Annotated in this window: 43 protein-coding genes, 1 tRNA gene and 1 pseudogene; 27 read left to right on the top strand and 18 right to left on the bottom strand. The window is 40.4% G+C overall.

Annotation, left to right across the window (positions count from 1 at the left end):
* Positions 1-567: 567 nt before the first annotated feature.
* Positions 568-1,125: a tyrosine-type DNA invertase gene (locus tag PSE60_RS19765; protein ID WP_210836456.1), complete on the bottom strand. Its 558-nt coding sequence runs from the start codon at positions 1,123-1,125 to the stop codon at positions 568-570.
* A gap of 339 nt (positions 1,126-1,464) precedes the next feature.
* Here PSE60_RS19765 and PSE60_RS19760 point away from each other — a divergent pair, with 339 nt between their 5' ends.
* On the top strand, positions 1,465-1,827 hold the full coding sequence (locus PSE60_RS19760) for a YibL family ribosome-associated protein (protein ID WP_272666523.1): 363 nt from the start codon (positions 1,465-1,467) through the stop codon (positions 1,825-1,827).
* Between the two features lie 397 nt (positions 1,828-2,224).
* On the opposite strand, the gene PSE60_RS19755 is transcribed toward PSE60_RS19760, so the two are convergent.
* The 4 genes and pseudogenes from PSE60_RS19755 to PSE60_RS19745 form a co-directional block, all read right to left on the bottom strand.
* Positions 2,225-2,698, bottom strand: a complete 474-nt coding sequence (locus PSE60_RS19755; RefSeq protein ID WP_272666522.1) for a hypothetical protein — start codon at positions 2,696-2,698, stop codon at positions 2,225-2,227.
* A 52-nt stretch (positions 2,699-2,750) separates the two neighbouring features.
* Positions 2,751-3,794 (bottom strand): virulence RhuM family protein, encoded by a 1,044-nt coding sequence (locus tag PSE60_RS19750; protein ID WP_272666521.1) that lies wholly within the window; start codon positions 3,792-3,794, stop codon positions 2,751-2,753.
* A 138-nt stretch (positions 3,795-3,932) separates the two neighbouring features.
* A pseudogene (locus PSE60_RS20665) lies at positions 3,933-4,106 on the bottom strand (DUF932 domain-containing protein); the annotation flags it as partial.
* A 252-nt stretch (positions 4,107-4,358) separates the two neighbouring features.
* Positions 4,359-4,453: transfer RNA gene (locus tag PSE60_RS19745), tRNA-Sec, on the bottom strand.
* Positions 4,454-4,762: 309 nt separating this feature from the next.
* On the opposite strand from PSE60_RS19745, the gene prlC reads away from it, so the two are divergent.
* Positions 4,763-6,805, top strand: coding sequence for an oligopeptidase A (gene prlC / locus PSE60_RS19740; protein WP_272666520.1), 2,043 nt, complete (start codon positions 4,763-4,765; stop codon positions 6,803-6,805).
* Positions 6,798-7,568, top strand: coding sequence for a 16S rRNA (guanine(1516)-N(2))-methyltransferase RsmJ (gene rsmJ / locus PSE60_RS19735; protein ID WP_210836449.1), 771 nt, complete (start codon positions 6,798-6,800; stop codon positions 7,566-7,568). The genes prlC and rsmJ overlap by 8 nt, the downstream gene beginning before the upstream one ends.
* A gap of 83 nt (positions 7,569-7,651) precedes the next feature.
* On the opposite strand, the gene gdhA is transcribed toward rsmJ, so the two are convergent.
* A complete protein-coding gene (gdhA, locus tag PSE60_RS19730; RefSeq protein ID WP_004263145.1) occupies positions 7,652-8,986 on the bottom strand; it encodes an NADP-specific glutamate dehydrogenase in 1,335 nt (444 codons plus the stop codon).
* Positions 8,987-9,252: 266 nt separating this feature from the next.
* Positions 9,253-9,687 carry a universal stress protein UspA gene (gene uspA / locus PSE60_RS19725; RefSeq protein WP_004263149.1) on the bottom strand — a complete coding sequence of 145 codons (435 nt, stop codon included), beginning with the start codon at positions 9,685-9,687 and terminating at the stop codon, positions 9,253-9,255.
* 451 nt (positions 9,688-10,138) lie between these two features.
* Between uspA and uspB the strand changes: the two genes are divergently transcribed.
* Positions 10,139-10,474: a universal stress protein UspB gene (uspB, locus tag PSE60_RS19720; RefSeq protein WP_004906561.1), complete on the top strand. Its 336-nt coding sequence runs from the start codon at positions 10,139-10,141 to the stop codon at positions 10,472-10,474.
* Between the two features lie 131 nt (positions 10,475-10,605).
* On the opposite strand, the gene pitA is transcribed toward uspB, so the two are convergent.
* A complete protein-coding gene (gene pitA / locus PSE60_RS19715; protein ID WP_004906562.1) occupies positions 10,606-12,096 on the bottom strand; it encodes an inorganic phosphate transporter PitA in 1,491 nt (496 codons plus the stop codon).
* A 375-nt stretch (positions 12,097-12,471) separates the two neighbouring features.
* On the opposite strand from pitA, the gene PSE60_RS19710 reads away from it, so the two are divergent.
* On the top strand, positions 12,472-13,674 hold the full coding sequence (locus PSE60_RS19710; RefSeq protein WP_272666519.1) for an NAD(P)/FAD-dependent oxidoreductase: 1,203 nt from the start codon (positions 12,472-12,474) through the stop codon (positions 13,672-13,674).
* 496 nt (positions 13,675-14,170) lie between these two features.
* Positions 14,171-14,869, top strand: a complete 699-nt coding sequence (locus PSE60_RS19705) for a pirin family protein (protein WP_272666518.1) — start codon at positions 14,171-14,173, stop codon at positions 14,867-14,869.
* 66 nt (positions 14,870-14,935) lie between these two features.
* Here PSE60_RS19705 and pckA read toward each other — a convergent pair whose 3' ends face one another.
* From pckA to PSE60_RS19685, 4 genes are all read right to left on the bottom strand, one after another.
* The gene (pckA, locus tag PSE60_RS19700; protein ID WP_272666517.1) at positions 14,936-16,555 is read right to left on the bottom strand and encodes a phosphoenolpyruvate carboxykinase (ATP); all 1,620 of its coding nucleotides are present in this window, start codon (positions 16,553-16,555) and stop codon (positions 14,936-14,938) included.
* Positions 16,556-16,758: 203 nt separating this feature from the next.
* The gene (gene hslO, locus PSE60_RS19695; protein WP_004263166.1) at positions 16,759-17,631 is read right to left on the bottom strand and encodes an Hsp33 family molecular chaperone HslO; all 873 of its coding nucleotides are present in this window, start codon (positions 17,629-17,631) and stop codon (positions 16,759-16,761) included.
* Between the two features lie 39 nt (positions 17,632-17,670).
* On the bottom strand, positions 17,671-18,081 hold the full coding sequence (gene hslR, locus PSE60_RS19690; RefSeq protein ID WP_272666516.1) for a ribosome-associated heat shock protein Hsp15: 411 nt from the start codon (positions 18,079-18,081) through the stop codon (positions 17,671-17,673).
* Positions 18,082-18,145: 64 nt separating this feature from the next.
* The gene (locus PSE60_RS19685; RefSeq protein WP_272666515.1) at positions 18,146-20,239 is read right to left on the bottom strand and encodes an IgaA/UmoB family intracellular growth attenuator; all 2,094 of its coding nucleotides are present in this window, start codon (positions 20,237-20,239) and stop codon (positions 18,146-18,148) included.
* Positions 20,240-20,565: 326 nt separating this feature from the next.
* Between PSE60_RS19685 and nudE the strand changes: the two genes are divergently transcribed.
* Entirely contained in the window at positions 20,566-21,117 is a 552-nt protein-coding gene (gene nudE / locus PSE60_RS19680; protein WP_210836441.1) for an ADP compounds hydrolase NudE, read from the top strand.
* A gap of 156 nt (positions 21,118-21,273) precedes the next feature.
* Here the strand turns inward: nudE and mrcA are convergent, their stop codons facing one another.
* A complete protein-coding gene (gene mrcA / locus PSE60_RS19675) occupies positions 21,274-23,790 on the bottom strand; it encodes a peptidoglycan glycosyltransferase/peptidoglycan DD-transpeptidase MrcA (protein WP_272666514.1) in 2,517 nt (838 codons plus the stop codon).
* A 116-nt stretch (positions 23,791-23,906) separates the two neighbouring features.
* Between mrcA and PSE60_RS19670 the strand changes: the two genes are divergently transcribed.
* From PSE60_RS19670 to PSE60_RS19610, 13 genes are all read left to right on the top strand, one after another.
* Positions 23,907-24,746, top strand: a complete 840-nt coding sequence (locus tag PSE60_RS19670; RefSeq protein WP_272666513.1) for a pilus assembly protein PilM — start codon at positions 23,907-23,909, stop codon at positions 24,744-24,746.
* A gap of 3 nt (positions 24,747-24,749) precedes the next feature.
* The gene (locus PSE60_RS19665; RefSeq protein WP_210836438.1) at positions 24,750-25,295 is read left to right on the top strand and encodes a PilN domain-containing protein; all 546 of its coding nucleotides are present in this window, start codon (positions 24,750-24,752) and stop codon (positions 25,293-25,295) included.
* On the top strand, positions 25,288-25,836 hold the full coding sequence (locus tag PSE60_RS19660) for a hypothetical protein (protein WP_272666512.1): 549 nt from the start codon (positions 25,288-25,290) through the stop codon (positions 25,834-25,836). Before PSE60_RS19665 ends, PSE60_RS19660 begins: the two co-directional genes overlap by 8 nt.
* Entirely contained in the window at positions 25,829-26,893 is a 1,065-nt protein-coding gene (locus PSE60_RS19655) for a transporter (protein ID WP_210836435.1), read from the top strand. Before PSE60_RS19660 ends, PSE60_RS19655 begins: the two co-directional genes overlap by 8 nt.
* Before the next feature lie 507 nt (positions 26,894-27,400).
* Complete coding sequence (aroK, locus tag PSE60_RS19650) at positions 27,401-27,922, top strand: shikimate kinase AroK (RefSeq protein ID WP_004906592.1); 522 nt, start codon at positions 27,401-27,403, stop codon at positions 27,920-27,922.
* A 45-nt stretch (positions 27,923-27,967) separates the two neighbouring features.
* Entirely contained in the window at positions 27,968-29,056 is a 1,089-nt protein-coding gene (gene aroB, locus PSE60_RS19645; RefSeq protein ID WP_272666511.1) for a 3-dehydroquinate synthase, read from the top strand.
* Positions 29,057-29,319: 263 nt separating this feature from the next.
* On the top strand, positions 29,320-30,231 hold the full coding sequence (locus tag PSE60_RS19640) for an SPOR domain-containing protein (RefSeq protein WP_272666510.1): 912 nt from the start codon (positions 29,320-29,322) through the stop codon (positions 30,229-30,231).
* Between the two features lie 82 nt (positions 30,232-30,313).
* Positions 30,314-31,216 carry an adenine-specific DNA-methyltransferase gene (dam, locus tag PSE60_RS19635; protein ID WP_210836432.1) on the top strand — a complete coding sequence of 301 codons (903 nt, stop codon included), beginning with the start codon at positions 30,314-30,316 and terminating at the stop codon, positions 31,214-31,216.
* A 15-nt stretch (positions 31,217-31,231) separates the two neighbouring features.
* Positions 31,232-31,906, top strand: coding sequence for a ribulose-phosphate 3-epimerase (rpe, locus tag PSE60_RS19630; protein WP_004263207.1), 675 nt, complete (start codon positions 31,232-31,234; stop codon positions 31,904-31,906).
* Positions 31,903-32,595: a phosphoglycolate phosphatase gene (locus PSE60_RS19625; protein WP_210836431.1), complete on the top strand. Its 693-nt coding sequence runs from the start codon at positions 31,903-31,905 to the stop codon at positions 32,593-32,595. The genes rpe and PSE60_RS19625 overlap by 4 nt, the downstream gene beginning before the upstream one ends.
* A 16-nt stretch (positions 32,596-32,611) precedes the next feature.
* Positions 32,612-33,655 carry a tryptophan--tRNA ligase gene (gene trpS / locus PSE60_RS19620; RefSeq protein WP_272666509.1) on the top strand — a complete coding sequence of 348 codons (1,044 nt, stop codon included), beginning with the start codon at positions 32,612-32,614 and terminating at the stop codon, positions 33,653-33,655.
* 182 nt (positions 33,656-33,837) lie between these two features.
* Entirely contained in the window at positions 33,838-34,131 is a 294-nt protein-coding gene (locus PSE60_RS19615; RefSeq protein WP_272666508.1) for a hypothetical protein, read from the top strand.
* A gap of 40 nt (positions 34,132-34,171) precedes the next feature.
* Entirely contained in the window at positions 34,172-34,729 is a 558-nt protein-coding gene (locus PSE60_RS19610) for a class I SAM-dependent methyltransferase (protein WP_210836430.1), read from the top strand.
* Positions 34,730-34,875: 146 nt separating this feature from the next.
* Here PSE60_RS19610 and PSE60_RS19605 read toward each other — a convergent pair whose 3' ends face one another.
* Positions 34,876-35,553: a hydrolase gene (locus tag PSE60_RS19605; RefSeq protein ID WP_272666507.1), complete on the bottom strand. Its 678-nt coding sequence runs from the start codon at positions 35,551-35,553 to the stop codon at positions 34,876-34,878.
* 266 nt (positions 35,554-35,819) lie between these two features.
* On the opposite strand from PSE60_RS19605, the gene PSE60_RS19600 reads away from it, so the two are divergent.
* On the top strand, positions 35,820-36,695 hold the full coding sequence (locus PSE60_RS19600; RefSeq protein WP_272666506.1) for a pirin family protein: 876 nt from the start codon (positions 35,820-35,822) through the stop codon (positions 36,693-36,695).
* A gap of 44 nt (positions 36,696-36,739) precedes the next feature.
* Here PSE60_RS19600 and PSE60_RS19595 read toward each other — a convergent pair whose 3' ends face one another.
* The gene (locus PSE60_RS19595; protein ID WP_210836427.1) at positions 36,740-37,645 is read right to left on the bottom strand and encodes a LysR substrate-binding domain-containing protein; all 906 of its coding nucleotides are present in this window, start codon (positions 37,643-37,645) and stop codon (positions 36,740-36,742) included.
* Between the two features lie 185 nt (positions 37,646-37,830).
* On the opposite strand from PSE60_RS19595, the gene PSE60_RS19590 reads away from it, so the two are divergent.
* Together PSE60_RS19590 and PSE60_RS19585 are read left to right on the top strand one after the other, a co-directional pair.
* Positions 37,831-39,516 (top strand): ABC transporter ATP-binding protein, encoded by a 1,686-nt coding sequence (locus PSE60_RS19590; protein WP_272666505.1) that lies wholly within the window; start codon positions 37,831-37,833, stop codon positions 39,514-39,516.
* Positions 39,509-41,143, top strand: coding sequence for an ATP-binding cassette domain-containing protein (locus tag PSE60_RS19585; protein ID WP_272666504.1), 1,635 nt, complete (start codon positions 39,509-39,511; stop codon positions 41,141-41,143). Before PSE60_RS19590 ends, PSE60_RS19585 begins: the two co-directional genes overlap by 8 nt.
* 91 nt (positions 41,144-41,234) lie before the next feature.
* On the opposite strand, the gene yiiM is transcribed toward PSE60_RS19585, so the two are convergent.
* Together yiiM and sodA are read right to left on the bottom strand one after the other, a co-directional pair.
* Entirely contained in the window at positions 41,235-41,912 is a 678-nt protein-coding gene (gene yiiM, locus PSE60_RS19580) for a 6-hydroxyaminopurine reductase (RefSeq protein ID WP_272666503.1), read from the bottom strand.
* Positions 41,913-42,050: 138 nt separating this feature from the next.
* Entirely contained in the window at positions 42,051-42,677 is a 627-nt protein-coding gene (gene sodA, locus PSE60_RS19575; RefSeq protein WP_004906628.1) for a superoxide dismutase [Mn], read from the bottom strand.
* A gap of 417 nt (positions 42,678-43,094) precedes the next feature.
* Between sodA and acs the strand changes: the two genes are divergently transcribed.
* From acs to PSE60_RS19555, 4 genes are all read left to right on the top strand, one after another.
* The gene (acs, locus tag PSE60_RS19570; RefSeq protein ID WP_210836417.1) at positions 43,095-45,050 is read left to right on the top strand and encodes an acetate--CoA ligase; all 1,956 of its coding nucleotides are present in this window, start codon (positions 43,095-43,097) and stop codon (positions 45,048-45,050) included.
* Between the two features lie 195 nt (positions 45,051-45,245).
* The gene (locus PSE60_RS19565; protein WP_004906633.1) at positions 45,246-45,557 is read left to right on the top strand and encodes a DUF485 domain-containing protein; all 312 of its coding nucleotides are present in this window, start codon (positions 45,246-45,248) and stop codon (positions 45,555-45,557) included.
* Entirely contained in the window at positions 45,554-47,203 is a 1,650-nt protein-coding gene (actP, locus tag PSE60_RS19560) for a cation/acetate symporter ActP (protein WP_272666502.1), read from the top strand. The genes PSE60_RS19565 and actP overlap by 4 nt, the downstream gene beginning before the upstream one ends.
* A gap of 120 nt (positions 47,204-47,323) precedes the next feature.
* Positions 47,324-47,815, top strand: coding sequence for a 3-deoxy-7-phosphoheptulonate synthase (locus tag PSE60_RS19555; RefSeq protein WP_272666524.1), 492 nt, complete (start codon positions 47,324-47,326; stop codon positions 47,813-47,815).
* 119 nt (positions 47,816-47,934) lie between these two features.
* Here the strand turns inward: PSE60_RS19555 and PSE60_RS19550 are convergent, their stop codons facing one another.
* Positions 47,935-48,363 (bottom strand): hypothetical protein, encoded by a 429-nt coding sequence (locus PSE60_RS19550; protein ID WP_210836413.1) that lies wholly within the window; start codon positions 48,361-48,363, stop codon positions 47,935-47,937.
* Positions 48,364-49,181 lie beyond the last annotated feature (818 nt).

Here is a 49,181-nt window from a genome sequence, read left to right as displayed (position 1 = left end):
AACATTTTGATTTATTATGTTGCATTACAGATTGATTTTTATAGACATTTTATTTAACCAATTGATTACCATTGATAATTGATTAATTTTTTTGTTATATATTATATTTCTGTATTTTAAAGCATCAATTAAAGGTTTTTAACTCACAAAAACCAAAAATATGAATTTATCATCTAAATGATTTCACTTACATCGTGTCATTTCACAGAGTGGCTTTATTTAGCAATCAAAAATGGACTATTATTGTGAAAAAAATGATTAAAATATGATAACAATTAGTTAACCACGAAAGTGGTTTACTGACACTCTTAATTGGAGTAATTAAATCATGATAATTCAAAAAAAATGAATAAATAAAATTATTAACTAATTTTATTTTTAAAGGCTGGAAAATAAATTAGTTGAGTATGTTGTTTGTGGCTTTAAAAATAATTATTGCCCTTAATATGCATAAGAATACCTCAGTTTTATCAAATCAATTGCCTAAATAACTGAGGTATTCTTGGTGTTTAGTTCATATTATTATGTTTAGTGCTAGCCTTATGTTGATACAAGTGATTAAATTGCTTATTGATTCAACCAAATACCACTAAACCTTTTTTCATTACTCGCAGTATAAATTACAGTATGGGCGATATTTCGATGCCCTAAATAGTCTTGGATTAATCGTGTATCCCGACCTAAATCAGCTAATGCATAGCCGCATGCATGCCTTAGCATATGAGGATGAAGCTTTACAGGAAGCCCAGCTATTTTTCCATACTGCTCAAATAAACGATAAATTTGATAACGAGAAATTTGGCTTCCCTTTTGTGAAATAAATAGACAATCTGATCCCGCTGTTTTCCAAGAATCTCTTTCAACTAGCCATTTTTCAATCGCATTAAACTCTTCGGGAATTATAGGCTGTACGGTAGACAGCCCTCCTTTTAGTCTCCTAATAAATATCACTTTCTGCACTAAATCAATATCAGCCATTGTGATATGAGTGAGCTCACTAACTCTTAACCCATGCAAAAAGCTCATTAATAACAAGCAATAATCGCGATTAGGATAGCGACCTTGCTTTGTAGCATCCAATAAAGAATTCACCTCTGTACGTGTAATAAATTTACGTTTAGTCATTATGATCTCATCTATACCTCGTTATATTTTGCTATATACCAACGATAAATTAACTAAAAATAATAATTTTTCAGAAAATTAAATATAATATGTCAGAAAGGTCAGTGATGATACCGAAATGCAAGCACTTAATCATAATATCACTAAGGCATAAAAGAACAGAATTGTGAGTGGTTGAGTGATAAGTTGATTTATAAGGTAATTATGTTGTTTTCATTGCATGAATGATGAGCGATAAAGGCGTCCTCACATGGGGTGTCAGTCTATATCCCTTTTCACCCTCTAATACGAAATAGTGTATACTTGCCGACAAGAAATTTATTCACGGTTAATTAAATAATGAAAGAAATTGAAAAAACACAAATTAAGCTTCTTAGCGACCGCTTAGACCTTATTCGTCACCAGATGGCAAGTATGCAACTGACGAGCGATGCAGAAAAATACGCAGAACTCGAAAAAGAAAAAGTGACGTTGGAAACTGAAATTACTCGCCTGAAAGCGGTGCGTAACATAAAGCTCAGCAAAGAAGCACAGAAGTTAGTCGATATGCCATTCAAACGACCCATCACTAAGAAAGAACAAGCCGATCTTGGCAAATTGAAGAAGTCCGTGCGAGGTTTGATAATTGTCCATCCAATGACGGCATTAGGCCGCGAAATGGAACTGGATGTTATGACTGGTTTTTCTAAAACGGATTTCTAGTTAGGGAATCAACCTAACTAAAACCTGTAATGACTCACTAATACTAAAAGGTTCTTAGTACACTTTTCGTGGTTATGAACCGTTAGTGAGTATGAGTTCCCCCTTGTTTACTACGACCACCTCAGGTACTAAGCTAATTTTAGCAATTTAACTAAAAATAGTGATTCTACTATTTTTCTACTTTCCTATTTTCAACAAACCTTTCAGTGCCACAATATTCACCCTGAGCCCTTCAGTTTCTATTTAACTTTAACTATTGACGTTTTTGAGCGCTCACAGGAGTCGTACTTGATGGGTAATGGTATTGATATTAAATGAGTTTACTGAGTTGGATAAATAGCAGTGCCCCCATTAATGCCCCCAGATTGGTTTTTGAGTGGTAGGCTTTAAGAAAAAATCATTTCCTTCCTCTATTCTTTTGCGCATCACTATTCTTTTTTTTAGTTAAGAAATCGATCCTTTTAGGGAGTCCTGAGTTGAGGCAATCAATAACAAATTTGGCATATTCTACAAAATACTCAACCTCATGCTTTTTGATAAACTTACCTGTATGCGCTATTTCATTCCTTATTTTCCTGAGTGATTTTGGGCCGACAAATATTGCATTATATGCATCAACATTTATTCCTTTAATATGCTTCAAAGGCCTCCAATTAGCGTGGATAAATGATAAATTATCAGGCCAAGGATCTTGAATTTTATCATAATATTTATTTAATCGGAGAAGTACCTCAATGTTGCACCATAACAAAAACACTGCCAAACTTGGTTCACAATTGAAAATATGAGTTGCCCTTGTTTCATATTTTTGTTCTTCCAACAGCTTGAAAGATTCATAAGCTTGTGTGTGTAATCTATTAATTTTAGCCATTTAGTTATCCGGATAGAAGATTAGGAAGCAAAGCATCACGCAAACTAGAAAACTACTTCTTTTGCTTACTTGTTTCCAGTAAATCTTTCAGCGCCGCAATATTCGCCCTCGCCCCTTCGGCCTCTTTCAGTTGACGACGTTTTTGAGCAAAAATATCAAACATTTCTTTAGCTTTTTCGTCAGCAGATTTCTTACTAATCCCACCAGCACCTTGCAAAACATCACGGTCATTGAAACTTAAAAACTGATCCAGCTTTATATCCCAATCCTGTAAAAAAACCTGCTTACGGCGCAGTGCTTGGTCTTCGGCAAAGTCGAGCCACATATTGACAATACGGTTTAATTCTTTCAGTTCATTTTCACGTAGATAATTCTTCGCAACCGTTACATCCGTTTTACGAACTTCATCAAATTTATAGCTGGTTAACCCCATATCCGGCTGACTGGCATCTGCACGGCTAGCAATAAGCTCAGCGGCAGTCATGCCCGTACAAGCAAAATGCAATTTGTTTTGGATAGTTTGAAAAAAACGAGTGGTTTCTTTATTTGAAGGCTCATAATCCGCTGCCATGGTGAATATCTCCTTCACCCGTAAATACACCCGTCGCTCACTGGCGCGTATATCACGGATGCGTTCGAGCATCTCATCAAAGTAATCTGGCACGACTGACTGACCGATAGGCGGGTTTTTCAGCCGCTCATCGTCCATCACAAACCCTTTGACCAGATACTGTTCCAGCGTTTGTGTTGCCCACTGACGAAACTGTGTACCGCGAACTGAACGGACACGGTAACCGACCGCTAGGATCATAGAAAGGTTGTAATGCAGCGTATTGCGATTAACCTGTCGATTACCTTCTTGTCGAACTTGTAAGAAAGACTTACAAGTTGAATTTTGTACAAGCTCACCCTCTTCGTAAACCGCTTTAACATGTTGAGTTATTGCCTGAGGTGTTACCTGATAAAGATTGGCAATTTCAGCCTGAGATAACCACAGCGTATCAGATTCAAAGCGGCATTCGACGCGAGTCTGACCATCTTCACTGCGGAATAAAACAAATTCGCCCTGTGGTGCCTCAAGAAGATTATCACTCATCAAATTGCCCTCGGTCTATGTACCATGAGTAAACTATGAACAACAATATAGCATATTTAACAAAAAAATAAGGCCACCAGCAAATAGATAGCAAGCACATTATTTTATGTAAAAACAATGTACTACTATTACCTATATTCATTCTCTGCAAGAAAAATGTTTGTGCATCTTTTCAGTCATCACCCACAATGCTTTATTTAATTTAATATCCCCATCAATACCATTTACTGAACAAGTACAAGCTCACTTACCTTTTGCATTTCGTCCCGATAATCCACCTTTAATTAAGCTCTCCTGCAAACGTTGATATAACCTCGAGATATAACCCCCCTCCATCGGTCATTTTATAGGGGGTTACCATTGGCCTTGAGGCCGCTACCTGGCAGGCGTAAAGCTTCATTGTGGGGGCATCCAAAAAATAGGGAAAAATTATGCCCCCAATTTTGCCCCCAAACAGGGGTAGAAACCAGTAAACAAGGGGAGAACCAGACAGACTTTGAGATGATTAATCTTATTGATTTAAAAGGAAAATATAGCTTTTAGAAGAAATTCAGAAACTGCGTTTGGCGGAAGATCACAGGAGTCGAACCTGCCCGGGACTGCTGGCAGCCCCAACTGGATTTGAAATCCAGCCGCCTCACCGGAGACGACGATCTTCCTCTATAGATTGGAAAATGATTATAGACTGAATTCATTATTTTCCAAAGCATTGAAACTACAACTATTGCCTTTATTGATAAAAGCCAACAAAAAACCCATTTATTGATAAGTGTTAATAAGAAAAAACGCTAGATTGATGTTGAGGTTTGTACATCTGCCCCCATATACTTTCTTATATTCGCTATGGCGTACTGGTTATATGATCCATAACATTAGCCCTATTTGGGTATAAGTTCGCCATTTAACTTTTATTGTCAACACAGTAAGCCTTGGCCTACGAGCACAAGCCTGCAATCACAGGATGTTTTATGACAAATTCATTATTAGCCGATTCCGCACTACCCCGCTTTTCTACTATAGAGCCTGCGGATGTTTTCCCCGCAGTCCAACATGTACTCAATGAATATCGCCAAACAGTAGAAAACCTGCTGAGTGCAACGGATCAATACACTTGGGACAACCTGTGCCAACCTTTAGAAGAAGCCAGTGATAAGCTTTCTCGTGTTTGGTCACCAGTTAGTCATTTACACTCGGTGAAAAACAGCCCAGAACTGCGCGAAGAGTATGAAAAATGCTTGCCGTTACTGTCTGAATTCAGTACTTGGATGGGGCAACATGAGCCTTTATATCAAGCTTATAAGTCATTAAAAGAAGGGGCTGAATTTAATTCCCTTAGCCAAGCTCAACGTAAATCAATCGAAAATACCTTACGTGACTTTGAATTATCAGGCATTGGTTTACCCGTTGAAAAACAGCAACGTTACGGTGAAATCGTCGCACGTTTGTCGGAGATAGCGTCTAAATTTAGCAATAACGTCCTTGATGCTACCATGGGTTGGAGTAAGCTCATTAAAGACGAAAATGAATTAGCGGGTATGCCAGAAAGTGCAATTGCAGCAGCAAAAGCCATGGCTGAATCAAAAGGTGAAGAAGGCTACTTACTCACCCTGGATATGCCAAGCTATTTACCTGTTATGACCTATGCTGACAATGCAGAATTACGTCGTGAGATGAGTCATGCATATAGCACCCGTGCGTCTGACCAAGGTCCAAATGCAGGTAAATGGGATAACAGCGAATTAATTGATGAACTGATGGCCTTACGCCACGAACTAGCGCAATTATTAGGTTTTAAAAACTACGCAGAAAAATCCCTAGCGACCAAAATGGCCGAATCGCCAGAGCAAGTGCTGAATTTCCTCAATGATTTAGCCGACCGAGCTCATCAGCAAGGGGAAAATGAACTGGCTGAACTGACCGCTTTTGCTAAAGAGCATTATGGTGTCGATACGCTTGAATCATGGGATCTAGCCTATTACAGCGAAAAACAAAAACAACATAAATTCTCATTAAATGATGAGCAGTTACGCCCTTATTTCCCTGAACAGCGCGTCCTGAATGGGTTGTTCGAGGTTGTACATCGTATCTATGGTTTAACTGCCAAAGAACGCAATGACGTCGAAACATGGCATAAAGATGTGCGTTTCTTCGAACTCTATGACGAAACCAATGCCCTGCGTGGTAGTTTCTACCTTGACCTCTATGCCCGTGAAAACAAACGTGGTGGGGCTTGGATGGACGATTGTGTAGGTCGTATGGTGCATAAAGATGGCTCACTACAAAACCCTGTCGCTTACTTAACTTGTAACTTCAACAAGCCACTCGGTGATAAACCTGCACTGTTTACCCATAATGAGGTCACTACCTTATTCCACGAATTTGGTCACGGCTTACATCATATGTTAACGCAAATTGATGTTGCAGATGTTGCAGGGATTAACGGTGTGCCATGGGATGCTGTCGAACTACCAAGTCAATTTATGGAAAATTGGTGCTGGGAGCCCGAAGCCCTCGAATTTATTTCTGGCCATTATGAAACTGGCGAACCATTACCAACAGAAATGCTCAATAGCATGTTAGCGGCGAAGAATTACCAGTCAGCCATGTTTGTTCTGCGTCAGTTGGAATTTGGTCTATTTGACTTCACCTTACACGCTGAATATGACCCAGCAAAAGGTGCGCAAGTCATGCCAACGTTATATGCAATTAAAGATAAAGTCGCAGTGGTTCCTTCACCTACATGGTCGCGCTTCCCACATGCTTTTAGCCATATTTTCGCAGGTGGCTATGCAGCAGGCTATTACAGCTACTTGTGGGCAGATGTGCTCGCGGCAGATGCATACTCACGCTTCAGTGAAGAAGGTATCTTTAATCGTCAAACGGGTCAGTCCTTCCTCGACAATATCTTAAGTCGTGGGGGTTCTGAAGAGCCAATGGCACTGTTTGAACGCTTCCGTGGCCGCAAGCCAGAACTTGATGCGATGTTAAAGAGCTATGGTATCCATGGCTAATGACATTGCGATCCAGTTGATCTGTGAAGAGGGTGCCGATCCCGGCACTCTCTCTCAACTTTCTGAAAAATGGCAGCTTTCTCATACCCCTGATGCCGTTATGGCTGTCGTACTTACGCCTGAAAATTTACAACTGCGTAAGCTAGATGAACCTAAATTAGGAGGAATTTTTGTCGACTTCGTCTCTGGGGCTATGGCCCATCGCCGTAAATTTGGAGGGGGTCGTGGTGAAGCTGTTGCCAAAGCTGTGGGAATCAAAAAAGATTATATTCCCGATGTGATTGATGCCACTGCTGGCCTAGGGCGTGATGCCTTTGTTCTCGCCGCTCTCGGTTGCCATGTCCGCATGTTGGAGCGCCATCCTGTGGTTGCTGCACTATTGGACGATGGCTTACAACGAGGCTATCAAGATGCAGAAATTGGCCCATGGTTACAAGAACGAATGTCATTGATTCATGCATCCAGTATTACAGCACTAAGCGAAATAACCCACGCGCCTGATGTTATCTATCTTGACCCGATGTACCCTCATCGACAAAAAAGTGCTTTAGTGAAGAAAGAAATGCGAGTATTTCAGTCATTGGTGGGAGCAGATGATGATGCAGATTCATTATTAGCCCCTGCGATTGCTTTGGCTAAACGTAGAGTAGTTGTTAAGCGCCCTGACTATGCAGAGCCCCTTGCGGGACAAAAAGCGCCATCAGCGATTACCACTAAAAACCATCGGTTTGATATCTATCCATGCATTAAAGATAACGAATAAACGTAACGGCGAAGGGCGTATGTACAGGTGAATTTATCAGTATGATACAGCCGCCCTTTCGCGTACGTTTTGAGGTCAGAGAATTACAACACACCCTGCCCAAGCATTGCATCAGCGACTTTTACGAAGCCCGCGATATTAGCACCTTGAACATAGTTTGTTTGTTTCTCTTCACCACCGAATTCCACACAATGCTGGTGAATATCCAACATGATATGGTGTAGACGAGCGTCAACTTTTTCAGCTTTCCAACCTAGACGAGCCGCATTTTGAGCCATCTCAAGACCTGACGTTGCCACACCACCTGCATTAGCCGCTTTACCTGGAGCAAACAGCACTCCCGCTTCAAGGAACAGTTCGGTTGCAGGGATCGTCGTTGGCATATTAGCCCCTTCAGCGACCGCTTTAACACCATTTTTGATTAACACTTTTGCTGCATCAACATCCAGCTCATTTTGTGTTGCACATGGCAGAGCAATATCGACAGGCACATTCCATGGTTGCTGGCCCGCTAAGTAAGTTAAGCCAAACTCTTTTGCATATTCTTCAATACGACCATAGTTGTTTTTGATTTCTTCCAAACGTGCAAGTTTTTCTGTTGTAAAACCGTCTTCATCAACCACAGTACCGCTTGAATCAGAAGCTGTAACCACTTTAGCGCCAAGCTCCATACATTTTTCAATGGTGTACTGTGCAACGTTACCTGAACCGGAAACTGCTACACGCATCCCTTCAAAGCCTAGGCCATGGCGTTTTAGCATTGCATTTGTGAAATAAACCAAACCGTAACCGGTTGCTTCAGGGCGAATTAAACTACCACCAAAAGACAATCCTTTACCGGTGAATACACAAGAAGTGTCATTAGACAGTTTTTTCATCATACCTGTCATAAAGCCCACTTCACGACCACCCACACCAATATCCCCCGCAGGGACGTCAGTATTAGAACCAATATGGCGATAAAGTTCTGTCATCAATGCTTGGCAGAAACGCATCACTTCACCATGGCTTTTACCTTTAGGATCAAAGTCAGAGCCACCTTTACCACCACCCATTGGCAATGTGGTCAGGGCATTTTTCAGTGTTTGTTCAAAGCCTAAAAATTTCAGAATGGATAAATTCACAGATGGATGAAAACGCATACCACCTTTGAATGGGCCGATTGCAGAGCTAAATTGTACACGCCATGCACGGTTGACTTGAACTTTACCTTGGTCGTCTACCCAACACACTCGAAATTGAATTACACGTTCAGGTTCAACAAAACGCTCAAGTAATGCTTGGTCACGATACTTCGCATTTTGCTCTAAGAACGGCCAAAGGGAAGTGAATACTTCACGTACCGCTTGTAGAAATTCAGGTTGAGAAGGGTCTCTTTTTTGGACAGACTCCAAGAACGAAGATAGTGATTGTGTCATCTATGTCTTCCTTTTTAACATGTAGTTGTTGTGATGTGCCTCACTCTTTCTTATCATTATTTTTAGGAAATGTGAGGTTGATTTGCGTTTGCCTATTGAATATATCATTAGTTTGTATTCTAAATTCAAGGTTTTTTTTCACTCTATAGCAAAATAAATTGCTTGACCTGCCAATAACTCCCTCAAAATACATATTTTGAAACAAAAAAAACGCCTGCATAAGCAAGCGTTTTTAGTGAATAATATTTCAAATAGCGTGATATGGATTATTCTTCATCATCATTTAGTGGCACAATCAACATATCCACATGGACTGTATTGATTAGCTGGCGAGCAGACGACATCAGCTTGCTCCAGAAATCTTGGTGGTGCCCACAGACCACTAAATCCATATTGTATTTTTTAATGGCATCGACCAGTACTTGGCCTAGATCACCGCTACCGCTGAGCGTTTCTTGAATTTCATAACCCGCGCCTGCAGATAAATCCTTCAGAGCATTACGCGTTTCATCAGTAATACGTTGCTGCATGTCACCAAGATTGACATCAATAAGACCGGTATAGAGGTCTGAATAGTTAACATCAACATGGATCATAGATACTTTGGCCCCGTAAGGTTTTGCCATAGAGACAGCCTTATCCAGTAATACTTTACTTTCAGGTGATAAATCTACCGCAACGAGAATATGTTTGTAAGCCATAAGTAAACTCCTTCCGAATGCTGATTATCTGGTGGTTATGCCTTCACCACATCTTTATGAATACTATACCTGCTAATTGTGATTATTAAGTGTTGCTTTGATCACATCTAAGCAGATTAACCTTAAAATCATCACTTCATATAACATTTTATAAAACAATAACATCATTCATTCAATATTAATATATTGCCCTAAAAAATTCGAGTTATGGAGACTCTTTTAGCTTAGGAAAACAACAAAGTTGCACTACAAACTGTGATATTAAAATTCAACTATTCAGGTTTATTTTCTTCAATATAAACAAAAGGTCATCACAAATTTGCACTAACTGCACTTTTTTTAAACAATAATTTATCCTACAATAAAACAACTGAGTATAAGTATAATTTTTCTGCTGTATTTCCTTTGCGACAATTGCTGTGAGCTTGAGCTAAGTTCTAAGGAGAGGATTATGTTCAGTATGATTGCATTGTTTTGGGCATTATGCATTTTGTGCATCTTAAATATGATGCGGTACTTTTCTTCCGTTCGTGTTCTATTGTCTATTTTAAGGGATTCAGACCCTCTGCTTTATCAATCCGTTGATGGTAATGGTTTTTTTACTACACACGGCCAGCTAAACAAACAACTCCGGTTAGTTCGATACATAAATAACAAGCAATACCTTGAACATTATGACCCTGAAGTTATTTTGCGTTGTGAGCGAATCCGTAAGCAATTCATGATGATAAGCAGGCTCAGCATTCTTGTTATCGTGAGTTTAGCGTATTTATTGATAACAGGTTGACGGTGATCTTAACTTTCTAATGAAAAAATAGTGATGGCCTTTCGATCATCACTATTTTGTATATGTAGATTACTGTGTTCATGTAACTGTTAAAGGCTCCATACTCATGTATGAAGCCAAAATTAGCGCGACTAGATAAACAGCAGCGATAGCCAGTATAAACCGCCGGATAATACAATAGACACCGGTAAAGTTAATAACCATGCTAGCGCAATACTTTTAATGGTTTTTGTTTGTACACCACCACCATCGACAACCATCGTACCCGCCACTGCAGAAGATAAAACCTGCGTTGTTGAAACTGGCATACCAGTATAACTTGCCACACCGATAGAGACTGCTGCAGTTACCTGAGCAGATACACCTTGCGCATAAGTCATACCTTTCTTACCAATTTTCTCACCAATGGTCACAGCAACACGCTGCCAACCGAACATGGTGCCTAATGATAATGCTAAAGCAACCGCAATAATGATCCACAGTGGTGCATATTCAACGGTATACAGCAAATCATTACTGAGTTTTTTCAGTAAGCTAGCATCTTTGGAACTTGTTTCTGGTAATTTCGCAACCGCATTCGCAGTATCAGAGATACACATCAGCAAACGGCGTGCGTGGTTACGTTGGTCTGGCGTCAGCTCTTCATAACTTTGAATGCCATCAAGCATCGTTTGAGCTTGATTTAAAATAGCGCCAGTACGTGTGCTATCACAATGGAATTCACCACCGGGTTCATCACTACTTTCTGCAACGGTCGGGGCATTTTCTATTGCATGGTTTAACGCTGGTTTATGTGTTTCATAGTATTGTTGCAGGTGGACAACCGCATCATGTGTTTTTGCGATGTCATAACCGTTAGAATTCATATTCATAACGAAACCTGCTGGAGCAACACCAATTAGCACCAGCATGATAAGACCGATGCCTTTCTGGCCATCGTTCGCACCATGGGAGAAACTCACCCCAACTGCTGACAAAATCAATGCAGTACGAGTCCAGAATGGTGGCTTACGCTTACCATCTTTTTTCTCACGTTCCGCAGGTGTTAAGTGAATACGACGACGTTTCTTTGTGCCACTCCAATAACGGCGCAAAAAGAAAATCATCAAGCCGGCAATCACAAAACCGATAGCGGGAGACAAAATTAATGACATGAAAATACTGATCATTTTCGGTATATTCAAGGCATCAACGACAGACGAATCAGTCACAATCGCGTTGGTTAAACCCACCCCGATTATTGCCCCGATAAGCGTGTGTGAACTGGAAGCAGGAATACCTAAGTACCAAGTTCCAAGGTTCCAAATAATTGCGGCCAAGAGCAATGAAAAAACCATTGCAAGGCCGTGAGCTGAGCTCACATTAAGCAAGAGGTCTGTTGGTAAGAGGTGGACAATGGCATATGCAACGCTCAACCCTCCCAGCAAGACACCAAAAAAGTTAAAAACCCCTGCCATGACAACTGCGAACTGAGCCCGCATTGCTCTGGTATAAATAACCGTTGCTACCGCGTTAGCGGTGTCATGGAAGCCATTTATAGCCTCATAGATCAGCACAAACAACAGTGCCAGAACTAATAATAGACCTGTATGAAATTCTAAACCTGTAAAAAGATGTAGCATAGACGTTAAGCCATTATATGTTGGACATGAACGCGGCGCATTATCAGTGACAAACGCTGGCGGTGGAAGCAAAATCTAACCTTTTTTTGATTTAACTACCCATCAAAAAAGTAGCTCATAGCAATTACTCCATATATTTCAACGAATTATAGCAATCAAACTTATTCTGAATTTTTGAAACTTTTTAACGATATTTCCAGAAAATAATCGTTGTTTGCTTTTTTTAGACGAATTTCTCTAATTATAATACGTCCTGTATAGTTTTCATCAGTTCTTCCTCAAAGCTTTACATTACAATCTCGATGAGATGACGTAAAATATCCCAGTTATCAATGTAATTATGCTTAAAATCAAACATATATAGAGACACTTATTGTGAAAAATTTCGACGTTATTATTTTAGGTGCTGGCGCAGCAGGTTTGTTTTGTGCCTCACACTCTGGCAAACGCGGTTTGAAGACGCTAGTGGTTGATAACGGGAAAAAATTAGGCAGGAAAATATTGATGTCCGGTGGCGGGCGCTGCAATTTCACTAATATGTATACAGAGCACAGCAATTACATTTCTACGAACCCGCACTTTTGTAAGTCAGCACTTGCTCGCTATACACAGTGGGATTTTATTGCCTTAGTCGCTAAATATAATATCCCTTATCATGAAAAAACCTTAGGGCAGCTTTTTTGTGATAATAGCGCACAAGACATCGTCGATATGCTGCAAAGTGAGTGTAACCTACCTAATATCACTATTAAGTTACGCAGTGAGGTCACTGCCGTTGACAAAATAGATGAAGGGTTTTTAGTCACAATTAACGGCTCTCAAGTAAGCACCCACTCACTTGTCGTTGCAACTGGTGGATTATCGATGCCTGGTTTAGGTGCAACCCCCTTTGGCTATCGTCTTGCGGAACAGTTTGGGCATACTATTATTCCAACACGAGCAGCACTGGTGCCCTTCACTTTACATAAACCCCTTTTAGAAACATTACAGGTACTTTCAGGCATCTCTGTCCCGGCAACGGTAACAGCGGCAAGCGGCACCGTATTTAAAGAAAATATTTTATTCACCCATCGGGGGCTTTCTGGTCCAGCCATTTTGCAAATATCCAGCTACTGGAACTCTGGTGAGTACGTAAGTATTAACTTACTTCCCGATATTGCCATAAATGATTTTATCGCTTCAGAGAAACACCAGCACCCAAATCAATCGTTGAAAAATACCTTAGCTAAAATACTACCTAAACGGCTAATTGAGATATTACAAGCTCAAGGGCAAATCCCTGAATGTGCGCTAAAACAGCTTAACCATCCTCAAATTGAAGCGTTACACACCACATTACACCAATGGCAGGTACAGCCTAATGGAACGGAAGGTTACCGCACCGCTGAAGTAACATTGGGTGGTGTTGATACTCACGAAATATCGTCTAAAACTATGCAATCGCTTAAAGTGTCTGGTCTGTACTTTATTGGTGAAGTGATGGATGTGACTGGCTGGCTGGGGGGTTACAATTTTCAATGGGCATGGAGTTCCGCGGCTGCATGTGCGGAAAGCTTGCCTCTCCCTTTTGCAGAATAATAGAAAAAAGACTGGAAACATACTCAGTCTTAATCTGACGCTTAACGGAATTATTCCGTTAGGAGTATCCTCCTGTATTGATGTCCAAAAAAACTTAATCCATTGAAAAATAATGGTTAATATTTAATTTCATATAAATCATATAATTGCAGTTTTAATTATAAGATATATTATTTTGGTTAAAAATAATGCTTTACAAACGATAGTGATAACTATTATCATTATCATCACTTCCTCGATAGGGTTACTTAGTCACCCTTTTGCAGGGGGTACGACATTGCTCACATTGCTTCCAGTGTTTACTTTAGCCAGCCTTGCGCTGGCTATTTTTTTATCCACACCACAATTCTCTGCAATCACCGCGTATCTTATTCAAATTTTTTGGATCCTATGGTTAATGGGAGCTACTTTTCTCTGCATATAAATTGGTTAAACTGTCATCAACACATTTAGAGCGAGTTCAACCAAGGTTGAAATCCGTACAGGAGAGAACACGATGATTTATTTACGCAAAGCAAACGAACGTGGTCATGCAAACCATGGATGGCTCGACAGTTGGCATACTTTTTCATTCTCTAGCTACTATGATGAGCAATTTATGGGCTTTTCTGCACTGAGAGTGATTAACGAAGACTTTATTGCTGCGGGCCAAGGGTTTGGAACTCACCCCCATAAAGATATGGAAATATTGACCTATGTGCTCAATGGGACTGTCGAACATAAAGACAGCATGGGCAATATGGAGCAAATCCCTGCGGGTGAATTCCAAATTATGAGTGCGGGTACAGGTATTCGTCATTCTGAATATAACCCAAGCAATGAAGAAGAGCTACACTTGTACCAAATTTGGATCATTCCTGAGAGAACAGGTATTGAGCCACGTTATGAGCAAAAACGGTTCGATTCCAAAGATGGCAAGCAATTGGTGCTATCACCGAATGCACGTGATGGCTCATTAAAAGTTTATCAAGATATGGAACTGTGGCGCTGGGCATTACCTGCAAATGAAACCCACACTCATGCGGTCGCTGATAAGCGAGTTGTATGGATTCAAGTCGTTAAAGGGAATGTGGAAATCAATGGCCAAAAAGCAACCACCAGCGATGGTTTAGCTATTTGGCAAGAAACAGCACTCACCATCAAAGCAAGTGAAGATAGTGAAATCCTGTTGTTTGACTTACCATCCGCAGAATAATCATTTTCACAACAAAAAGGCTCTACTGATGTAGAGCCTTTAATATTTGCTGATTCACAAAACTAGTTACAGTTTTGGCCCGGCTTTCACCAGTGCAGCACCTGCTGGCGTGTCCGTGTACTTATCAAAGTTATTCACGAAGCGTTCCGCTAAGTCTTTCGCTTTTTCATCCCACTGTGCTTTGTCTGCGTATGTATTACGTGGGTCAAGGATATTGGTATCCACACCCGGTAATGCTGTTGGGACTTCTAAATCGAACACTGGCAGTTTAATCATGTCCGCTTTTTCGATATCACCACTTAAAATAGCGTCGATGATGGCACGTGTATCTTTGATGGAGATACGTTTGCCTGTACCGTTCCAACCTGTATTCACTAAGTAAGCTTTCGCGCCAGCCGCTTCCATACGTTTAACTAATACTTCAGCGTATTGTGTTGGGTGCAATGATAAGAATGCAGCGCCAAAACATGCAGAGAATGTCGGAGTCGGTTCCGTCACACCACGCTCTGTCCCTGCTAATTTCGCGGTAAAGCCTGACAGGAAGTGGTACTGCGTTTGCTCAGGCGTTAAACGAGAAACAGGTGGCAACACACCAAATGCATCTGCGGTTAAGAAGATAACTTTTGTTGCATGACCCGCTTTAGAAACAGGTTTTACAATGTTGTCAATGTGGTAGATTGGATAAGAAACACGGGTGTTTTCCGTTTTTGAACCATCATTGAAATCAACAGTACCATCTGCCAACACCATCACGTTTTCCAATAACGCATCACGTTTGATAGCGCCATAGATGTCTGGCTCAGCTTCTTTAGATAAGTTGATCGTTTTTGCGTAGCAACCGCCTTCAAAGTTGAATACGCCGTCATCATCCCAACCGTGTTCATCGTCACCAATTAACTTACGTTTTGGATCGGTAGAAAGTGTGGTTTTACCTGTTCCAGATAAACCAAAGAAAATGGCGACATCGCCTTTTTCGCCGACGTTAGCAGAACAGTGCATAGATGCAATGCCTTTTAATGGCAGTAGGTAGTTCATCATAGAGAACATACCTTTCTTCATTTCGCCGCCGTACCAAGAGCCACCGATCAGTTGCATGCGCTCTGTTAAGTTGAACGCAACAAAGTTTTCTGAATTCAAACCTTGTGCTTCCCAGTTCGGGTTAGTACATTTCGCGCCGTTCATGACGATGAAATCAGGTTCGAAGCCCACTAGCTCTTCATCTGATGGGCGAATGAACATGTTTTTAACGAAATGTGCCTGCCATGCAACTTCAGTAATGAAACGTACTTTTAGACGAGTGTCGGCGTTCGCACCACAGAATGCATCAATGATAAACAAACGTTTACCAGACAGTTGTTCAGTCACTAAATGTTTGAGATCCGCCCAAACTTCTTGTGACATCGGTTTGTTGTCGTTTTTACCTTTACCTTGGTCTGCCCACCAAACTGTATCGCGAGTCACGTCATCACGTACAATATATTTATCTTTTGGTGAACGACCTGTAAAGATACCTGTATCAACCGCAACAGCACCTAAAGTAGTTACTGTTCCACGCTCATAACCTTCAAGTCCTGGCTTAGTTTCTTCCGTGAATAATAGCTCGTAACTTGGGTTATAAACCACTTCAGCTACATCATGAATACCGTACTTTTCAAGTTCCTTCAGGGTAATGCTTTTAACGCTCATTATATTGCTCCTGGTAAACATAATTAATCTGCGGATGATCATAATTCTTTACGACTAATTAACAGCGATTGCTATCAAAGAATTGAAAATGTATAATTTTTTTTAATTCATAATGAGACTTAGAGCACGTAATAATGCTTTAAAATTATAAAAAAAGGGTGCAGAATTGCACCCTTGTCACATAATTAGGTTGCTAAATCGTATCAGTGAAGTTGCTGATTTAGCTCATTATTTAACCCTTGAAGATCGGATTCAATAAATACGTAATGTGAGCCACAAAATTCACACTCCATATCAATTTTTCCATCTTTGTGTAAAATATCGATAACATCTTCCTTCGGTAACGTTGCTAATGTACTTTCGCAGCGCTCCCTTGAACAAGTACAACGAAACTCAACAGATTGTGGGTCATATAACGTGACATCTTCTTCATGATAAAGACGGTGTAAAACCTCTTTCACATCCAATGTACTCAGCTCTTGGCCTTTAATCGTGGCAGTCAGTTGCACTAAGTGGTCAAAGAAATCATGGCTTGTTTCATTTGCTGCAGGTAAAACTTGCAACAACATGCCGCCTGCACTGGGTTTCCCATCCACTTCACCCACACGGATGAATAAACGGGTTGGCAATTGCTCTGACTGGCGGAAATAGGCATCAATGCTTTCTTCAATTGAATCCCCTTCGATCGCCACAATTCCTTGATAACGTTCACCTTGGTTCGGTGTGATGGTAATCACCATAAAACCATTACCAATCATCTGCTTCAGAGTGCTACCAGCCACAACAGGGCCATCTACACGTGCAACACCGCGCATCTGTTGTAAATTATTACCATTGATAACCGCCAGATTAACCGGCCCATCACCTTGAATTTGAACAGTAATATCACCATCGAACTTCAACGTTGCCGTCAATAAACTGGTAGCAACAAGTAACTCACCTAACAAACCTTTCACCGCTGTTGGGTAGTCATGGTTTTCTAAAATATGTTCAAAGGTTTCATCAACACTGATCATTTCTCCACGAACGGAATGTTGCTCAAATAAAAAACGGTGGAGTAAGTCTTGGTTTGCCATAATATCTCTCTATTGCTCGGGCTGTTGCTCAGGCCGTCATCAAGACGACTCATGAGAATTTGTTTGTTTAAACTTTAATAGAGTACGCCGTTCTTTCTTATCTGGACGTCGCTCTGGATGTGGCATCGTAAGTGCATTCATCTTACGCGCTTGTGCCATTTTCTCTCGTTGCTCAATGCTTTCTACGGTTTCACAGTACAGCAACTGTGCTTCCGGTGCGCCTTTACGCTGGCTGCTAATTTGCATGATTTCAACCGTCCGTTCATCATTACCTTGCCGAAGCTTAACGATTCCGTGCAGCTCAACAATTTTCCCGGGCTTAGTTCTTTGCCCATTATAATGAACTTTACCGCCTTCAATCATTTCACGGGCAATTGCACGCGTTTTATAAAATCGCGCAGCCCACAGCCATTTATCAAGGCGAACAGGTTCCATAGTGGATTGATTCATGGTGCCTCCTCAACATAAGTCTGAATCAAACTAAGAAGAGGCTCCCTCTATTTTCGGGATGATACTATCGACGATAGGAAGGGGGATTAGCCTCAAAGCATTTATCATAATATTCTGTGATATTACGCAAACGCTTTTTATTATTCAAAACACGTAGCACAATCAACGAACCATTTAACAACGCACATACCAACAGAAATAGGATAAAAAGTGAACTACATATATACTGAGACACCACTTTTGCATTGGGCTCTTCATGCAACACAATTTGCAATGTGCCATTGGCATCTACTGATAAACTCGTAATAACCCCTTCAATATTGAACGGTGTATTGATTAGAAGATTTGATAACCTTTGCAATTCTTGCCAACGCTGTAATGGCGATAGCTCATTAAAAGAGGCTCCTGGTATCGAATCGACTAAAGGCTTATTTTCATCACTAATTAATAAAACACCGCCAGGAGGCGGACTATTAAGTTTGCGCACTTCTCTATCTATTTCTATCCTGATGAAATCATATATGGTGTCTTCCACAATGTTTTCCAAGGCCTCAGCGCTCCCCGCACGTAATAAAACATGAGCCCCTTTTAATTTTCCTGTGGACGCCTTCTTTACTAATGTAGGCCAATCCTCTGTACTTCCGAGGTTAGTCAGCGCATTTTTTAATTTTAAGCAGTTATCCGAATTATGGCACAGTTGTTCTGTTCCCATAATAATAGCCGAAAAATCAAAGATGATATTCATCCCTGATTTCATAATATCGCGCTGTAACCTTGGATTAACCCCTACTGAGTTTTTGTCTGGATGTAATTGGCTTTTGACAGTATCAAGCAATGATATTGAGCGTTCGACAACCTCAGATTGAGGTTCAGTCAGTAAACTAACATCATTCCAATAAATACCAGAGCAATCAAACGGTACAAATTGAGCTTGGTTTTCTTTATTCAAATTCGGTGGGCGGTAACACATCCCTTTACCTTGGGCAACTAATGTATCCCCCACTTTAAGCTGACGAGCAACGAGATCATTCGGGTTTTCAACCGTGATTTTCTCTGTACCACCTAACCAAGCAAAACCCAGTTTTATCGGCAGCCCCATCGGTTGATATGCAAATATCAGAGACATCGTTAATAATGCCCCAACTAACATCAATACATTCTTCTTGAACCGTTTGTATGGGTAATAACGTTCTTCTTCATGCAACGAAAGGTATTTACCGAGTTTAACCACCTCACCCGTCGCATAAAAATCAATATTAACGGCTTGGTTTTCTTCGTATTTTAAATAATTTCCCCAATGACTGGGGTAATGCAAATCAATCCCCGCAATAGAGGTATTTGTTGAATATTTTTTATCAAGCTCGCCATAAAGTTCCCAACGCTTTGGCTGACCATGAATACATTGAATATCTTGGTATTTTCGAGGAAACATCCTCGAGCGAAAAAGAACAAGTAACCCAATGACAAACGTAATCATTGAAATCACTAACCCCGATTCCTGTAATAACGGGATTGAAACGAGGGTTAAATAACCAAATAAAAAACTCAGGCAAACGATCGCAGCGCCAAGCCAGCCCGTAGAATGGTGTAATCTATGCTCTTCTATCGTCTCTTTACGAACTTTTAATCGTTCAATGCTATGTTGACCACGTTCTTGAATGGCAGCATCAGGCAATATTGAATCGAGTGGCACGCCAGTTTGCCATTCACTACTAAAATCTTTCAATGAGTGACTATTCATTGAAATAATCAATGGTAAATGATCTGTTTCAACTATCTCCATGACATTTTGGCGCTGCAAAAACGGTTCAAGCTGTGAAGGGAGCTGAACTTCAATGGTATCAATAAAATAACGCCAGCTATTTCCCTGCTCTTGGCGTAAGTTAAAACGCGTTAATGAGTGACAAACTGTTGCAATTGTTGAATTTTTTTTGATTTGCCATGGATGTTGAGAAGAATTTATTGATACAGTAGAGCAATAATTTAAATACTGAGAGATGGTTTGGTAATCTGAATCAATCATTTTTCTAAATGATGGTGACGCTACAGAAGGTATTTGATAGACACCAGAATGCCGCCCCCGCCTAAAGTATAGGAAGGAAGCCATTATAGTCAGGCTAATAACAATTATAGCCGTTATAATGACATGGTTTAGCATTGTTTCCCCAATGAAAAATGAATAAGAAAAGCATATCAACCCTCAGGCTTTCTAAAAATAAGCCAATTCCTATTCTATTTAGGATTTTTATTTTAAATTACAACATCTTGTAAAAAAATATTTTATTTATTTATCCGTGCTATTTTTGAACGACGATTATACTAACAGCATTTTATCGACTCGATAATATCTATCATTTTATTTTGATATAGGTCATAGTTGTACGATGATTTCAAAATACGGGCAGTGCTAAGTAAAACGCGTCTCGTAAATCAATGAAATATGCTTTTAGCAATAGATTTCACTCATCCTGTTCGGAAATCGTTATGACAGAGTTAAAAAAACCTAAAATCTTGAATATTCAAGATGTTGCTCAATCAAAATTATTCAGCATTCAATCAGTTGACCTCGAATTTAGTAATGGCGAAAAGCGAGTCTATGAAAGAATGCGGCCCGCAAAACGTGAAGCGGTTCTTATTGTTCCTATCATGGGTGATAACCTCATCCTCATTCGCGAATACGCTGTCGGGATTGAAAGCTATGAATTAGGCTTTCCCAAAGGTGCTATCGACCCCGGTGAAATCGCCATTGAAGCAGCCCAACGTGAACTCAAAGAAGAAATAGGTTATGGCGCTAATCACATTGTTCAGCTTGCCAAGCTTACGATGTCACCATCATACTTCTCGAGCAAAATGAATATTCTTATCGCCCAAGACTTATACAGTGAAAAACTCGAAGGAGATGAGCCTGAACCTCTACAACAAGAGCTATGGCCAATATCTCGAATGATGGAATTACTGGAACACCCTGATTTCAACGAAGCTCGGAATATTAGCGCACTTTTCTATCTAGAACGTTACCTAAAAAGTGGTAAGTAAAAACACCTATTATTGTATCAGCTGCATGTGATTTCCATAACCAATTATTAATATCGGCACATAACCTTCTGATATATTAAATGTCTCTATAGAAAACACCCCATGTTTTTAATCAACAATGGGGTGCTAATTGAGAGAGTTTAGCCAACAATAATTTTAAAATAGCTCTTGGCTAGCCCCACCTTCCGTAGAAATTGTCGTGCCTACCTCTTGTACTGCATGTTCTTTCGGTTCTGTTCCTTCAATAAAATACTCACGACGGGAAGAACCTAACTTGCCTGTCCGGCTATCAATGGATACGGAAATAACCCCTTTAGGTGGCTTCATTGTTTTCACAGGCACTCCATCCAAAATAGACTTCATAAAGTCGTCCCACATTGGCTGTGCGCTTTTAGCCCCCGCTTCACCACGACCTAGAGTACGCCTATTGTCATCGAAACCTATCCATGCTGAAGCAACAACATCTGGACCATAGCCAGAGAACCAAGCATCCTTCGAGCTATTCGTTGTTCCTGTTTTCCCACCAATATCACGCCGACCACCTAAGTCTCTCGCTGCACGCCAACCCGTACCAGACCAACCAGGCTCGCCATAGATATTGGTCATCATCGCATCCCTAATTAAGAATGCGAGTGGGGTATTAATCACATGAGGCGCATATTGGTCACCAGAGTTCCCGTCTAAGTTAGATGCCGTTGTTAATTCCATTGTCGGCTCTTGTATGACAGTATTATCACCCGATTGCGTCACTTCTTCGGTAGATTCATCATCCATACCTTTACTCGCAATAGTACGTTCAGTATCCCCATAAATCACTGGAATATTCGTGCAATCAGGGCATGCTATTTTAGGATTGGCTTCAAAAATAACCTCATCATTATGATTTTCGATCTTCGAAATATAATATGGGTCAATCAAATATCCACCATTGACCATGACGGCATATCCACGAACCATTTGCATTGGTGTAAATGATGGCGCACCTAGCGCTAACGCCTCTGTACGGTTAATATTTTCCGCAGGGAAACCAAAGCGAGTTAAATAATCAGCGGCATAGTCCACACCCATGGCTCTCATTGCGCGAACCATCACAACATTTTTTGATTGACCTAAACCTTGACGCAAACGAATAGGCCCATCATATCGAGGAGGTGAATTCTTAGGACGCCAATCAGAACCTGCGCCCGCATCCCAACGACTAATCGGCACATCATTAAGTAATGATGATAATGTCAGGCCTTTATCCATCGCAGCGGTATACAAGAAAGGTTTAATATTCGAACCAACTTGGCGTAATGATTGGGTAACCCGGTTAAACTCACTCATATTGAAGTCAAAACCACCAACAAGCGCAATAATTGCACCGTCATTCGGATTCAAAGCAACAAATGCAGCATTTACATCAGGCACTTGCCCTAACCACCAGTTATCTTTAACTTTTCGAACCCAAATTTGCTCACCCACTTGCATCACTGCATTTACAGCTCTTGGCGCGGCGCCTTGCTGAGTATCTGAAATAAATTTACGTGCCCAACGCACTCCGGTCATCGTAATTGGGATTTGCGAGCCATCAGCTAACATCACTTGTGCTTCTGAAGCCGTTGCAGATGTCACGACGGCTGGCATTAATGGCCCATAAACAGGCATTTTCTTCAATTTTTCAACAATCTGCTCTGCTGTCCAAGCCGCTTCATTTTGTTTCCATAAAACTTCGGCAGGACCGCGATAGCCATGGCGAGTATCGTAGTCGATCAAATTATTACGAACTGCGGTTGTTGCTGCTTCCTGATCTTTGCGGATCACCGTAGTGTAAACCTTATACCCATCGGTATAGGCATCTTCACCATATTTATCAAACAAGGTTTGACGTGCCATCTCGGCTAAATACGGCGCAGAAAAATCGATTTTCGGCGCATGATACGAAGCAACTATTTTTTCATTTTTTGCTTGTTCATACTGGTCTTGAGTAATGTATTTCTCCTCAAACATACGAGAAAGAACCACATTACGACGACTTACCGCACGGTCATAAGAATACAGCGGGTTAAATGTAGAAGGCGCTTTTGGCAAACCCGCAATCATCGCGATTTCACTAAGCGTCAACTCATCCACTGTCTTACCAAAATAAACATACGCAGCCGCCCCAACGCCATAAGCACGGTTACCTAAATAAATTTTATTCAGGTACAGCTCCATAATTTCATCTTTAGTAAAAAGCTGCTCAATGCGAATAGCCAAAAAAGCCTCTTTCACTTTACGCATCAAAGTTTTTTCAGGACTTAAATAAAAGTTTCTCGCGAGCTGCTGAGTAATCGTACTGGCTCCCTGAGAAGCATGACCAGATGAAGCCATGACAGTAACAGCTCGGAAAATACCAATAGGGTCAATCCCATGGTGATCATAAAAACGGCTATCTTCAGTTGCAATAAACGCTTTTATCATTAAAGGAGGAATTTCTGCCAGCGGTAAAGGAATACGACGCTTTTCCCCGTATTGGGCAATCAATTCGTTATCCGCACTGTATACCTGCATTGGAATTTGCAGACGAATGTCTTTCATTGTCGCGACATCGGGTAACTCACCTTCGACATATTTATACATGCCATAAATCGAGGCGGTTCCCAAAAAAATGCAACAGAAAACAAGAATAAAAAAATATTTTACGAACTTCACCGGAAAATTCCCATGCTCGGCTAACAAGAGGGTTTAGATATCACTAACACACAGTATAAAGCTTATACAGCACAATAGAAAACGTAATTTATTTGTTAATGATAAGGAAATTAACTATGTATACATCAAAATGGAACATTGGGATCGACCTATATCGAGATAGAATCCAGCTAGTCGCTGCAAAGCGGCGCAGACAATACTGGCATTTATGTGAATGTTGGCAGCAGCAATTACCATTCGAATTAACGGATAATTCTAGCCATCAGCAGTATGCAATTTTACTGGATATTTTATTACAATGGCGTCAGAAATTACCTAAAAAGTGTTCAGTATCCTTCGCATTACCTGCCGTTCGTACAATAAAACAACAAATTTCATTACCCAGTGAAATCAAATTGCCACAACCGGAATTAGGGTGGTATTTACAATCTCAAGCTGAAAAACGTTTTTCTATGCACGCCCAAGAGCTGGTCATCGACTATCGCGTCATCAAACAACAAGTTCATTTTAACGCAGCTCGCCAGTCAGATATTACCTTTTGGCAAAATCTATTTGCAGAAAGCGGGTTTAACTTACTTGCTATTGATGTCGCCCCCATAGCTTTACGTTATGTCGCAAGAAATGCGAGTTTACCCGATGAATGTTGGGTTATTCATTATCGACAAGGTGAATGGCTTTGGTCAGGGCCAACTAGCCAACCAGCGAATTACAACCATCTACAAGATACCGACATACCGACACTTTCCCACTTGCTGCCCTTTCTTGATCAAGACGATACTCCCCCTACTTCGCCTATCTACCTGATTACAGATCATCAACATATTCATCACACCGCTAAGGTTGCTCATCACTGGGAATTACGTCAGGCTTTTCAACAGCATAATATTAAATTACCGCAATTATTGGGGGATTTTGTGATTGCTGCCGGCCTTGCTTTACGTCATGGAGATATTTAACTGATGGAACTATACCAAGTTAATTTTCTCCCTTGGCGCCAACGGCAAATAAAAAAGAAGATACGAGAGTTTTTACTCTTTTGCTTTGTAGTTTGCTGTTCAGTAATTATAGCTTGTATTTTTTTACTTTTATTTCAAAAAATTGAAATAGATGACCTAAAAAATAGAAAGCATAATAGCCAACTGCAATATGAACAGATACAGCAATTAACATTGCAGATCACGGCTCAACAAACACAGCTCAACCGTTTGATGAACAAAAAAAGACAAGTAGATAGCATCATAGAAAATAACCAATTTTTACTTAGGCTATTACAAAATCTTCCAACTATAACCCCACCCAAAAGTTGGCTAACAAATCTACAGTTAATGGATAACAAACTAGAGATCAAAGCTAACAGTTATGATTTTCAAGATATCAATTCACTCGGCGTACAGCTTAAAAGACACCCCGGTTTAAGTGATATTCAATTGAAAAAAATCAGCCGAGTGAATCAATTAAACCGTTTACACCTAACTGCCAAATACCAAGGGGAGCTCGATGAGTGAATCTACACATTCTTTTTGGTACCGCCCTTTTTGGCAACAAACGCTACCGGTTTGGTTCTTCATGGCTCTTTGTATCATTACTGGGTATTTTTTATACTGGAAAGAAAATCAAAATCAGATTATGGAATTAGCTACTGAGAACCTGAGCTTAATTGAAGCAATTGCAAAAGAAACAAAAACTCTTCACCACTCACCTTCGTTGCAACTACTAGAAAAGCAGGCTCAATTGTTAAAGCAATCAATTGATATTAAAGAAGCACCTCTTGAATTACTTACACAGTTAAATACTTTACTTTCTCGTTCTTCAGTCACACTTAATCAATTGCAACCCACAGATATCAATACCTATTTTATGGAGTTCCAAGGCAATTTTGCTGCTATTTATCACGTTATAGAGCAGCTTCTTACTCTTCCTCAAACTCAGAGATGGCATTTCCAAGATATAAAAATACATTTAAAACAAGGAATTATCATTACCGCCATCTCATTTTCATTTTTCAACGACACTCTCGCCATCAAGGATGATAACCATAATGAATAACTCACTAACTAACATTCTCATGATAATTATTGGGGGACTCTTCTTTTTGTCTTCATTTTTAGTCTCTGCCGAAGAAATTAGAGATCCTTTTGCACCACTTACCCCACCTTTGGTAATAGAAAATCAGCCCACCTCAGAGATTACAATAGCGCCAATAGCACCAAGTAAAACACTACTAACCGAAAAAATATTTAAATTAGTCTCAGTCAATGCCCAAGAGGTTCGCCTCCTATTAGAACACCCTGATACTTCATTATTATCAACAAATGCATCTATCCATCACGATATCGCAACAAACAGTCTTATTATTAAAGATGTTCCAGATCGGTTAGCACTGATTGATGAATGGATAAAACATAAAGATATACCGAATAAACAAGTGCAAATCACTGCACATATCATTAGTAGCAGCCGAACTGCATTACAAGAATTGGGTTTAGAATGGGGAATGATGGCAGGGGGAAATCTGAGCACTAATCATTTACATCGTTACAACCGTTACTCTTCAATATCCGGGCAATTTTCCTTCAATGTTCTTAGCCTTGGAGAGGGTTTACTTGAAATGAAACTTAAAGCATTAGAAAAAGAAAATTTGCTTTCTATTATTGCGAGTCCTCGTTTAGTTGCTTCACACCAACAACCCGCAAGTATTCAGCAAGGTACAGAGATCCCCTATGTCACCAGTAATGAAAAGAAAACGCACGTACAATTTAAAGACGCTGTACTCGGAATGGATGTCACTCCCGCTATTGTGCGTGATGAAAAAGTTGAGTTAAATCTAAAAATTAGTCATAACTCGCCTGATACTGCACTCACTAGCAGTCAACATCATCACTTGGCCATCAATAAGCAAGAAATCGCAACGACCGTTACTATCAAAAATAATGAAACCCTTATCCTTGGGGGAATTTTTCAACAAAAACAAGAAAAAACAGAGACGGGGTTACCTTTTTTATCTCACATTCCTTTTCTAGGTACATTATTCACAAATACGGCAGAGCATATAGATAAACGTGTCCTTATCGTTTTTATAACACCAAAACTTATCAATATTTAATATAGAAAAAATAACGCATATACTTCAAATAGTTGAATAAGCAATAAGTCAAAGATGACAAAAAAAAATATTTTTTATGCCATAAACCTACCGGATAAATTTGACGCTGACGTCGTTTTAGCATACAAGGTTATCCATTGAGTGTTCTAACTATCCGTAGATTAAAGAACAAGCTGTCAGTCGCTTATAAAACAGCCACAATTAATGTTGCTCTACACTTAACAGAAATAACTTGCTGATACCAATAGCTAGAAACTGTTAAAAACCATGATAAACAAGGCATTAGACAACATAGACGGCTCAAATATAGAAACCTGCAATTTTAAATATGGCACTTTGCTTGCTTAGTGCCATATTTATATAGTTGCAATTCAGGTTGATGTATTGAGATAATTTTCTTATCTGATCTCACATCATCACTTATGAGGTTTCAGTTTAGGTCCCGCCGCTAATCTGATTGGCGGGGCGGGTAATCATTAACGAATAATCGTAGTAATACCAAAAAACATGGCAGAGAAACGCAATATCTTTCTGGTTGGACCAATGGGTGCTGGCAAAAGTACTATTGGCCGTCAGTTGGCTCAACAGCTTAATATGGAGTTTTTCGACTCTGATCACGAGATAGAAAAACGCACTGGCGCAGATGTAGGCTGGGTATTCGACCTTGAAGGTGAAGAAGGCTTTCGCGATCGCGAAGAAAAAATCATCAATGAGCTTACAGAGAAACAAGGCATTGTTTTAGCAACAGGCGGTGGCTCTGTTAAGTCCAAAGAGACCCGTAATCGCCTATCCGCTCGCGGTGTCGTTGTTTATCTTGAGACCACCATTGAGAAACAATTATCTCGTACACAACGTGACAAAAAACGTCCACTATTACAAGTTGACGAACCTGCGCGTGAAGTTCTTGAGAAACTGGCTGACGAACGCAATCCGATGTATGAAGAAATTGCTGATATTACTATTCATACTGATGAGCAAAGCGCTAAAGTTGTTGCCAGCCAAATCATTGAACTATTAGAAAAAAACTAATTATTCATGGTGTTATTTTCAAAAATGAACTTAAGGTAAAGCAAGATGGAAAAAGTCACCGTCACTCTAGACGAACGTAGTTATCCAATCAATATTGCACCCGGCTTATATCAACAAACGGATGCATTTTGGCCATTAACTGCAGGTCAACGAGCAATGGTTGTGACAAATGAAACTCTTGCCCCTATTTATCTCGATAAGATAAAGCATGTTCTTGAATCTTCAGGTGTAAAAGTTGATACCATCATTCTACCAGACGGTGAACAATACAAATCATTATTCATTATGAATGATGTATTTACCGCATTACTTGAAAAACACCATAACCGTGACACCACCCTCATCGCTCTTGGTGGGGGCGTCATTGGCGATTTAACCGGTTTCGCAGCAGCAAGTTATCAGCGTGGAGTGCGTTTTATTCAAGTTCCTACGACCTTATTATCTCAAGTGGACTCTTCTGTCGGTGGTAAAACCGCTGTCAATCATCCATTAGGGAAAAATATGATCGGTGCATTTTATCAACCCGCTTCTGTTGTGGTTGATCTCAACTGTTTAAAAACACTTCCACCAAGAGAACTCGCTTCTGGCTTAGCTGAGGTCATTAAATATGGCATTATCCTCGATAGTGACTTTTTTAGCTGGCTAGAAGATAATATTGATGCTCTCGTTACTCTTGATGACCACGCGATGGCCTACTGTATTCGCCGTTGTTGTGAATTAAAAGCACAAGTCGTTGCGGCAGACGAAAAAGAAACTAGTGGGTTACGTGCACTATTGAACTTAGGCCATACTTTTGGCCATGCTATCGAGGCGCATATGGGCTATGGCGTCTGGTTACATGGTGAAGCTGTCGCTGCTGGCATGGTTATGGCTGCAAAAACAGCTGAGTTACTTGGTCAATTTACTCCTGAACAAACACAGCGAGTGGTCACACTTTTAGAGCGTGCATCACTTCCCGTCACAGGCCCGTCACAAATGAAGCCCGATGATTATCTCCCACATATGATGCGAGATAAAAAAGTGATGGGTGGAAAACTACATTTAATTTTACCTACCACTATCGGCCATTCGGAAATGCGTTCAGATGTTGATACGCAGACTGTCATTGCGGCAATATCATCCTGTATGTCATAAAACGAAGAAAAACTCGAATTTTTACTGGCGTTTTAAAATGTTACTGGTAGATGTTCGCTAAAGTCGTTAAATTATACGGTATGCCTACGCCTATATACGAAACTCTGAAAAAGCGTATTATCAATACCACTTTGGCTAGCGTGGTATTACGAAAGGATATATGCTTTAAAATAAGCAGTGATGCCCTGCTTGGTCGTTAAGAGGTTGTACTGATAAGAGACATTTTATCTCTACTATAGGCAAATTTTATTCGGGAGAGGAAAATGGACGAATTTAAACCAGATAACCAGCCTCAAGGTCAAAATGATCTTAGGCCAGATACATCGGATAGACCGACTGGGCGCTCACGCCAATCATCATCTGCTGCAAAACCTAAAATTGCACTCTCACGCCAACATATTATGATTGGTGTAGGTGTTCTGGTTCTATTGCTGCTCATTATTGCTATCAGCTCAGCTTTAAAGGCCCCTACAGAGCATGAAAAGCAACAAACAACGGGTGCAAATAATTCACAGAATATCGACTTATCGGGCTCCTCATCGTTGACAAATTCACAAGGTCAAACGTTATCAGGGCAACCGCAAGAAATTACCGGTACACAAATTACCCCGACACCAACCCAAGGAGAGCCTCAAACTCAACCAAATGGTCTGGGTGAGCGTATCGAAATACCTGGTGATGTCGTTGATGCCTTAAATCAAGGCCAAGTTTCTGTACCAAATACTAACCAACCACAAAATGCGACACAGTTAACACCACCAACTGTTAAACCTGTCGAACAGCAACCTGTGGTTAAACCAGTCACACCAGAAAAAACACCTGCAAAACCCGTTGAGCAAAAACATCCTGTGCAGACTAAACAGCCAGCGAAACCCGCATCAACAGCAAGTAGCCAAGGTAGTAATATCATGTCTGCGCCAGCAGGTAGCTATACATTACAACTCAGCAGCGCAAGCCGCTCTGATACATTGGAAGCTTTTGCAAAAGAAAACAAACTGGCCAATTACAAAGTCTATAAAACTATACGTAATGGGCAAACCTGGTATGTTCTTATTCATGGAAATTATAGTTCAGTGACCGACGCAAAAAATGCAATAGGAACCTTACCTGCTGCAGTGCAAGCGAAAAAACCGTGGGTTAGAAATATGAAACAAGTCAAACAGGATCAAAAATAACAACGTTTTTCCCCGGGCGCATTATGTTGTCCTGACAGAGTATAGATTTATTACTCTAAACGATTGTAATAATAAAGACGGCATGAAAAAAAAACGCGCTTTTTTAAAATGGGCTGGGGGCAAATACCCCCTTGTGGAAGAAATCAAAAAACACCTTCCACAAGGTGATTGCTTAATTGAGCCTTTTGTTGGTGCTGGGTCAGTGTTTTTAAACACCAGTTATGATTCCTACATACTGGCAGATATCAACAGTGACCTCATCAACCTCTACAATACGGTTAAAGACCGTGCTGATTCTTTTATCGAAGAAGCCCAGCAAATCTTCACACCTGAATATAATACTTCCGAACAATATTATTTAATGCGTGAAGCCTTTAACCAATCAACCGATACTGAGAAACGCAGTATCCTTTTTTTATACTTAAACCGCCACTGCTATAATGGGTTATGCCGTTATAATTCTCGTGGTGAATTTAATGTTCCTTTCGGCCGCTATAAAAAACCCTATTTTCCTAAAGAAGAATTACTGTGGTTTGCTGAAAAATCACAAAATGCGACGTTTATAACTCAGCATTATGGTGAAACCTTGCTCAACGCAAAAGAGGGGGCTGTTGTCTACTGTGACCCACCCTATGCACCTTTATCAGATACCGCTAATTTCACCGCGTATCATACGAATTCATTTAATTCGCTTGAACAACAAAACTTAGCGATTTTGGCACAAAAGTTATCAACAGAAAGCAAAATCCCTGTCTTGATCTCAAATCATGATACGCCGATGACGAGAGAGTGGTATCATCAAGCCCAATTACATATTGTAAAAGTACGTCGCACTATCAGTAGAAATATATTGAACCGGACAAAAGTCAATGAGTTACTGGCATTATATCCGGGTATACCAAATAGCCTTTCTCCTAGAAAGATAGATAAGAAAAAAACGCAGCGCCTTGTACCTAGCGATGAATGGCTCTCAGATAACGATTAATAATCGGAGACAATAATGAAAAACTTTCTCATTGCCCCATCTATTTTATCTGCTGACTTTGCCCGTTTAGGCGAAGATACTGCCAATGTTCTTGCAGCTGGTGCCGATATCGTGCATTTTGATGTTATGGATAACCATTATGTGCCAAACTTAACGTTTGGAGCGCCTATATGTAAAGCACTGCGTGACTACGGAATTACTGCACCTATCGATGTCCATTTAATGGTGAAACCCGTTGACCGCATTATCCCTGACTTTGCTAAGGCCGGTGCAACCCATATTAGTTTCCATCCTGAAGCCAGTGAACACGTTGATCGCTCACTGCAATTAATTCGTGAGCATGGCTGTACTGCAGGGTTAGTATTTAACCCAGCAACCCCACTTAGCTACCTTGATTATGTGATGGATAAAGTCGATATGATCCTACTCATGTCAGTCAATCCAGGTTTTGGTGGCCAATCCTTTATCCCACAAACACTCAATAAATTGCGCCAAGTCCGTAAATTAATTGATGAGAGTGGCTATGATATTCGTTTGGAAGTCGATGGCGGTGTCAAAGTGAACAATATCGCAGAAATCGCAGCAGCAGGTGCGGATACCTTCGTTGCAGGTTCTGCTATTTTTGATCAACCTGACTATAAAACGGTCATCGACGCGATGCGTAACGAATTACAAAAGGTATCTCAATGACTCAAGTTGTATTAGAGAATATCAAAGCGATAGCTTTCGATTTAGACGGCACTCTCGTAGACAGCGCCAGCGGCTTAGCTGACGCTATCGACAACATGCTCAACGAATTGAATTTCCCTCCCGCAGGTAAAGAACGTGTTTCTATTTGGGTCGGCAATGGGGTTGATGTGTTAGTTGAGCGAGCGCTTTCTTGGGCAGGAGCAGAAATCACGCCCGAGCTACAAAAAAGAGCACGAGCCAGTTTTGATAAATTCTATGCAACATCTGTCACCACAGGCAGCCAACTGTTCCCTGAAGTAAAAGACACTTTAGAGCAATTAGCGAAACATGGCCTGCCTATGGGGATTGTAACTAATAAAGCGACCCCATTTATTGCTCCATTATTGAAGAAGTTAGACATTGAACACTACTTTTCTCTGGTATTGGGTAGCGATGATGTCAAAGCTTTAAAACCGCATCCAGCTCCTCTCTACTTAACGATGGGAACATTCGGTTTACGTAAAGAAGAATTGCTTTTTGTCGGCGATTCTCGTAATGATATTATTGCAGCGAAAAGCGCTGAATGCCCGTGTGTCGGTCTGACCTACGGTTATAACTATGGTGAATCTATTGCACTGAGTGAACCGAACTGTGTATTAACGCATTTTTCTGATTTATTACCTGCAATTGGGTTATCTGAAATAAAATAAGCAAGGACATAACTAAATGAGCACTCCCACTGAAAATTTAAAGCAACCCCAAAAACCAATCGTATTCAGCGGCGCACAGCCTTCCGGTGAATTAACCATCGGTAACTATATGGGTGCATTACGTCAGTGGGTACAAATGCAAGATGACTACGATTGCATTTACTGTATCGTTGACCAGCACGCTATCACTGTTCGCCAAGACCCTATCGAGCTGCGTAAAAGAACCCTTGATACACTCGCGCTTTATTTAGCTTGTGGCATTGACCCGAAAAAAAGCACTATTTTTGTTCAGTCCCATGTCCCACAACATGCTCAATTGAGCTGGGCGCTTAACTGTTACACCTATTTCGGTGAGTTGAGCCGTATGACTCAGTTTAAAGATAAATCGGCCCGTCATGCAGAAAATATCAATGCAGGCCTATTTGATTACCCGGTACTAATGGCCGCAGATATTTTGATTTATCAAACGAATCAAGTGCCTGTTGGTATTGACCAGAAACAACACCTTGAATTGAGTCGTGATATTGCTCAACGCTTCAATGCTATTTACGGTGATATTTTCACTGTACCCGATCCATTCATTCCGACAGGTGGTGGTGCCCGTGTTATGGCGCTGCAAGATCCAACCAAGAAAATGTCTAAGTCTGATGATAACCGTAACAACGTTATCGCATTATTAGAAGACCCGAAATCTGTCGTGAAAAAAATCAAACGCGCAATGACTGACTCCGAAGAGCCACCGCGTATTCGTTATGATTTAGAAAACAAACCGGGTGTTTCTAACTTATTAGATATCATGTCAGGCGTGACTGGTAAGAAAATCGCAGAACTCGAAGCAGAATTTGAAGGCCAAATGTACGGTCATCTAAAAGGTGCTGTGGCAGAAGCCGTTTCTGGCATGTTAACTACACTTCAAACTCGCTACCATGAATTCCGTAATGATGAAGTGCTGCTCAACCAAATTATGGATGAAGGTGCAACCAAAGCGGCTGCTCGCGCGCAAGAAACGTTAGATAAAGTTTATGAAGCAATTGGCTTCGTTAAACGCCCGCAGTTGTAATATTCACCACTTAAATTAAGTGTAATGGGGGAAATTCATCCCCCATTAGGCTACTGACAACGTCTATTTCCTCCTGTAATACCCAGCCCATCAATTCAAAATGCCAAATTAATTACCCACAGTAATTAAATGTAATATCGTGTAATTAATCTCTTTTTGCCTTGTGTCTGGAGTTAACTCTAATGTTTATATTAATCGTGAACACACTCAATAACGGAGAATTACCTATGTCATTTTTCAGCAAATTATTTGGGTTAAATCGAGGTTCACGCTATTCCAAACATGGTGGGGCATCCAAGCATGGGGGGTATTCAAATCAAGGACACTCATCCAAACACAGTGACCATAATAATGGGTACTACAACGATAAACAGCAGATCGAGCAGCAATACCGTAACGTGATGCAGTGCCAACAATGTCGCTCAATGATCCGATATGGCGATAAATTCTGTAGTGAGTGCGGTTTACCCGTGTGAAGTAAATAAACAATTCTTATACCCCTAATTGGAGGTGCAAATGTTTATTATTAATGCGCTATGGCTTAATTCATACAAAGAATATATAAAGCAATTTATTACTTCGCCAAGGGAGATGGGGTCGATTATTCCATCATCTAGCTCACTCTGTAATACCATGCTGAGTTATATCGATTGGGGCAAACAAAGTAAATTTGCAGAAATAGGTGCTGGTAATGGCGTAATGACAAAACAAATACTGCAAAAGTCTTCATTAAATACATCATTAGATATTTATGAAGTTAATAATACGTTTATTACACAACTTCAACAGATTAAAGATAACCGAGTTATCGTTTACCCCATTTCGGCTGAATATCTTCAAGATGAGTATGATGTGATTATCTCTGGCATCCCTTTTCTCTCACTAAATAAAAAGATAGGCATGAGAATTCTGAAGAAAGCGAATCAATGCTTAGTTGCCAAGCAAGGGGTTTTTATTTTATTTCAATACACCCAATCCTGCGAAAAGATGTTTTCTCGCTATTTTAATTTTACAAAACAACGTGTCTATCTCAATTTTCCACCCGCTTGGGTTTATGTTTGCTACCCCAAATAAATTTTTCATAAAAAACGGGATAAATTTCCCGTTTTTACCATGCTCAATAACAATCAATTAGATTAATATCACATATGGGTTGGAGCAAATATGCCATCCACCACCTGATTTAATTCTGTAAGTTAAATGTGGGGGGTTATCGCGAATTAACGTTCAGAATCTAATTGCTCATTATTTTTCAGAACTTCTTGCGCTTTACTGTAGCTTTCAATTAATAGTTGATAAGCAGGGAAAATTTGTGTGTAAGCCATTGCCCACTCCGCCGCATCTTCACGGTTCCAAGTCCCTTGTAATTCTGACGCAACAGCCGCAGTATCCAATGGAACGACACCCGCTTGCACCACTCGCGCTAAGGTAATTTCTTGCGCCATTTTGCTGTAGGTGCCTGATGCATCAATGACCACAAATACTTGATAACCATCCATCACCGCACTAATCGCAGGGAAAGCCATACAAACACTGGTAATGGTTCCTGCAATAATTAATTGTTTTTTACCTGTTGCTTTTACCGCTGCCACAAACTCAGGGTTATCCCATGCATTAATTTCGCCACGGCGTGCAATATATTGTGCATGTGGTGCGTTTTGATGAATTTCTGGGATGAGCGGACCATTTGGTCCTTGAGGTACAGAAGCCGTTGTGATTACTGGAATTTTAGCTAGGGAAGCCATTTTAGCCAGAACAGCGGCACGAGCGCGCAATTCCGTCATTGGCATGTCACCTACGGTTTGGAATAAGCCACTCTGGTGATCGATTAATAACATCACCGCATCTTCTGGGTTAATAGCAGGACGTTGACCATTAAAATTAGCTGGGCTACTCATGATGAAACCTCTCAATCGATAAAATATGAAATCTGTTTTTGATTTAAAAATAGAACGATAGCCGCTCCGTTTTCGTATTATTTAGATTAATTCATCAATTTAAGGCTGAGTAGTCCAGTTTTTGATAAACACTGTTCTATAAATAGAATAATTAGACTTTATTCTATTGTTCTATCACTGCAACAATGAAACCTATTTTTGCCACTACTGCCAAATGATTTGCTCCTTTATTATTCAGTCATCAAAACAATTTTAGGGGCAAAACCATGAAAAAAATTATTGGTATCTATCAATCTCCTCGCAGCCATTGGGTCGGAGACGGCTTTCCTGTCCGTTCAATGTTTAGCTATAATGATCATGGGAAATACCTCAACCCATTCCTTTTGCTCGACAGAGCGGGGCCTTTTGATTTCCCAAGCTCAAATTCAGCAAACAGGGGGGTTGGCGAGCATCCACACCGTGGGTTTGAAACCGTTACAATAGTGTATGATGGCGAAGTGGCTCACCATGACTCTACGGGGGAAGGCGGTGTGATAGGCCCAGGTGATGTTCAATGGATGACTGCGGCATCGGGTATTTTACATCAAGAGTATCAGTCTGACGCCTTCATGAAACAAGGTGGCACTCTTGATATGGTACAACTGTGGGTTAATTTGCCAGCAAAAGACAAATCAGCGGCCCCCGGCTACCAGCTGTTAGAAAGCCATAGTATGCCAAAAGTCGCATTACCCAATGATGCAGGTACACTGCGAGTGATCGCGGGTGACTATTTAGGCAATAAAGGGGCAGCAAAAACCTTTAGTCCATTAGATGTATGGGATTTGCAGCTGAACAAAGGTAAAACGGTAGGTATCCCAACCAAAGCGGGACGCTATGTCGGTTTAGTCATGTTACGTGGTTCAATATTTGTTGATGGTCGTTCCGCTTTAAACGAAGGGGAGCTGATGATCCTCGACGATACAGACAGCAATATTCTGTTAGAAGCCACAGAAGATGCCTTAGTACTGTTGCTCAGTGGTGATCCTATTAATGAGCCGGTTGTTGGTTACGGCCCCTTTGTGATGAATACTATGCAAGAAATCAATGAAGCCGTGAATGATTTCAACAGTGGGAAATTTGGCCGCATTCCTGAAACACAGTAAATAAGAAATATTTCCCTGATAGCCTAATGTGCTATCGGGGAAATTTATTTCACTGACGGCGAAATATTATCAGCTAAATGATTTAATAATAATTGGATTGATGGCAACAGCCCTTTGCGTGATGGATACACCGCATGAATGATATCTTCAGGAAACTGCCATTTCGGTAATACCTCTATCAATTTCCCTGATTCAATGTCTTTTTCTACCACACCATAAGGCAACCTTGCGATCCCAACCCCTTTGCGTGCCGCATGGTATAGCGTTAAGACATCTGTTGTCGCTAACTTAGGGGTAAAATGCTGCGTAAAGCTAAGATCGTGACTATTTTTGAGGGTCAACGTGTAATTTTGTGAGTGCTCTGTATTCGCTAACATCGGGTAATCCACCAGCTTTTCTGGCTCTGTGAGTTCACCGTGCTCTGCGAATAACTGCGGGCTAGCCACTAAGATACGCCGTGAATATCCAAGTACTTTCATCATTAAGCCAGAATCATCTAATGGCAATGAACGCACGCGAATAGCTAAATCCAACCCTTCACTAATCACATCTACAGGGCGGTTAACTGCTAAAATTTGAACATCAATATCAGGGTACTTTATCATAAAATCTACAAGTAATTCTTTGAGATAGACTTGTAACAGTGCGACTGGACACGATAACTTGATCGTTCCTTTAGGGTGTGACTGAACGGAACAAATCAATTCATGAGCAACTTCAGCTTCATCCACCACATTTTTACACTGCTGATAAAAAACTTGCCCCACTTCCGTGACATGAAACTGGCGAGTAGAACGGTAAATCAATGAAACATTAAGGTTTTTCTCTAAGTCTGCAATACGTCGACTCAATTTAGATTTAGGGATCCCTAGAGCCAAACCCGCTTGTGAAAAGCCACCATATTCCACAACTTTCACAAAATAGTAGAGATCATTTAAATCATATTGCATCTCACCCCCTCAATATTCTTAATCGCAATATCGCCATCTTACTAAAAACCCCAAAAAAGCGCTTTAAAAATGAATACCGCCAATAAGGCCTGCAAACAAAACAAATAGTCTGGCAAGCAAAACAACTAATTCACGATAACAAAGCGAAATAAATTAAAGTGACCGATTCGCTATGGAGGTTTAGCATGTACCGCGCACTTTGGGAATTACTTCGTCCCTATCGCTTCACACTATTATTTGCACTTATTTTACAAGCCATCGCAGGCCTCTGTTCACTCATTCCATTGATAGCAATTAGCCAAATTGCCAACGCTTCCGTTCATCAATATTATGAATGGGTTGTTATTGCATCCATAGGGGGTGTGAGCTGGCTAATTTGCCAAACTTTTGCTCTGTATTTAACCCATCAAACTGATAACCATCTCTGCCACCAACTCAGGCTACAACTTCTGGATAAAGTAGAAAAACTCCCTCTAAACCACTTTGCCCAACATGGTCGAGATGGCTTTTTGCAAATAGCTGATCGTGATGTCCGTTCGCTACACCAATTAACCGCTCATGCCCCCGCAGATATCACAAAATTAATTATCGTCCCAATAACAGCAACTCTCATCCTATTATGGCAAAATACACTACTCACCATTTTTTGCTTGATGCCATTAATCACCTCGGTTTTTTTATTTAAACAAATGCGTTCTATACGTTATCACGCGCTATATGCCTCACGTAACCGGGCAATGAGCGACCTGTATGAACAATATGCTGAACTTGCAGATAACCCGCTACAGGCAAGGCAATATCCCAATCAATCCATTCAAAAAAAAGCATCACAAGCGTTATACCAATTTGAAATCGCCTTTAAGCGATGGATAAGTAAAATAGGCGCCTTGAGCTCACTGACCCAAGTCGGTATCAGCAGCACATTGCTATCATTATGGGTTATTTTTGGGGTTTCATTACTCTCTGAGCCTGTACCTCTCGCTCAAGTCATTTTATTCATTCTATTAATTAGCAGTATTGCTGCCCCCGTTGCTGCAATGGGGCATGGTGCAGACGCTTTGAACCTTGCTGTTAGCGCATCAGAACGTATTCGCCAACTTCTAGCTGAACCGGATATGCATTACGGAGAAAAGGAAATTACTCCATCCCAAGGTGAGCTCAAACTTGCCCAAGTTGACGTTAGAATAGGTGATAACCCAATATTATCGAATATTAATATCACCGTAGCACCCAACGAATTTATTGCTATTGTCGGAACATCTGGAGCGGGAAAAAGCACCTTAATACAACTTATGGCGCGCTTTTTAGACCCAACAAAGGGAAATGTCCTCTTTAACTCAGTTCCATTACCACTGCTATCATTAACTAGTTTGAACCGTACGGTTTCCATCGTCATGCAAAGCACTTCGCCTCTGCCTTGTTCTGTACGTGAAAATCTACGGCTATTTGCCCCAAACGCCACTGAAGATGACATGTACCGTTACCTTGGTGAACTCAATTTATTATCACTGGTAAAACAACAACCTAAAGGGCTGGATGCTGTAATAGAGCAAGATGTAGTGTTGTCCGGTGGAGAAGCCCAACGCCTCGCGATTGCACGAGCGTTGCTATCGCCTGCGCCTTTATTGCTGCTTGATGAACCGACATCCGCACTTGATCCACAAAATGCACAGCGGGTACTTAATTTATTGCACAGTGAGCCGCGAACTTGTGTATTCGTTACCCATGACTTAAACGGCTTGAATCTAGCAGACCGCATCTTATTGTTAGGTAACGGAAAATTAATCGCACAAGGCTCGCATCAACAACTTTCAATACATTCAGAACCCTATCAGCAACTTTTACGTGCATTGGAGGAGAACTGTGCTTAAACGCTTATTGTACACCGTACGTAATGCTATATTTTGGATGACGCTAAGCGCTATTTTAGAAGGAATTAGCGGGTTATTTTTATTTGTCGTTATTTTAGATTGGCACCTTGATACCTCTATGCCATTAATACTATTCACTCTTTCTAGCTTAACGACACTCGCCGTAACATTTATAGCCACCCAGAAAGGCTATTTTGCAGGGGGATTCGTGATGCGCTATCTTGCTACGGCACTTATTCGCCATCTGCCCCTTTCATTGCAACCCATTTCAAACAGCAACCAATTAATTTCAGGACCTGTATCACAGGTTATGTCTGTCCCCGCACATTTGCTCCATCCTATTATCAGTGGGTTAGTCACGCCCTGTACTATCGTGATTGGCGTGTTAGTCTATCAAGGTGCATTTGGCGCTATTTTACTGTTTATACTCCTTTTGTTATTAATCTCTTTACGCTTATCCGCCAGAAAAATTGCCTTTTTTGAACGAGCAACTCATGAATCAGAACAACAAGCAATGAGTGCACTCAACCAATATGCGCTCCACCAGCCATTGATTCGTCGCTCAAATACCCATTATGAGCAGCTGCATCCCAAATTTGCCTTAGCATCCCAGTATCAAACTCAGAGACAGCTACAACGAAGAAGTTTGCCATTTCACTTATTATTTTCATTGATGGTACAAACCGCGTTTATTACGCTCTTTGGGTTCGGTATTTATTTAGTTGATCATGCAAAGATACCATTAAATATGTGGCTAGCAGGGTTAGTTTTATTAGCGCGCTTAATTGAACCTATGTGGTTACTTTCTCATTTAGACCAATCAATTAGGCAAATGAAAAAAGCAATTCAACGAATCGAAAAAGCCTTGCAGGCTCCGGTGTTAACATTTCCTTATCGTTCATCAACACCCACTATCGATAGCGTTAGCTGTGAACAGTTATCATTTTACAGTGATAATAAAAAATGCATTTTACAAAATATAGGTCTTAGCTTTAAGGAACATACGCTTACCGCCATTGTAGGGCCATCCGGAGCAGGAAAAAGTACATTATTAAGCTTACTCGCTCGCTTACAAGACCCAACACATGGCAGTGTGAACTACGGTAATAAAAATATTAAAAACCTATCACAAGAAATATTGTGTGCTCGCCGGGGAGTCTTACTTCAAGATAGCCGTTTATTTTGCGGTAGCGTACGCCAAAATTTGGCACTTGATAATGATAATATTGATGACCGGGCAATCAGTGCATTGCTGACTCAACTTAATTTCACTGTCAATCATACGTTCTTAGAAAAAGAGATAGGTGCCGGTGGTATGTTACTTTCTGGAGGACAAAGACAACGGCTGTGTATTGCAAGGCTGATTCTACAGCATCCTAATATCATTTTAATGGATGAACCAACAGCAAGCCTTGATAATATCAATACTGCCTCCGTGATTGACCTTATTACTCAAGCCAAACAACAAACACGTATCATCGTCACCCACCAGCCTAATCTAGCCCGACAAGCGGATGAAATTGTGTATATGGAGAAAGGAAAAATTATCGCTCAGGGAACACATCTCGAATTAATGGCGAATATCCCGTGGTACCAACAGTTTATACAACAAACGCCTAAGACATAGGCATTTTCAGTATCGCACGTTATATTGCTAGCAAGCGCTTATGGCTGAAGACTCTCTCTGCTATAAGCGCACAATGGCTTTTCACCTGTGATTAACGCTTACCAAACAACCGGTGCTTAAACTCTTCGATGCGGTGGTTATCTAAACGGTTCTGCATGGTTAAGCTCCAACTTGCGGATAACCCTGCGGCACTTAACAGGCGCTGGTATAGTTCCTCATCATAAGGGGCATGAAATGCAATCATAATGGCTTCTTGTACTGAAATATCACTATTGCGGCTCAATAGCGCTAATGGCGCATTTTCACTAACATTGCCTGTTTTAATGACACGGTACAACCAACCACAACGCCCATTGTCTTGCATTATTTGTGCAAAATTTTCAATTCCCGTTAACCCATTGAGCTTATAACAAGGGGAACGGGGTTGAGTGACCTGAATACGCGCATCACCCCATGCAAAAATATCCCCAATAAATACGTTTTCTTCAGTCATACCCAACGTTGATATATTTTCCCCAAATGCAGAGGCAACAAATAAATCGGCTAAATCAGGATATGCATTGACCCAGAAATCATAATGGTCACGAGGATAATGACAAAGTGCTCTATCAGGCCCACCATGGTGGCGTTTTTCAGCTTGTTCATCACCATCAAGCCCCAATTGCCCTAATACCAGTAACCCGTCGGCAGCTTGCTTATGGATAGCGCTGTGCCCACAAGACTGGGTTGCTTGGACTTTACCGATAAAGACTTGGGGATAATATGACATGAACAGTGCTCTCCACTTAGCAAAGTAATAGAACTTCCATCATAAAGAATGCCAGTAGAGATAACAATCAGATGGGCTACAAAATAAAAAAGCGCAGCATTAACGCTGCGCTTATGGCAAATAAATTATCTTATAAAATTATTTAGCTTTTGCTGCAAAACGTGCCGCTGCTTCATCCCAGTTCACAACTGACCAGAATGCTTTAATATAATCAGGGCGGCGGTTTTGGAATTTCAGGTAATAAGCGTGTTCCCACACGTCTAAACCGATAATTGGGTAACCAGATACGCCTGAAATAGCCTCACCCATTAATGGGCTGTCTTGGTTAGCAGTTGAAACGACAGCTAATTTACCGTCATCTTTCAGAACCAGCCATGCCCAGCCAGAACCGAAACGTGTTGCAGCTGCTTTTTCAAACAGTTCTTTAAATGCATCAACGCTACCGAAATCACGCTCAATCGCAGCTTTCAGTTCGCCTTTTAATTCAGTACCTAATTTCAAACCTTTCCAGAACAGACTATGGTTTGAGTGGCCACCTGCGTTGTTACGAACAAACGTACGTTGATCAGCTGGGATTTGGTCCAATTTTTGAATCAAAACATCGATATCTAAACCCGCTAATTCAGGCAGTTTTTCTAACGCTGTATTGGTGTTAGTCACATAGGTTTGATGGTGCTTAGTATGGTGGATTTCCATGGTTTGCTTGTCAAAGTGTGGTTCCAGCGCATCATAAGCATAAGGTAAAGCAGGTAACGTATAACTCATATTATTGTCTCCAGTGACGTAAATACCGCTATGTTTCTCATTTTTACCACAAGGCTCATAGGGTAAACACTTGCGTAACTTCGCACCTTGTGAATTACTATCTATTATAGTTATTTTACTGTTAATGAAAATCATTATCAAACCCATAGTAAATGTATGGATATTTATATTCGCTATGAGAACTCCTTTATTCAGTAACTAATACCAATAACCCCATCGTTTATTTTTCTTTAAATCTACCTTTTATTATATTTTTAGCTTTATATTTCAATTTGATATTTAGCATCAAATGATAATACTGCAAATCTCATTACAATTAATACGTGATCTTCCGCGCAAAAGAAAAACAAATTTAAAAATCGTGCTTTAGTTAACCATTTTTTGACATAGTATTAACATCTGCAAGGAGATAATAATATGACTCAAATAACTAAACATCCCGTTCCTGCTGAAATTGCAAAAAATGCCCTGATAAACGAACAACAGTATAACGATGAGTACCAACGCTCGATTCAAGACCCTGAAGGATTTTGGGGCGAAAAAGGAAAAATCGTTGATTGGATTAAACCTTATACACGTGTCAAGAACACCTCTTTTGACCCCGGCCATATTGATATCCGCTGGTTTGAAGATGGTACATTAAATTTAAGTGCGAACTGTTTGGACCGCCATCTGGCTGAAAAAGGCGACCAAACTGCGATTATTTGGGAAGGCGATGACCCCTCATCGTCAAAAAATGTCACTTACCGCGAACTGCACCATGATGTTTGTCAGTTTGCTAATGTTTTGAAACAACAAGGTATTCGTAAAGGCGATGTTGTTGCCATTTACATGCCGATGGTTGTCGAAGCTGCTGTCGCGATGCTGGCTTGTGCTCGTATTGGCGCGATACATACAGTCATTTTTGCTGGTTTCTCCCCTGAGGCGGTCTCTGGTCGCGTTATTGACTGCAAAGCGAAGCTAATCATCACTGCAGATGAAGGCTTACGAGCGGGTCGTGCAATTCCATTAAAGAAAAATGTGGATGACGCACTCGCTAACCCGCAAGTCACTACGGTTTCTAATGTGATTGTTTACCAACGCACAGGCAACGCACCGAGCTGGGTAGAAGGCCGTGATCTCTGGTGGCATGACGTCATCAAAGGGGTCAGTGCAGATTGCCCTCCAGAAGAAATTAACGCAGAAGACCCGCTATTCATCTTATATACCTCTGGTTCGACAGGTAAGCCGAAAGGCGTTCTGCATACCACTGGCGGTTATTTAGTCTATGCCACACTGACATTTAAATACACCTTCGACTACCATCCAGGTGAAGTTTATTGGTGTACTGCAGATGTAGGCTGGGTTACAGGCCATAGCTATTTGTTATATGGGCCATTATCCAATGGTGCTAAAACATTAATGTTCGAAGGGGTACCTAATTATCCAGCAGTTAACCGAATGAGCCAAGTGGTTGATAAACACCAAGTCAATATCCTTTATACTGCTCCAACTGCTATCCGTGCATTAATGGCCGAAGGAGATAAAGCCATTGAAGGTACAGATCGCAGCTCATTACGAATTCTCGGTTCAGTGGGGGAACCCATTAACCCTGAAGCTTGGGAGTGGTTCTACAAAAAAATTGGTAATAGCCGCTGCCCAGTAGTTGATACATGGTGGCAAACCGAAACAGGTGGTTTTATGATCACACCACTTCCAGGGGCAACCATGTTAAAGCCAGGGTCTGCAACATTGCCATTCTTTGGTGTTCGCCCTGCATTAGTCGATAACCTTGGTGAACCTATCGAAGGCGCCACAGAAGGTAACTTAGTGATTGTTGATTCATGGCCGGGCCAAGCCCGAACCTTATTTGGCGATCACGAACGCTTCGAGCAAACCTATTTCTCAACCTTTAAAGGCATGTACTTTAGTGGTGATGGTGCTCGTCGTGATGAAGATGGTTATTACTGGATCACAGGCCGTGTTGACGATGTACTGAATATTTCGGGCCACCGTTTAGGTACCGCAGAAATAGAATCAGCACTCGTTGCACATCCGAAAGTGGCTGAAGCTGCCGTGGTCGGTATTCCTCATAATATTAAAGGCCAAGCAATCTATGCTTATGTCACATTAATATCTGGGGTTGAGCCATCACCAGAGCTATACACCGAAGTTCGCAACTGGGTTCGTAAGGAAATTGGCCCTATTGCCACCCCGGATGTACTTCACTGGACGGATTCACTACCCAAAACCCGTTCCGGTAAAATCATGCGTCGCATCCTACGAAAAATTGCATCAGGAGACACCAGTAATTTCGGAGATACCTCCACTCTGGCCGACCCTGGTGTTGTCGAAAAACTACTCGAAGAAAAACAGTCTATGAGTATGTCATAACGCCAAAAGGCCAACTCATAGAGGCGGCCTTACATACATCCCAACAAGATGGTTTACTCTAAGTAATTCGAGGTGCAGCTAGGCGACAAGCGAACGAATCACGAGGGGCATACATAAGTATGTAACTCGTGTGAGTGAGTGTAGTCAACAAAGCTGCAATTTGAAGTATAACGAGTATAACAGAGGAGAACTCTGATGAATGCTACTGCTTACGAAAAGGTAGAGGATAACCCTCGCTTTAAAGAACTGGTTAGAAAACGTAGTCGCTTTTCATGGTTGTTATCAATAATAACGCTCGTGCTGTATGTTGGTTTTATTTTTCTTATCGCTTTTGACCCAAGCTGGCTTGGAACACCAATATCCGAAGGTTCATATATCACAAGAGGAATCCCTGTTGGTGTAGGGCTGATCGTCATTTCATTTGTACTAACGGGGCTTTACGTTATCCGAGCTAACGGTGAATACGACCGTTTAACGGCAGAAATTTTAAAAGAGGTAGAAAAATGAAAATATTGCTCTCACTCATTCTCTTTTTTACCTCCTCAATGGCGTTTTCCGATGCATTGACAGGGGATGTTGAACGCCAGCCTGTGAATATTCAGGCGATTGTGATGTTCTTACTGTTTGTCGGCTTTACCTTATATATAACTTACTGGGCGTCAAAAAGAACGCGTTCTCGCTCTGATTACTATACTGCAGGCGGGAAAATTACCGGTTTCCAAAACGGGATGGCTATCGCTGGCGACTTTATGTCTGCAGCCTCCTTTTTAGGGATCTCTGCCCTAGTTTATACTTCTGGCTACGATGGCCTGATTTACTCGATTGGCTTCTTAATTGGCTGGCCGATCATTCTATTCTTAATTGCCGAGCGCTTACGTAATTTAGGTCGTTATACCTTCGCTGATGTCGCTTCTTATCGATTAAAACAAAGACCAATTCGTATTCTATCTGCGGTTGGCTCTCTGGTTGTTGTTGCACTGTATCTTATTGCTCAAATGGTTGGTGCGGGTAAATTAATTGAATTGTTATTTGGTCTCAATTACCACGTCGCGGTTGTTATTGTGGGTATATTGATGGTGCTATATGTCCTATTTGGTGGAATGTTAGCCACTACTTGGGTTCAAATTATTAAAGCCATCTTGTTATTAGCTGGTGCAACATTCATGGCTGTTATGGTTATGAAGCATGTTGGCTTTAACTTTAATACCTTATTTAAAGAAGCCGTAGAAGTTCATAAAAATGGTATTGCTATCATGAGTCCTGGAGGGCTGGTTTCCGACCCGATATCCGCCTTATCCCTTGGCTTAGCATTAATGTTTGGTACAGCAGGCCTTCCTCACATTATTATGCGATTCTTCACCGTTAGTGACGCTAAGGAAGCACGTAAAAGTGTGTTCTATGCCACTGGATTTATCGGTTACTTTTACATCTTAACCTTTATTATTGGTTTTGGTGCTATCGTTCTTGTAAGTTCCAATCCTGCATTTAAAGATGCTGCTGGGGCATTAATTGGTGGCACCAATATGGCCGCAGTACATCTTGCTGATGCAGTTGGTGGTAATTTCTTCTTAGGCTTTATTTCTGCAGTTGCATTCGCCACCATCCTTGCTGTTGTTGCTGGTTTAACCTTAGCAGGTGCCTCCGCGGTTTCTCATGACCTATATGCGATGGCAATGAAAAATGGTAAAGCTGATGAAAAAGATGAATTACGCGTATCTAAAATTACCGTTGTTATCTTAGGTTTTGTTGCCATCGGGTTGGGCATTCTGTTTGAAAAACAAAACATTGCCTTCATGGTCGGTTTAGCTTTCTCAATTGCAGCAAGTTGTAATTTCCCAATCATTCTACTCTCAATGTACTGGCGCAAACTGACCACTCGTGGAGCATTGGCAGGGGGTTGGTTCGGTTTAATTACCGCCGTTGTCTTAATGATTTTAGGGCCAACTATCTGGGTTAGTATTCTTCATCATGAAAAACCAATCTATCCTTATGAATATCCAGCAATCTTTTCCATGGCCGTGGCATTTATTGCTTCATGGTTATTCTCTATAACAGATAATTCAGAACAAGGGAAAATGGAAAGGGAGCGCTTTAAAGAACAATTTATTCGTTCACAGATTGGGCTTGGTATTGAACAAGGAAAATCGCATTAACGTCGATCGCTCATAATTGTATAGAATAAAAAACGGCTATTTATGCCGTTTTTTTATTCTATATAACGTAAATAATTAAATAACAATGAATAACAATTATATATCAAATAGTTAAGAGGGATAGAAAACCCTATTGGTATCAAATGCGGACTAAATATCACATCAGATACGTTGCTGAAATTAATAAAGAAATTACATCCTAGTCAAGAGAAAGGAAAAATAGTTCTCATCATTAGAATGGGAGCAGGGGTTATTAAACAAAAGCTTCCAACTCTCATGAAATCAATTCAGTCCAGTAGAGAGCCTGTCATTTTGATGATTGACCCTATGCATGGTAATACTAAAAATGCCAAAGAAGGATATAAAACACGCTATTTTACGGATATTACTGATGAAATGATTCAGTTCATTCATATATTAAAGGAAGCAGGAGTACATCCAGGAGGTGTCTACTTAGAAATGACAGGACTAGATGTTACTGAGTGCACTGGGGGTATTCCTGAGATCAGCGAAGAAGATATTAGTTATAAGTATCAGTCATTATGTGACCCTAGACTCAACAGAATGCAATCTCTCGAAGTTGCATACCTTCTAGGTAAAAACTGGAATTAGTTATTTTTATTAATCTAGCCCTCAATGTGAGGCTAGCCTTTGCAATAGATAAAAAAATCCCCCAACTAACTAAAAGTAGCCGAGGGATATGCAAACATTTATTAGATTATTAGTGTGTGCTAATTTGCATAGTGCAGTCTTTCTCTACTAGCCCAATCTTCAACAAGTGAATAAGTACTTGATGGGTTTGCCTTTCTCTCTTCTTGAAGGCTCTTAAACTCTGCTTTATTTTTTGGCGTATAACACATCAATAATTGGTCTAATACAATATGCTTCTCAGCAAATTTAGAATCCATTTTTAGACGCTTATACAATGTGTATGTGATGATAGCACTAACCGCCAACATGGAGATCACAGCGACAAAGCTGTAATCTATTCCAAAATAAATTCTTGCTGTATTTAATAGTAAAAATGGTACAAAAAACATCACAAGTATAGAAAGAATAATTGCACCATCTTGCCCATTGTTAAATTCGTTTTCTTTCTGCTTATTTACAGAAAGAATTTGATCAAAAATCTTATGATTAGCGCTTTTTGCCTTTTTCATGTTACCCACCTTTGATACACAAATCATATTTACATGAAATACAGTCAGTTAATAATTACAGCTTATGTTATTAACGACACCTTGGACTGTGCTCTTTCCATTGAAAATTCTATTTATAAACAAATTTTATATCTAATGTAATATCTTAAGTTGATTTACTCATTATAAGTACAATAAAATAAAACATCAATTTAACAATTTTTATATATAAAAATAACCATTCGAGTGAATTTTAGACGAAATTTTAAAATGGTGATAAACTACTTTTTTATCAGAAAAAATGGTTTGTAACACCTTATCTATTGATATTATTAATATTTAAATGATAAACACATACTGTTTGTACAGCCAAATTAACACCATAAAAACCATAAAATAGAAAAAACCCAAACAAGCAAAGTAGAGTAAATCGATGAACTAATCTTACTAATTCATTATTTATTTTAATAGATTATAATTTATCTATCGGTAGGGCGTATAAATGAATTCATTTATACCTATTTAAGAGATGATGGTTCAAGCTAACCTTCACTGCTTAATTTTCTTTTTTAAGTGAACTGTTACTTATTTCTCAAGCCATTCCATTCATCGCAGTATTAGATAAACCACCAACTCACTATATCCATGGGTTTTACTAAAACTCCACTCCCCACCAAACAACTTGTGAGCTGTTACTTACTATTTTGTATCCCTCATTAGCATTCACTCTCTAAATGCATTGAAGATGCAATTTAATTTTTCCCAACTACAACTACACTTCTTATTTCTCCATCGCTTTATATCTAAGTTCTTTATCACCCCACACTCTTTTGCTAATT

The sequence above is a fragment of the Providencia sp. PROV174 genome (assembly GCF_028480685.1).
In the GTDB taxonomy this organism is placed as follows: domain Bacteria; phylum Pseudomonadota; class Gammaproteobacteria; order Enterobacterales; family Enterobacteriaceae; genus Providencia; species Providencia rettgeri.
Note: the sequence above shows the minus strand (reverse complement) of the source record. Positions and strands in the feature narration are given on the sequence as shown.

Excerpts from the sequence above, each read along its gene's own strand:
- PSE60_RS19765 (WP_210836456.1), bottom strand. The coding sequence starts at position 1,125 with ATGACTAAACGTAAATTTATTACACGTACAGAGGTGAATTCTTTATTG.
- PSE60_RS19760 (WP_272666523.1), top strand. The coding sequence starts at position 1,465 with ATGAAAGAAATTGAAAAAACACAAATTAAGCTTCTTAGCGACCGCTTA.
- PSE60_RS19755 (WP_272666522.1), bottom strand. The coding sequence starts at position 2,698 with ATGGCTAAAATTAATAGATTACACACACAAGCTTATGAATCTTTCAAG.
- PSE60_RS19750 (WP_272666521.1), bottom strand. The coding sequence starts at position 3,794 with ATGAGTGATAATCTTCTTGAGGCACCACAGGGCGAATTTGTTTTATTC.
- prlC (WP_272666520.1), top strand. The coding sequence starts at position 4,763 with ATGACAAATTCATTATTAGCCGATTCCGCACTACCCCGCTTTTCTACT.
- rsmJ (WP_210836449.1), top strand. The coding sequence starts at position 6,798 with ATGGCTAATGACATTGCGATCCAGTTGATCTGTGAAGAGGGTGCCGAT.
- gdhA (WP_004263145.1), bottom strand. The coding sequence starts at position 8,986 with ATGACACAATCACTATCTTCGTTCTTGGAGTCTGTCCAAAAAAGAGAC.
- uspA (WP_004263149.1), bottom strand. The coding sequence starts at position 9,687 with ATGGCTTACAAACATATTCTCGTTGCGGTAGATTTATCACCTGAAAGT.
- uspB (WP_004906561.1), top strand. The coding sequence starts at position 10,139 with ATGTTCAGTATGATTGCATTGTTTTGGGCATTATGCATTTTGTGCATC.
- pitA (WP_004906562.1), bottom strand. The coding sequence starts at position 12,096 with ATGCTACATCTTTTTACAGGTTTAGAATTTCATACAGGTCTATTATTA.
- PSE60_RS19705 (WP_272666518.1), top strand. The coding sequence starts at position 14,171 with ATGATTTATTTACGCAAAGCAAACGAACGTGGTCATGCAAACCATGGA.
- pckA (WP_272666517.1), bottom strand. The coding sequence starts at position 16,555 with ATGAGCGTTAAAAGCATTACCCTGAAGGAACTTGAAAAGTACGGTATT.
- hslO (WP_004263166.1), bottom strand. The coding sequence starts at position 17,631 with ATGGCAAACCAAGACTTACTCCACCGTTTTTTATTTGAGCAACATTCC.
- hslR (WP_272666516.1), bottom strand. The coding sequence starts at position 18,081 with ATGAATCAATCCACTATGGAACCTGTTCGCCTTGATAAATGGCTGTGG.
- PSE60_RS19685 (WP_272666515.1), bottom strand. The coding sequence starts at position 20,239 with ATGCTAAACCATGTCATTATAACGGCTATAATTGTTATTAGCCTGACT.
- nudE (WP_210836441.1), top strand. The coding sequence starts at position 20,566 with ATGACAGAGTTAAAAAAACCTAAAATCTTGAATATTCAAGATGTTGCT.
- PSE60_RS19670 (WP_272666513.1), top strand. The coding sequence starts at position 23,907 with ATGTATACATCAAAATGGAACATTGGGATCGACCTATATCGAGATAGA.
- PSE60_RS19665 (WP_210836438.1), top strand. The coding sequence starts at position 24,750 with ATGGAACTATACCAAGTTAATTTTCTCCCTTGGCGCCAACGGCAAATA.
- PSE60_RS19660 (WP_272666512.1), top strand. The coding sequence starts at position 25,288 with ATGAGTGAATCTACACATTCTTTTTGGTACCGCCCTTTTTGGCAACAA.
- PSE60_RS19655 (WP_210836435.1), top strand. The coding sequence starts at position 25,829 with ATGAATAACTCACTAACTAACATTCTCATGATAATTATTGGGGGACTC.
- aroK (WP_004906592.1), top strand. The coding sequence starts at position 27,401 with ATGGCAGAGAAACGCAATATCTTTCTGGTTGGACCAATGGGTGCTGGC.
- aroB (WP_272666511.1), top strand. The coding sequence starts at position 27,968 with ATGGAAAAAGTCACCGTCACTCTAGACGAACGTAGTTATCCAATCAAT.
- PSE60_RS19640 (WP_272666510.1), top strand. The coding sequence starts at position 29,320 with ATGGACGAATTTAAACCAGATAACCAGCCTCAAGGTCAAAATGATCTT.
- dam (WP_210836432.1), top strand. The coding sequence starts at position 30,314 with ATGAAAAAAAAACGCGCTTTTTTAAAATGGGCTGGGGGCAAATACCCC.
- rpe (WP_004263207.1), top strand. The coding sequence starts at position 31,232 with ATGAAAAACTTTCTCATTGCCCCATCTATTTTATCTGCTGACTTTGCC.
- PSE60_RS19625 (WP_210836431.1), top strand. The coding sequence starts at position 31,903 with ATGACTCAAGTTGTATTAGAGAATATCAAAGCGATAGCTTTCGATTTA.
- trpS (WP_272666509.1), top strand. The coding sequence starts at position 32,612 with ATGAGCACTCCCACTGAAAATTTAAAGCAACCCCAAAAACCAATCGTA.
- PSE60_RS19615 (WP_272666508.1), top strand. The coding sequence starts at position 33,838 with ATGTTTATATTAATCGTGAACACACTCAATAACGGAGAATTACCTATG.
- PSE60_RS19610 (WP_210836430.1), top strand. The coding sequence starts at position 34,172 with ATGTTTATTATTAATGCGCTATGGCTTAATTCATACAAAGAATATATA.
- PSE60_RS19605 (WP_272666507.1), bottom strand. The coding sequence starts at position 35,553 with ATGAGTAGCCCAGCTAATTTTAATGGTCAACGTCCTGCTATTAACCCA.
- PSE60_RS19600 (WP_272666506.1), top strand. The coding sequence starts at position 35,820 with ATGAAAAAAATTATTGGTATCTATCAATCTCCTCGCAGCCATTGGGTC.
- PSE60_RS19595 (WP_210836427.1), bottom strand. The coding sequence starts at position 37,645 with ATGCAATATGATTTAAATGATCTCTACTATTTTGTGAAAGTTGTGGAA.
- PSE60_RS19590 (WP_272666505.1), top strand. The coding sequence starts at position 37,831 with ATGTACCGCGCACTTTGGGAATTACTTCGTCCCTATCGCTTCACACTA.
- yiiM (WP_272666503.1), bottom strand. The coding sequence starts at position 41,912 with ATGTCATATTATCCCCAAGTCTTTATCGGTAAAGTCCAAGCAACCCAG.
- sodA (WP_004906628.1), bottom strand. The coding sequence starts at position 42,677 with ATGAGTTATACGTTACCTGCTTTACCTTATGCTTATGATGCGCTGGAA.
- acs (WP_210836417.1), top strand. The coding sequence starts at position 43,095 with ATGACTCAAATAACTAAACATCCCGTTCCTGCTGAAATTGCAAAAAAT.
- PSE60_RS19565 (WP_004906633.1), top strand. The coding sequence starts at position 45,246 with ATGAATGCTACTGCTTACGAAAAGGTAGAGGATAACCCTCGCTTTAAA.
- actP (WP_272666502.1), top strand. The coding sequence starts at position 45,554 with ATGAAAATATTGCTCTCACTCATTCTCTTTTTTACCTCCTCAATGGCG.
- PSE60_RS19550 (WP_210836413.1), bottom strand. The coding sequence starts at position 48,363 with ATGAAAAAGGCAAAAAGCGCTAATCATAAGATTTTTGATCAAATTCTT.